The sequence below is a fragment of the Zestomonas carbonaria genome, assembly GCF_904061905.1.
Lineage (GTDB): Bacteria > Pseudomonadota > Gammaproteobacteria > Pseudomonadales > Pseudomonadaceae > Aquipseudomonas > Aquipseudomonas carbonaria.
On the sequence record NZ_CAJFCI010000043.1, the window covers coordinates 1 to 56,377 of the forward strand.

General features: G+C 66.2%; 48 protein-coding genes and 3 tRNA genes (1 of these 51 cut by a window edge). 25 read left to right on the forward strand and 26 right to left on the reverse strand.

Annotated features, from left to right (window positions below; all coding sequences use genetic code 11):
• The 5 genes from PSEWESI4_RS25155 to PSEWESI4_RS10915 all read left to right on the forward strand — a co-directional run.
• The coding region (locus PSEWESI4_RS25155; RefSeq protein ID WP_235978915.1) for a hypothetical protein at positions 1–105 on the forward strand (105 nt) is incomplete at its 5' end.
• A gap of 155 nt (positions 106–260) precedes the next feature.
• A complete protein-coding gene (locus tag PSEWESI4_RS10900) occupies positions 261–1,532 on the forward strand; it encodes an OprD family porin (protein WP_187671230.1) in 1,272 nt (423 codons plus the stop codon).
• A 70-nt stretch (positions 1,533–1,602) separates the two neighbouring features.
• Positions 1,603–2,319, forward strand: coding sequence for a histidine utilization repressor (gene hutC, locus PSEWESI4_RS10905; RefSeq protein ID WP_187671231.1), 717 nt, complete (start codon positions 1,603–1,605; stop codon positions 2,317–2,319).
• A 97-nt stretch (positions 2,320–2,416) separates the two neighbouring features.
• Positions 2,417–4,048, forward strand: a complete 1,632-nt coding sequence (locus PSEWESI4_RS10910; protein WP_187671232.1) for an NAD+ synthase — start codon at positions 2,417–2,419, stop codon at positions 4,046–4,048.
• Between the two features lie 213 nt (positions 4,049–4,261).
• Positions 4,262–5,674, forward strand: coding sequence for a hypothetical protein (locus PSEWESI4_RS10915; protein ID WP_187671233.1), 1,413 nt, complete (start codon positions 4,262–4,264; stop codon positions 5,672–5,674).
• 78 nt (positions 5,675–5,752) lie between these two features.
• Here PSEWESI4_RS10915 and PSEWESI4_RS10920 read toward each other — a convergent pair whose 3' ends face one another.
• From PSEWESI4_RS10920 to dksA, 17 genes are all read right to left on the reverse strand, one after another.
• Positions 5,753–7,201 (reverse strand): rhomboid family intramembrane serine protease, encoded by a 1,449-nt coding sequence (locus tag PSEWESI4_RS10920; protein ID WP_187671234.1) that lies wholly within the window; start codon positions 7,199–7,201, stop codon positions 5,753–5,755.
• A gap of 27 nt (positions 7,202–7,228) precedes the next feature.
• Positions 7,229–7,513, reverse strand: coding sequence for a DUF2845 domain-containing protein (locus PSEWESI4_RS10925; RefSeq protein WP_187671235.1), 285 nt, complete (start codon positions 7,511–7,513; stop codon positions 7,229–7,231).
• A gap of 196 nt (positions 7,514–7,709) precedes the next feature.
• Complete coding sequence (locus PSEWESI4_RS10930; RefSeq protein WP_187671236.1) at positions 7,710–10,679, reverse strand: DUF748 domain-containing protein; 2,970 nt, start codon at positions 10,677–10,679, stop codon at positions 7,710–7,712.
• A gap of 89 nt (positions 10,680–10,768) precedes the next feature.
• On the reverse strand, positions 10,769–11,785 hold the full coding sequence (locus tag PSEWESI4_RS10935; RefSeq protein ID WP_187671237.1) for a class I SAM-dependent rRNA methyltransferase: 1,017 nt from the start codon (positions 11,783–11,785) through the stop codon (positions 10,769–10,771).
• A 60-nt stretch (positions 11,786–11,845) separates the two neighbouring features.
• Positions 11,846–12,724 carry an oxygenase MpaB family protein gene (locus PSEWESI4_RS10940; protein WP_187671238.1) on the reverse strand — a complete coding sequence of 293 codons (879 nt, stop codon included), beginning with the start codon at positions 12,722–12,724 and terminating at the stop codon, positions 11,846–11,848.
• Between the two features lie 160 nt (positions 12,725–12,884).
• Positions 12,885–14,822 (reverse strand): acetate--CoA ligase, encoded by a 1,938-nt coding sequence (acs, locus tag PSEWESI4_RS10945; protein ID WP_187671239.1) that lies wholly within the window; start codon positions 14,820–14,822, stop codon positions 12,885–12,887.
• 237 nt (positions 14,823–15,059) lie between these two features.
• Positions 15,060–16,724 (reverse strand): glucose-6-phosphate isomerase, encoded by a 1,665-nt coding sequence (gene pgi / locus PSEWESI4_RS10950; protein ID WP_187671240.1) that lies wholly within the window; start codon positions 16,722–16,724, stop codon positions 15,060–15,062.
• A gap of 80 nt (positions 16,725–16,804) precedes the next feature.
• The gene (panD, locus tag PSEWESI4_RS10955) at positions 16,805–17,185 is read right to left on the reverse strand and encodes an aspartate 1-decarboxylase (protein WP_187671241.1); all 381 of its coding nucleotides are present in this window, start codon (positions 17,183–17,185) and stop codon (positions 16,805–16,807) included.
• A gap of 85 nt (positions 17,186–17,270) precedes the next feature.
• Positions 17,271–18,131: a pantoate--beta-alanine ligase gene (panC, locus tag PSEWESI4_RS10960; protein WP_187671242.1), complete on the reverse strand. Its 861-nt coding sequence runs from the start codon at positions 18,129–18,131 to the stop codon at positions 17,271–17,273.
• The gene (gene panB, locus PSEWESI4_RS10965) at positions 18,128–18,928 is read right to left on the reverse strand and encodes a 3-methyl-2-oxobutanoate hydroxymethyltransferase (RefSeq protein WP_187671243.1); all 801 of its coding nucleotides are present in this window, start codon (positions 18,926–18,928) and stop codon (positions 18,128–18,130) included. The genes panC and panB overlap by 4 nt, the downstream gene beginning before the upstream one ends.
• Before the next feature lie 225 nt (positions 18,929–19,153).
• Positions 19,154–19,672 carry a 2-amino-4-hydroxy-6-hydroxymethyldihydropteridine diphosphokinase gene (gene folK / locus PSEWESI4_RS10970; protein WP_187671335.1) on the reverse strand — a complete coding sequence of 173 codons (519 nt, stop codon included), beginning with the start codon at positions 19,670–19,672 and terminating at the stop codon, positions 19,154–19,156.
• A complete protein-coding gene (locus tag PSEWESI4_RS10975) occupies positions 19,647–21,053 on the reverse strand; it encodes a polynucleotide adenylyltransferase PcnB (RefSeq protein WP_187671244.1) in 1,407 nt (468 codons plus the stop codon). Before PSEWESI4_RS10975 ends, folK begins: the two co-directional genes overlap by 26 nt.
• 683 nt (positions 21,054–21,736) lie before the next feature.
• A complete protein-coding gene (locus PSEWESI4_RS10980) occupies positions 21,737–23,167 on the reverse strand; it encodes a sigma-54-dependent transcriptional regulator (protein WP_187671245.1) in 1,431 nt (476 codons plus the stop codon).
• Between the two features lie 4 nt (positions 23,168–23,171).
• Positions 23,172–26,144: a sensor histidine kinase gene (locus PSEWESI4_RS10985; RefSeq protein ID WP_187671246.1), complete on the reverse strand. Its 2,973-nt coding sequence runs from the start codon at positions 26,142–26,144 to the stop codon at positions 23,172–23,174.
• Positions 26,128–26,304, reverse strand: coding sequence for a hypothetical protein (locus PSEWESI4_RS10990; RefSeq protein WP_187671247.1), 177 nt, complete (start codon positions 26,302–26,304; stop codon positions 26,128–26,130). The genes PSEWESI4_RS10985 and PSEWESI4_RS10990 overlap by 17 nt, the downstream gene beginning before the upstream one ends.
• Positions 26,305–26,417: 113 nt before the next feature.
• On the reverse strand, positions 26,418–27,305 hold the full coding sequence (gene gluQRS / locus PSEWESI4_RS10995; RefSeq protein ID WP_187671248.1) for a tRNA glutamyl-Q(34) synthetase GluQRS: 888 nt from the start codon (positions 27,303–27,305) through the stop codon (positions 26,418–26,420).
• A gap of 49 nt (positions 27,306–27,354) precedes the next feature.
• Positions 27,355–27,798: an RNA polymerase-binding protein DksA gene (dksA, locus tag PSEWESI4_RS11000; protein ID WP_187671249.1), complete on the reverse strand. Its 444-nt coding sequence runs from the start codon at positions 27,796–27,798 to the stop codon at positions 27,355–27,357.
• A gap of 196 nt (positions 27,799–27,994) precedes the next feature.
• Between dksA and PSEWESI4_RS11005 the strand changes: the two genes are divergently transcribed.
• The 5 genes from PSEWESI4_RS11005 to PSEWESI4_RS11025 all read left to right on the forward strand — a co-directional run bounded on the left by PSEWESI4_RS11005 (position 27,995) and on the right by PSEWESI4_RS11025 (position 32,803).
• The gene (locus PSEWESI4_RS11005; protein ID WP_187671250.1) at positions 27,995–29,176 is read left to right on the forward strand and encodes a pyridoxal phosphate-dependent aminotransferase; all 1,182 of its coding nucleotides are present in this window, start codon (positions 27,995–27,997) and stop codon (positions 29,174–29,176) included.
• On the forward strand, positions 29,166–29,873 hold the full coding sequence (sfsA, locus tag PSEWESI4_RS11010; RefSeq protein WP_187671251.1) for a DNA/RNA nuclease SfsA: 708 nt from the start codon (positions 29,166–29,168) through the stop codon (positions 29,871–29,873). Before PSEWESI4_RS11005 ends, sfsA begins: the two co-directional genes overlap by 11 nt.
• A 339-nt stretch (positions 29,874–30,212) precedes the next feature.
• Entirely contained in the window at positions 30,213–31,655 is a 1,443-nt protein-coding gene (locus PSEWESI4_RS11015; protein WP_187671252.1) for a cytochrome ubiquinol oxidase subunit I, read from the forward strand.
• A gap of 3 nt (positions 31,656–31,658) precedes the next feature.
• Positions 31,659–32,666, forward strand: a complete 1,008-nt coding sequence (gene cydB, locus PSEWESI4_RS11020) for a cytochrome d ubiquinol oxidase subunit II (protein WP_187671253.1) — start codon at positions 31,659–31,661, stop codon at positions 32,664–32,666.
• Positions 32,666–32,803, forward strand: a complete 138-nt coding sequence (locus PSEWESI4_RS11025; protein WP_187671254.1) for a DUF2474 domain-containing protein — start codon at positions 32,666–32,668, stop codon at positions 32,801–32,803. Before cydB ends, PSEWESI4_RS11025 begins: the two co-directional genes overlap by 1 nt.
• A 166-nt stretch (positions 32,804–32,969) precedes the next feature.
• Here the strand turns inward: PSEWESI4_RS11025 and PSEWESI4_RS11030 are convergent, their stop codons facing one another.
• Positions 32,970–34,094 carry a methyltransferase gene (locus PSEWESI4_RS11030; protein ID WP_187671255.1) on the reverse strand — a complete coding sequence of 375 codons (1,125 nt, stop codon included), beginning with the start codon at positions 34,092–34,094 and terminating at the stop codon, positions 32,970–32,972.
• A 65-nt stretch (positions 34,095–34,159) separates the two neighbouring features.
• On the opposite strand from PSEWESI4_RS11030, the gene PSEWESI4_RS11035 reads away from it, so the two are divergent.
• Entirely contained in the window at positions 34,160–34,936 is a 777-nt protein-coding gene (locus PSEWESI4_RS11035) for a ferredoxin--NADP reductase (protein ID WP_187671256.1), read from the forward strand.
• Between the two features lie 251 nt (positions 34,937–35,187).
• Positions 35,188–36,741 (forward strand): TerC family protein, encoded by a 1,554-nt coding sequence (locus tag PSEWESI4_RS11040; RefSeq protein ID WP_187671257.1) that lies wholly within the window; start codon positions 35,188–35,190, stop codon positions 36,739–36,741.
• Positions 36,742–36,906: 165 nt separating this feature from the next.
• On the opposite strand, the gene mscL is transcribed toward PSEWESI4_RS11040, so the two are convergent.
• The gene (gene mscL / locus PSEWESI4_RS11045; protein ID WP_187671258.1) at positions 36,907–37,317 is read right to left on the reverse strand and encodes a large-conductance mechanosensitive channel protein MscL; all 411 of its coding nucleotides are present in this window, start codon (positions 37,315–37,317) and stop codon (positions 36,907–36,909) included.
• 173 nt (positions 37,318–37,490) lie between these two features.
• Between mscL and PSEWESI4_RS11050 the strand changes: the two genes are divergently transcribed.
• From PSEWESI4_RS11050 to radA, 3 genes are all read left to right on the forward strand, one after another.
• Positions 37,491–37,736, forward strand: a complete 246-nt coding sequence (locus PSEWESI4_RS11050) for a YdcH family protein (RefSeq protein WP_187671259.1) — start codon at positions 37,491–37,493, stop codon at positions 37,734–37,736.
• Positions 37,737–37,822: 86 nt separating this feature from the next.
• Positions 37,823–38,098 carry a DUF465 domain-containing protein gene (locus PSEWESI4_RS11055; protein WP_187671260.1) on the forward strand — a complete coding sequence of 92 codons (276 nt, stop codon included), beginning with the start codon at positions 37,823–37,825 and terminating at the stop codon, positions 38,096–38,098.
• Positions 38,099–38,110: 12 nt separating this feature from the next.
• Complete coding sequence (radA, locus tag PSEWESI4_RS11060) at positions 38,111–39,472, forward strand: DNA repair protein RadA (protein ID WP_187671261.1); 1,362 nt, start codon at positions 38,111–38,113, stop codon at positions 39,470–39,472.
• Between the two features lie 106 nt (positions 39,473–39,578).
• On the opposite strand, the gene PSEWESI4_RS11065 is transcribed toward radA, so the two are convergent.
• Together PSEWESI4_RS11065 and PSEWESI4_RS11070 are read right to left on the reverse strand one after the other, a co-directional pair.
• Positions 39,579–39,944, reverse strand: coding sequence for a PilZ domain-containing protein (locus tag PSEWESI4_RS11065; RefSeq protein WP_187671262.1), 366 nt, complete (start codon positions 39,942–39,944; stop codon positions 39,579–39,581).
• A 26-nt stretch (positions 39,945–39,970) separates the two neighbouring features.
• Complete coding sequence (locus PSEWESI4_RS11070; RefSeq protein ID WP_187671263.1) at positions 39,971–40,432, reverse strand: methyltransferase family protein; 462 nt, start codon at positions 40,430–40,432, stop codon at positions 39,971–39,973.
• Between the two features lie 124 nt (positions 40,433–40,556).
• Between PSEWESI4_RS11070 and PSEWESI4_RS11075 the strand changes: the two genes are divergently transcribed.
• The 3 genes from PSEWESI4_RS11075 to PSEWESI4_RS11085 all read left to right on the forward strand — a co-directional run bounded on the left by PSEWESI4_RS11075 (position 40,557) and on the right by PSEWESI4_RS11085 (position 43,578).
• Positions 40,557–41,063: a DUF3015 domain-containing protein gene (locus PSEWESI4_RS11075; RefSeq protein ID WP_187671264.1), complete on the forward strand. Its 507-nt coding sequence runs from the start codon at positions 40,557–40,559 to the stop codon at positions 41,061–41,063.
• A 200-nt stretch (positions 41,064–41,263) separates the two neighbouring features.
• A complete protein-coding gene (locus tag PSEWESI4_RS11080; RefSeq protein WP_187671265.1) occupies positions 41,264–43,330 on the forward strand; it encodes a carbon starvation CstA family protein in 2,067 nt (688 codons plus the stop codon).
• 44 nt (positions 43,331–43,374) lie between these two features.
• Entirely contained in the window at positions 43,375–43,578 is a 204-nt protein-coding gene (locus PSEWESI4_RS11085; RefSeq protein WP_187671266.1) for a YbdD/YjiX family protein, read from the forward strand.
• A gap of 61 nt (positions 43,579–43,639) precedes the next feature.
• Here the strand turns inward: PSEWESI4_RS11085 and PSEWESI4_RS11090 are convergent, their stop codons facing one another.
• On the reverse strand, positions 43,640–44,659 hold the full coding sequence (locus PSEWESI4_RS11090) for an outer membrane protein assembly factor BamD (RefSeq protein ID WP_187671267.1): 1,020 nt from the start codon (positions 44,657–44,659) through the stop codon (positions 43,640–43,642).
• Positions 44,660–44,855: 196 nt separating this feature from the next.
• Here PSEWESI4_RS11090 and rluD point away from each other — a divergent pair, with 196 nt between their 5' ends.
• From rluD to clpB, 3 genes are all read left to right on the forward strand, one after another.
• Entirely contained in the window at positions 44,856–45,830 is a 975-nt protein-coding gene (gene rluD / locus PSEWESI4_RS11095) for a 23S rRNA pseudouridine(1911/1915/1917) synthase RluD (RefSeq protein ID WP_187671268.1), read from the forward strand.
• The gene (pgeF, locus tag PSEWESI4_RS11100) at positions 45,814–46,554 is read left to right on the forward strand and encodes a peptidoglycan editing factor PgeF (RefSeq protein ID WP_187671269.1); all 741 of its coding nucleotides are present in this window, start codon (positions 45,814–45,816) and stop codon (positions 46,552–46,554) included. Before rluD ends, pgeF begins: the two co-directional genes overlap by 17 nt.
• Positions 46,555–46,769: 215 nt before the next feature.
• Positions 46,770–49,334, forward strand: a complete 2,565-nt coding sequence (gene clpB / locus PSEWESI4_RS11105; protein ID WP_187671270.1) for an ATP-dependent chaperone ClpB — start codon at positions 46,770–46,772, stop codon at positions 49,332–49,334.
• A 54-nt stretch (positions 49,335–49,388) separates the two neighbouring features.
• Here clpB and PSEWESI4_RS11110 read toward each other — a convergent pair whose 3' ends face one another.
• Both PSEWESI4_RS11110 and PSEWESI4_RS11115 read right to left on the reverse strand, forming a co-directional pair.
• A complete protein-coding gene (locus PSEWESI4_RS11110) occupies positions 49,389–49,721 on the reverse strand; it encodes a PilZ domain-containing protein (RefSeq protein WP_187671271.1) in 333 nt (110 codons plus the stop codon).
• Between the two features lie 9 nt (positions 49,722–49,730).
• Entirely contained in the window at positions 49,731–52,109 is a 2,379-nt protein-coding gene (locus PSEWESI4_RS11115; RefSeq protein ID WP_187671272.1) for a DUF1631 domain-containing protein, read from the reverse strand.
• A 204-nt stretch (positions 52,110–52,313) separates the two neighbouring features.
• On the opposite strand from PSEWESI4_RS11115, the gene PSEWESI4_RS11120 reads away from it, so the two are divergent.
• From PSEWESI4_RS11120 to PSEWESI4_RS11130, 3 genes are all read left to right on the forward strand, one after another.
• Positions 52,314–52,389: transfer RNA gene (locus tag PSEWESI4_RS11120), tRNA-Asn, on the forward strand.
• A gap of 9 nt (positions 52,390–52,398) precedes the next feature.
• Positions 52,399–52,475, forward strand: a tRNA-Pro gene (locus PSEWESI4_RS11125).
• A gap of 11 nt (positions 52,476–52,486) precedes the next feature.
• Positions 52,487–52,562: transfer RNA gene (locus PSEWESI4_RS11130), tRNA-Lys, on the forward strand.
• A 138-nt stretch (positions 52,563–52,700) separates the two neighbouring features.
• Here the strand turns inward: PSEWESI4_RS11130 and PSEWESI4_RS11135 are convergent.
• On the reverse strand, positions 52,701–53,999 hold the full coding sequence (locus PSEWESI4_RS11135) for an NAD(P)/FAD-dependent oxidoreductase (protein WP_187671273.1): 1,299 nt from the start codon (positions 53,997–53,999) through the stop codon (positions 52,701–52,703).
• Between the two features lie 63 nt (positions 54,000–54,062).
• Complete coding sequence (locus PSEWESI4_RS11140; protein WP_187671274.1) at positions 54,063–54,236, reverse strand: DUF3094 family protein; 174 nt, start codon at positions 54,234–54,236, stop codon at positions 54,063–54,065.
• Positions 54,237–54,407: 171 nt separating this feature from the next.
• Here PSEWESI4_RS11140 and PSEWESI4_RS11145 point away from each other — a divergent pair, with 171 nt between their 5' ends.
• On the forward strand, positions 54,408–56,377 hold the 5' portion of the coding sequence (locus tag PSEWESI4_RS11145; protein WP_408004299.1) for an ATP-binding protein. It continues 895 nt past the right edge of the window; only the first 1,970 of its 2,865 coding nucleotides appear in the window; it begins with the start codon at positions 54,408–54,410; the stop codon falls past the right edge of the window.

A 56,377-nucleotide genomic window follows, 5' to 3' on the forward strand; every position in this document is an offset into this window, starting at 1 on the left:
ACCAACGACCCGGGTACTGGTGTCATGCGCCACGCCGACGCCGGCTACCAGATCGCCATCGACTGCGCGAAAGAGCAGGGCCTGAACCTGCCGATGATCGACTGAGGCGCCCGCCCCAGGGCTGAGCGGGGCCGCCGCCGGCGGCATTCCGCTCCAGCCGTCCTCCACCTGTCCGTTCGGTCTCCATGGCCGGTCGCGTCGTCCGTCTAGCCGGGCGACGGCCGGTCTTTGTCCGCCACCCGGCGAGGATCAACCCAGTCATGAACAAGACCTATAAAGCACTTTCCCTGCCTCTTGTCTGCGCCGCCATGGGGCAACCTGCCCTGGCCGCCGGCTTTCTCGAAGACTCCAAGGCCAGCCTGCAACTGCGCAACTACCATATCGACCGCGACTACAAGGACGATGGCGCGCGTTCCGCCGTGAGCGAGTGGGCACAGGGCTTCATCTTCAAGTACAGCTCCGGCTACACCCCGGGCACCCTGGGCGTCGGGCTGGACGCCCAGGCCTTCCTCGGCCTGAAGCTGGACTCCGGGGCAGGGCAGAGCGGCACCGGATTGCTGCCGGTGCATGACGATGGCGATGCGGCGGACGAGTATTCGGAACTGGGGCTGACCGCGAAGTTCAGGCTGTCCCGGACCGAACTGTTGCTGGGCACCCAGTACCCGATGTTCCCCATCGCCCTGACGCCCTACACCCGGCTGTTCCCGCAGACCTACCACGGTGGCTCCATCCGCTCGACCGAAATCGACGGCCTGACCCTGCATGCCGGCAAGTTCGACCGGACCAACCTGCGCGATTCCACCGACTACGAAACCATGGGCGTGGCCAGCCCCAACGGCCGCTTCGACCGTACGGCCCGCTCCAACGACTTCCGCTACCTGGGTGGCTTCTACCAGTGGTCGCCGGCGCTGACCCTCAAGTACTTCCATGCCGAGCTGGAGGACCTGTACAAGCAGGACTACCTCGGTTTCATCCACGAGTTGCCGCTGGGCCCCGGCAAGCTGAAGAGCGACCTGCGCTACTTCGATTCCCGCGAGGACGGCGCGGCGCAGGCCGGCGAGGTGGACAGCCGCAGCCTGCACCTGATCCTCGGCTACAGCCTGGGCGCCCATCGCTTCGGCGCCGGCATCACCCACATGAGCGGCGACACCGCCATGCCCTACCTGGCCGGTAGCGATGCGGACGTGATGAGCGAGGGCCTGTTCGGTTCCGACTATCTAAACCCCAACGAGAAAGCCTGGCAGGTCCGCTACGGCTATGACTTCTCCGCCGTGGGGCTGCCCGGCCTGACCGGCAGCCTGAGCTACACCAGGGGCACGGACATCGACTTGCCGGAGCACCTGGGCGGCAGGGACCGCGAGGAGTCGGAGAAACAGGTGGAGCTGGCCTACGTGGTGCAGAGCGGCAGCTTCCAGGGGCTGGGCCTGCGCCTGCGTCATTCCTGGTACCGCAACGACTTCGCCTCCACCGCCAGCTTCCGCGACGAGAACCACCTGAGGATCAACGTCGACTACCGGTTCGATCTGCTCTGAGTCCGCTCCAGGGGCCAATCGTCGGGCGGCGCGCTATTATCCTGCCGTCCGATCCCCCCTAGGAGCTTCTGTGAGCAGCACGACGACCCCCCGTTATCGGGCGATCGAGGAGTTTCTCCTCGAAAGCATCCGTGACGGCGTCTATCCGGCCAACCACCAGATCCCGCCGGAAGAGCAACTGGCCCGCGACTTCGGCGTCAGCCGCATGACCGCCAACAAGGCCATCCTCGAACTGGTGCGCAAGGGCTACCTGATCCGCCAGGCCGGCCTCGGTACCTTCGTCACCGACCGCAAGGCCGAGTCGCCGCTGCACGAGGTGCTGAACATCGCCAGCGAAGTGCGTGGGCGAGGCCACAGCTACAGCAACGACGTGATCCGTTGCGAGGCGGTGGAGGCCGACGACGAGGTGGCCCTGCGCCTGGGCCTGCGCCTGGGCGCCCGGGTGTTCCACAGCATCCTGGTGCACCGCGAGGACGGCGTGCCGATCCAGTTGGAGGACCGCTTCGTCAATCCGCGCTGGGTGCCGCACTACCTGGAAACCGACTTTTCCCTCCACACCCCCAACGAGGTGCTGGTGGCCAGTTGTCCGATCTCCGATGTGGAGCACGTGGTGGAGGCGATGATGGTGGACGCGCAGACCGCCGCCCTGTTGCAGATCGATGGCGAACGCATGCCCTGCCTCAGCGTGATCCGCCGCACCTGGTCGGACGATCACCTGGTCAGCTACGCCCGGCTGATCCACCCGGGGGACCGCTACAAGCTGCGCGCGCTGCACAAGCTGCGCTGAGGGTGGCCGTGCGTTGTTTCCGCCGTAGGCTATGCGGGACAATGACGGCCAGTGTCGTCCGGCCATGGGGCGGGCGCAATCTTGGATGGAGGCGGCGATGAGCCAAACCCTGCGGGTCGTGATGGCCCAGTTGAACCTGCGAGTCGGCGACGTGCACGGCAATGTCGAGCGCATCATCGAGGCAGCCGGCAGCGCCCGCGACGAGCGGCAGGCCGATGTCATCGTATTCCCCGAGCTGGCGCTGTGCGGCTATCCGCCCGAGGACCTGCTGCTGCGTTCGAGCATGCAGCGGCGCATCGAGCAGGGCCTGCAGCGTCTGCAGGACGAAGTGCGCGGCATCTACCTGATGGTCGGCTACCCCTGGCTGGAAGGCGAGGTGCGCTACAACGCCTGTGCGGTGATTGCCGACGGCGAGGTGCTGGCCACCTACTACAAGCAGAAACTGCCCAATTACCGGGTGTTCGACGAGAAGCGCTATTTCGAGCCGGGCGACCAGGCCTGCGTGCTGGACATCAAGGGCGTGCCGGTGGCGCTGACCATCTGCGAGGACATCTGGTTCCCCGAGCCGATGCAGCAGGCCAGGGCGGCCGGCGCGCGGCTGATGCTCAGCCTCAACGCCTCGCCCTTCCACCTCGACAAGCAGCGCGAGCGCGAGGAAGTGCTCGCCGAGCGCAGCCGCGAAGGCGGTATGCCGATCGTCTACGTCAACCAGGTGGGCGGCCAGGATGAACTGGTATTCGACGGCGGCAGTTGCGTGGTCGGCGTCGACGGCCTGATCACCCAGCGCGCGCCGGCGTTCGCCGAAGGACTCTATCCGGTCGACCTGCAATGCGGCGACGAGTCGGTGACTCCGCGCCCGGCCAACTGCGCACCGTTGCCGGAGCTGGAAGCCAGCGTCTACCAGGCCCTGGTGGTCGGCGTGCGCGACTATGTGCAGAAGAACGGCTTCAAGGGCGTGGTGCTCGGCCTGTCCGGCGGCATCGACTCGGCGCTGACCCTGGCGGTGGCGGTGGACGCGCTCGGCGCCGACCGGGTCGAGGCGGTGATGATGCCGTACCGCTACACCGCGCAGATCAGCCTGGAGGACGCCGAGGCCGAGGCCAATGCCCTGGGCGTCACCTACCGGGTGCTGCCCATCGCGCCGATGGTCGAGGCCTTCATGGGTACCCTGGCGCCGGTGTTCGAAGGGCTGGCCCGCGACACCACCGAGGAGAACCTGCAGGCACGCTGCCGTGGCACCCTGCTGATGGCGATCTCCAACAAGAAGGGCTACCTGGTGCTGACCACCGGCAACAAGAGCGAGATGGCGGTCGGCTACGCGACGCTCTACGGCGACATGGCCGGCGGCTTCGACGTGCTCAAGGACGTGCCCAAGACCCTGGTGTTCCGCCTCTGCGAATACCGCAACGAACTGGGCGCGGTGATTCCCCAGCGGGTCATCGACCGGCCGCCGTCGGCCGAGCTGGCGCCGGACCAGAAGGACGAGGACTCGCTGCCGCCGTACCCGGTGCTCGACGAGATCCTCAAGCTGTACATCGAGTACGACCTGTCGGCCAACGCGATCATCGCCGAGGGGTTCGACGAGGACACCGTGCGCCGCGTACTGCGCCTGGTCGACCTCAACGAATACAAGCGCCGCCAGGCCGCGGTGGGCGTGCGGGTGACCCAGCGCGGCTTCGGCCGCGACCGGCGCTACCCGATCACCTCGGGGTGGCGGATCGGCGATTGAGAGGTAGGGGTGCCGCGCGCACCGTTTGGTGGTCCGTAGGATGGGGTGTTCAGGCGGGGGAGTACGACTGATCGTCCGCCCCTCACCCCGGCCCTCTCCCGGAGGGAGAGGGGGCTATGGGGCTGGGGTTCGGCGGTGTATTTGATCGCCACTCCGCGTGAGTCCCCTCTCCCTTTGGGAGAGGGGCGGTATCGATGACAAGGACCTGGCGACATGGAAAAAACGCTCTGCCACTACCATCCCGCACAGCCGGCCACCTGGCGTTGCGCGCCCTGCCAGCGCCACTTCGGTGACTGCTGCGTGCCGCTCAATGCCGATGCCCAGGACGACTATCCGCGCTGCGCGCTGTGCAACGGCCAACTGGAGTTCTTGGGCGCGGCCAACACCGCGCAACCGTTCTGGGAGCGCATTCCGAAGTTCTTCGCCTATGCCCTGCAGCCCGGCCCCCTGGCGGTCAGTGCGATGCTGGCGCTGGCCAGCCTGTTCATGCCGCCTTCCGTGCTGCTCTGGTTCGTGTTGTTCAGCGTGGCGACCAAGTATTTCTATAGCGTCATCGAGGCTTGCAGCCAGGCGGTGACGGAAGCGCCTAGCCTGGTCAGTGCCTTCAGCGGCGACGGTTTCTCGCTGTTCTTCAAGCAACTGGTGGTGTTCGTCCTGGCTTTCGTCGCGCTGTGGCTGGCCGCCGACTTCGACAGCGAGGCGCTGTACTGGGCGGTGACCCTCGGCCTGCTGCTGGTGCTGCCGGCGAGCATCATCCGCCTGGCCCTGGACAAGACCCTGGGCGCGGCGCTGAGCCCCGATGAGATCGGCCAAGTGATCAAGGCCATGGGCTGGCGTTACCTGGTCCTCTGCGCCTTCCTGTTCATCCTCTGGCAGTCGCCGGGCTGGGTCACCTACATGCTCGCCAGCGGCCTGCCCAAGGTGGTGCTGATGCCGGTGGCGGCCTTCCTGTTCGGTTATTTCTCCGTGGTCATGTGCGCCATGATGGGCTATGCGGTGTTCCAGTATCAGGGCGCCCTTGGCTATGTGGTGGACGATGAGGAAGGCCGTGCAGCCTTTCCCGAAGCCGAGTACCTGCGCCGTCGTGCCCTGGCCGAGGCGGAGATACGCGTGAAGGAGGGGCAGGGCTGCCAGGCCCTGGAAACCCTGAAGACGGCGCTGACGCGCACTCCCGAGGACATCAGGCTGAACGAGCGCTTCCACCAGTTGCTGTTCGGCCTCAACGAGCGCCAGCGCTGCCTGCATCACCTGCACCATTACCTGCCGCTGGCGGCGCGCAGCGACCCGGCGCTGGCCGCCACCGCGCTGCTCAATGCCCGGCAGTTGCAGGCGGATTTCCTGCCCGACGACGCGCTGGTCTGCGAGCGCGTCGCCGCCGCGCTGCTCGACCGCCACAAGACCCGCGAGGCGCTGAGCCTGCTGCGCAACCTGCACCAGCGTTTCCCCGGTTACCCGCACATCCCCCGCGCCTACCTGCTGGCGGCGCGTGGCTTCGCCGAGAACCTCGGCCAGATCGAGCCGGCGCGCCAGTTGCTGGCCTTTATCCGCGCGCGTTATCCACAGTCGCCGCTGATCGACGAGGTCGCGACCATGGAAGCGACGCTGGAACGGCTGGCCAGGGTGTAGCCATAGCGCTCCGCTTCAGCCCACCAAATAAGCGACGTAGATGTCATGGTGGGCTGAAGCCCACCCGACGCCAATGCTTTACGAGTTACCCAGGTGCTGGCGGAAGAGCGCCAGGTGCTCGGTCTGCTGGCTGGCGGGGTAGACCCGGTTCAGGAAACGGTTCAGCTCGGTGACCGCTGCCAGGTCGCCGCGGCCGAGTTGCTTGGCCAGTTGCAGGGTCAGCGCCGGGAATTCCTCGGGGTGCTTGTCCAGGCGGCTGAGCCGGCGCCAGGCGTGCAGGGCGGGTTGGGCCTGGCCGGCGCGCAACAGGCCACGCAGCAGGCGGCCCTGCACGGCGGGGTGCTGGAGCAGCGGCTGCTGGGCGCTGTCCTCCGCCACGCGCCGCAGCAGGGCCAGGCTGGCCAGGGATGGCGGCAGGGCGAATATCTGTTTGAGCACGGCGCTGAGCAGGGCCTTGTCCTGGCGGCTGCTGGCCAGCGGATAGAGGCGTTCCAGCAACTCGACCCGTCCCGGATGGCGCTGCAACAGGTCCAGGCCACGCGGGGCCGCCTGGTCCAGGGCGAAGCGGCCGATCATCTGGTCCAGCGCCTGCACCTCGCGCTTGAAGGGCGCGTCCGGGTCTTCCTTGTGCAGGTAGCTTTCGTCCACCCGCAGCCGGCCGATGCGGCGCGGTAGCCAGACGGCCAGGAAGCCGAAGCCCATGCCGCCGAGGTGGGCGTAGTAGTTGACGTGGTCGTCGGCCAGCAGCAGGCCGTACAGCTCCTTGCCCATCCACACCGGCAGGATCCACAGCGCCGGCGCGCGGAAGTAGCCGAACAGCGGCCCCAGCCAGTAGAAGAAGTTGATCCGGCGCAGGCCGTAGACGCCGAGGTACATGCCCATCAGCCCGGAGATCGCCCCCGAGGCGCCGACCCCGGTGATCCACACCGGGTCGAGCGCCCACCAGAGCAGGTGCGAGGCCACGCCGCTGAGCAGGTAGAGGCCGAGGTACAGCCAGCGGCCCAGGGCGATCTCCAGGGCGAAGCCGAACAGGAAGAGGAACAGCATGTTGCCGGCCAGGTGGCCGAAGTCGCCATGCAGGAACATCGCGCCGAACAGCCCTTGCACGCTGAACTGCGCCGGGATGAAGCCGAAGCGGTACAGGCTGATCCGGTCGCGCGCCTCCTCGGCGCGTTGCCGGGCCTGCTGCCAGCCCGGATCGGCCTGGTAGGCCGGGTCGTGGTGGATGCGTTGCTCGAACTGCAGGTCGCTCAGGACCAGTGCCGCCAGTTGCTGGCGCGGCAGCGTGGCGAGCGCGCGCTGCTCGGGGGCGTCCAGTTCCCGGCGGGCGCTGAAGGCCTCCAGGAACAGCGCCCGCTCGCGATTGAGCAGGCCGCCATCGAGGTAGAGCTTGACCGCTTGTTCCTGGCGCTCGCGGTCGCCGCCCTGGTAGCCGAAGTAGATCAGCACGTTGAGCAGGATCAGCAGCAGGGTGATGACCGGCGGTTTCTTCCAGTCCAGCGGGTGTTCGGCGGGGAGGATCAGCATCGCGGCCTTCCTTGGCGTGGGCTGGGATCAGTTGCCGCGCTTGCTGTCGATGTTCTTCAGGCGCCCGCCCTCGAAGCGCAGGAAGTAGATCATGCCGCCGCTGCGAGGGCCGTAGACCCACTCCTCGACTGGCAGGTCGCCACCGCTGGCGTAGCCGACGAAGCTGCGGTCGTTCGGCTTCCCGCACTTGGCGATGACCTCCGAGGTGCGGTCGCCTTCGCTGATGATTCCCTTCTCGCAGCGCAGCGTCGAAGCGCTGGCGTCGCCAAGGGTCAGCAGCAGTGGCAGGGCGAGCAGGGGAAGTGTCTTCATGGTTGGGCATCCTGTCCTGGGGCGTGATTCGGCAAGCCTACCAGTTCCCGGGTTTGCACTCGATATCGGCCATCACATCGCTGCGGCACGGGGTAGGGTGCGCCGAGCGCACCGATGAGGAGGCGACTCCGGTGCTCCGGTGGAGCACCGAGCCTTCCCTCGATGAACGGTGCGCGCGGCGCACCCTGCAAGAGCTCTATTCGCTGTCCAGGTGCAGCGGGGTGGCGACCTTGCCGTCGGCTTCGGCCTGGCCGATGCTGACGTCGAGCAGGTAGATGCGTTCGTCCGGCAGGCCGCCCTTGTCGACCAGGTAGTCCTTGATCGAGGCCGCGCGAGCCTGGGCCAACTGGCGCAGGAGCAGTTGGCTCTCGCCCCAGGATTGCAGGACCGCCTCGCGCATCTTGGCCGTGCGCTCGTCGCGGGACAGTTCCTGCCACTCGGCGGGGGGCTGCTGCTTCAGGCGGGTGCGGTAGATGCCCTCCAGCAGCGGGCCCTGTTCGCTTTCCGGCACTTCCAGTTGCGAGGCCTCGGCTGGCACCGTGTCGCCACGGCGCTGGAGGATCTTGTAGTAGGTGGTCTGGTATTCGCGTTGCAGGCGCTGTTCGGCGAGCAGGGCGCCGTCGCTGCTCTGTGCGCTCAGACCTTCCACTTCCAGGCGCAGCAGCGGGCGTTCCTTGAGCGCCGCCGCCAGGGTGTCGAGCCTGCCCTGGGCCTCGCTGTCCAGGGTCTTGTCGCCGGGGGCGAAGGGCACGTTGCTGAGGTCGACGTCGCTGCCGCCCGTGACCAGGCCGCCGATGAACTTGAAGGGGGCCTGCGCCGCGCGCAGCACCAGGTTGCGCAGGGTCTGCCAGACGATCGGCATGACGCTGAACTGCGGATCGTCGAGGTTGCCGGCCACCGGCAGTTCGATCTGGATCTTGCCGTCGGCATCCTTGAGCAGGGCCACCGCCAGTTTTACCGGCAGGTCCACGGCGTTGGGGCTGTCGACCTTCTCGCCCAGTTGCAACTGCTCGACCACCACCTTGTTCTCGGCCTTCAGTTGCTTCTTCTCGATCTGGTAGTGCAGGTCGAGGCTGACCCGGCCCCGGCGGATGCGGTAGCCGGCGAACTTGCCGGAGTAGGGGGTGAGGGTGGTCAGCTCGACGTTCTTGAAGCTGGTGGTCAGGTCCAGGCTGTCCAGCGGGTCGAAGGGGTTGACGCTGCCGAGGATGCTCACCGGCGCATAGCGGTCCACCCGGCCGCGGATTTCCACCTTGGCCGGCTTTGGATTGCGGTTGTCCAGGGTGCCGATGCGGCCGTTGAGCTGTTCGATGGCGGTGGCGAAGTTCGGGCGCAGGCTGAAGTCGGCGAAGTTGGCCGAGCCGTCGTCGATGCTGATCTCGCCAATGCGGATGCCCAGCGGCTTGCCGGCCGGCTTGGCTTCGGCCTGGCCCTGGGCTTCCGGCTGCGGGATCAGCAGTTCGTTGACGTTGGTGGTCTGGTTCTCGTTGATGACTACCCGCGCGTAGGGTTGCGCCAGGCTGACCCTGGCGATTTCCAGGTGCTCTTCGTGCTGGTAGTCCAGGCCGTCCAGGGTCAGCTTCTGCCATTTGACGAAGTCGCGCTCGCGCAGCGTGTCGAGGGTGTGCAACTGGTCCACCTCGGCGCGGCCGCGCACGCTGAAGGCCAGTGGCTCGGTGCTCTTCAGGTCGACGTCGAGGTTGCTGCCGAGCAGGCCGCTGCGCAGTTCCAGACGGATGAACGGGCTGATGTAGGACTGGGCCACGCGCAGGTCGATGTTGCTGCTGGCGACCTTCAGCCGGGCGCCGACCGGCTCCAGGTTGACTTCGCCCTCGGCGCTCAGCTTGCCCTGCTTGCCCAGCCCGGTGTCGAGCTTGAGGGTGAAGGGCGAGCGGTTGAGGCTGTCGAAGTTACGCAGGTCGAGGTTCAGCGGACCGACCTCCAGCGCCAGCGGTTCGGCCGGCTGGCGGTCGGCGAGGTGGATGCGGTAGCCGCGCAACTGGGTATCGACCAGCAGCACCTGCCAGGGCTTGGCGTCTTCCGCCGGTTTTTTCGGGGCAGGGGCCGGCTTGTCGGTCGCGGCCGGTGTCTTCGCCGTTTCAGCGGCGGGCGTTTCGGCTGGCTTGGCCTTCGGGGCGGGGGCCGGCGATTGCGGGGGCTGGTGCGAGGCGAACAGTTTCTGCCAGTCGAGCTGGCCATCCTTCTCGCGGGCCGCCCAGGTTTCCAGGTTCTGGCTGCGGATCTTGCCGACCACCACCTGCTGCTTGGCCAGGTCGAATCTGGTTTCGCTGACTTCCAGGCGCTCCAGGTTGGCCAGCGGCCGTCCGTCCGGCGTCTTGATGGCGAAGGGCGCGACGGTGACCGCGACATTGTCGAGCAGCAGCTCGGTGCCCTTGGCGAGGTTCAAGCGGTAGTCGGTCGCCAGGCTCACCTTGCCCTTCTCCAGTGCCAGCGGCACGGCGTCGCGCACGTAGGGCCAGAACGCCCGCATGTCGCCGTCGGTGAGTTTGAGATGGCCGCTGGAGGTGATCGGCGTCAGGCTGACCTGGCCCGTCCAGTCGATCTGCCCGCCATAGGGGCCCTTGGCCACCAGGCTCATGTCGGACTGGTCTTCCGGCAGGGTGCTGAGGTTCTTCAGTTCGAGGTTGAGCGAGTCGTAGAGGAATTCCACCGGTTCGCTCGGGCGCAGGTCCTGGAAGTGCAGGCCGCCTTCGATCAGGGCGATGTGGTCGATGCGCAGCGGGAAGGGGTCGCCCGGAGGTTCGTCGGCGGGCTTCGGTTCGCTGGGCGGCAGCTCGAACAACTGGGTCAGGTTGAGCGTGCCGTCCTTGGCGAACAGCACCTCGGTGTGCGATTTCTCCAGTTCGACCGCCGCCAGGTGCAGCGCGCCGGTCCACAGGCTGTCCGCCTGCAGGTTGGCGTACAGGCGCTCGAAGCCGGCCTGCGGCTTCTCGCCTTCGCCGATGCGCAGGCCCCAGAGGGTCAGTTCGAGGCTGAACGGATTGAGTTCGAGACGCTCCAGGCTGGCCGGCACCTTGGCGTACTTGGCCAGTTGCTGGTTGATCACGTGCAGGGCGATCCCCGGCAGGATCAGGAAGCCCAGCAGGCTGTAGAGTCCCAGTGCGATCAGCAGCGCGCCGGCGGCGCGTTTCAATCCTTTGTACATGGCTCGGCGTCATCTTCCTGGCTGAGAAATGCCTAGGAGTATGGCATGGCGATTCGGAGTGGGGGGCCGGCAGTCTGCCGGCATGCCGGTCAGAACTGCAGGATCAGGGTCTTCAGCGGCGGTTGGCCATCCCGCGAAGGGAAGTCCGCCGCGGGCTCCAGAGCCTGGCAATCGCGCGCCGGACGCCCCAGTTTCTCGGCGCAGCGCAGTACCTGGGCGCGCCAATCGGCCATCGCCACCTTCGCCAGGTTGTTGCAGCAGACCAGCGTGCCATCCTCCGCCGTGGCGAGGATCGCCGGCTTGAGCAGGCTCTGGTAGTCGCGCAGCAGGTCGACGGTGCCGAAGGCGCTTTTCGCCCAGGCCGGCGGGTCGAGGAACACCAGGTCGAAGCGATGCGGCTCGAGACGCGGATAGTGCGGCAGCTTCTGCCCGCGTCGCGCGCTCACCGGCAGTCCGGCCAACTGGCGGATGGCCGGGAAGTAGTCGGACTGCACGAACCGCATGGCCGGCAATCGAGGGTTGAGCGCGGCGTTCTCGCGACCGACCGCCAGGTTGCCTTCGGCGAAGTCCAGGTTGACCACTTCGCTCGCGCCGCCGGCCGCCGCGCAGAGGCCGACGCCGCAGGTGTAGGCGAACAGGTTGAGCACCGAGCGGCCGGCGCTGTGCGCCTTGATCCAGCCGCGTGCGTTGCGCAGGTCGAGGAACAGTAGCGGGTCCTGGCCTGGGTGGCGGCCGCGCACCCGGTACTTGAGCCCCCATTCGTGGCCGACCAGGTCTTCCAGCGCGGCGGCTTCGGGCTGGTACACCGGGTCGCTGCGGTCAATACGCGAGTTGCCCCGCGAGCGATCGTTGTAGACCGGCAGCAGGTCGAGACCGAGCGTTTCGCCGACGATGGCGTGCAGTGACAGGAGGTCATCGCGCTCCAGCGGCTGGTGGAAACTCTGCACCAGCAGTTGCGGGCCGTAGCGGTCGACGGTCAGCCCCGGCGCGCCTTCCTGGCTGCCGTGGAACAGGCGGTAGCAGTCGGTGCCCTGCTCGTGCAGTTCGGCGAGCAGCGGGCGACGGGCGTCGAGGGCGGCGCGCAGCGCCTGGTCGAGGGAGGACATGCGCGGCGTCTCGGTAGGAGGGGCGCGCAGTTTAGCAGGAACCCCCTGGAGCCTCGCGACTCAATGCAGCGGCGGCAGCCCCATGCGCCGGCGTGCGCGGTGCAGCGAGCCGTTGCGCACCGCCCAGCGCAACAGCGGCACGCTGCCGTGCACGCCGCCACGGATCAGTCGTCGCTGCAGCGGCGGCTGGTGGAGGTCGAGCATGCCGGCCGCCCAGTCCGGCAGCAGGTCGATGCCGGCGCGCAGCATCAGGGCGGCGTAGGGGCGGGCGAAGGCGCTGGGCGAGGGCGCATCGAGCAGTACGCGGACCACTTCGCGGGTGCGCTCGTCGCAGACCAGTTGCGGCCGCATGGCTTGCAGGTAGTCCGCCACTTCCTGGCGCGAGCGCGGCACATCGCGGGCGCCCAGGCGCTCGGCGACCAGGGCGATCTCGTCGTAGTAGCGGTCCTGTTCGTGGCCCGGGAAGTCGGGGTTGCGGTAGCGCAGGTAGGACTTGAGGAAGCTGCTGACCTCGGCCACGTGCACCCAAGTCAGCAGCCCGGGATCGCTGGCGGCGTAGGGCTGTCCGTCCGGCAGGCTGCCGGTCACGCTCTCGTGGATGCGCCGTACGCGCTCGATGAGCCTTTCCGCATCGGCGCGCGAGCCGTAGGTGGTGCCGGAGATGAACTGGCCGGTGCGGCGCAGGCGGCCGAGCATGTCGGCGCGGAAGTTGGAGTGGTCCCACACCCCGGCCAGCGCCAGGGGATGGAGCATTTGCAGGAGCAGTGCGCCGATGCCGCCGATCAGCATGCTGCTGAAGTCGCCGTGCACTTTCCAGCAGGTCGAGTCCGGGCCGAACAGCCCGGGGTCGCCGGGCGGCGCTTCGAAGTCGATACCACCCAGGGCCAGGCCGGTGAGACTGAGAACCTGGGCTTCGATGTGTTGGCGAAGGGTTTCCATGGGGGATAGCTTCCAGGCTTGAGCAGAGCGCTGCAAGAGCTGGGGGCTTTTGTAGGGTGCGCTGTGCGCACCGACGGGATGGTGCAGGGCCTTTGGCGGTGCGCACGGCGCACCCTGCGGGGGCGTGGTTCCCGCGCGGAGCGTGGGAACCACCGGTCCATCAGGTGTTGAGGCGTTTTTCGATCAGTCCCTCGACCACGCTCGGGTCGGCCAGGGTCGAGGTGTCGCCCAGGGTGTCCAGCTCGTTGCAGGCGATCTTGCGCAGGATGCGCCGCATGATCTTGCCCGAGCGGGTCTTCGGCAGCGCCGGTGCCCACTGGATCAGTTCAGGCTTGGCGAAACTGCCGATCTCCTGGGTGACCATGGCCAGCAGCTCCTGCTTCAGCGCTTCGTCCGGCTCGATGCCTTTCATCGGCGTGACGAAGGCGTAGATGCCCTGGCCCTTCAGGTCGTGCGGATAGCCGACCACCGCCGCCTCGGCCACCGCGTCGTGGAGGACCAGCGCGCTTTCCACTTCGGCGGTGCCGATGCGGTGGCCGGAGACGTTGATCACGTCGTCGACCCGGCCGGTGATCCAGTAGTAGCCGTCCTCGTCGCGGCGTGCGCCGTCGCCGGTGAAGTAGTAGCCGGGGTAGGCGGTGAAGTAGGTGTCGATCATCCGCTGGTGGTCGCCGAACACGGTGCGGATCTGGCTCGGCCAACTGGCCTTGATGGCCAGCACGCCGCTGCCGGGGCCGTCGATCTCCTTGCCCTGTTCGTCGAGCAGCGCCGGCTGCACGCCGAAGAACGGCCGGGTCGCCGAGCCGGGCTTGAGGGCCGTGGCGCCGGGTAGCGGGGCGATCATGATGGCGCCGGTCTCGGTCTGCCACCAGGTGTCGACGATCGGGCAGCGCATCTCGCCGACCACGTGGTAGTACCACTCCCAGGCCTCCGGGTTGATCGGCTCGCCGACCGTGCCGAGCAGGCGCAGGCTGGCGCGCGAGGTCTTCTTCACCGGCTCCTCGCCTTCGCGCATCAGCGCGCGCAGGGCGGTCGGCGCGGTGTAGAAGATGTTCACCTGGTGCTTGTCGACCACCTGCCAGAAGCGCGAGGCGTCCGGGTAGTTGGGCACGCCTTCGAAGATCAGGCTGGTGGCGCCGTTGGCCAGCGGGCCGTAGACGATGTAGCTGTGCCCGGTGACCCAGCCGACATCGGCGGTGCACCAGAAGATGTCGCCGTCGTGGTAGTCGAATACGTACTTGTGGGTCATCGCCACTTGCAGCAGGTAGCCGCCGGTGGTGTGCAGCACGCCCTTGGGTTTGCCGGTGCTGCCCGAGGTGTAGAGGATGAACAGCGGGTCTTCGGCGTCCATCGGCTCCGGCGGGCAGTCGTTGTCTGCCGTGCTCAACGCCTCGTGGTACCAGAGGTCGCGGCCTTCCACCCAGGCGATCTTGCCCTGGGTGCGCTCGACCACCACCACGGTGGAGACGTTCGGGCAGCTCTGCAGCGCCTTGTCGACGTTGGCCTTGAGCGGGATGTACTTGCCGCCGCGCACGCCCTCGTCGGCGGTGATCACGGTGCGGCAGTCGGAGTCGAGGATGCGGTCGCGCAGCGAATCCGGCGAGAAGCCGCCGAACACCACCGAGTGCACCGCGCCGATCCGCGCGCAGGCGAGCATGGCGTAGGCGGCTTCCGGCACCATCGGCATGTAGATGCACACCCGGTCGCCCTTGCTCACGCCGCGCTGCTTGAGCACGTTGGCCAGGCGGCAGACGTGGGAGTACAGCTTGTTGTAGGTGATGTGCGCCGACTCGCTGGGGTTGTCGCCTTCCCAGATGAAGGCGACCTGCTCGCCGCGCCGCGCCAGGTGGCGGTCGATGCAGTTGTAGGCGACGTTCAACTGGCCGCCCCGGAACCAGCTCACCTGGCCTTTGCGCAGGTCCTCGTGACGTACGCTGTGCCAGGGTTTGAACCAGTCCAGGAAGGTATTCGCCTGTTCCGCCCAGAAGGTTTCGGGCTGCTCGACGGACTGCCGGTACAGGCGCTGGTAGTCCTCGTCTTTCAGGTAGGCGCGCTGGCGCACGGCTTCGGGAACCGGATGGGTGGTGATCTCGAACATGGCTTGGGCCTTCTTGTTTTGTTGTCGTTCGCAGTGGGGCTAGGTTGGCCGATGCGGATGCCGGGTTCAACCCCAAGGCAAGCCACCCAACTTTAGACCATCCTGGAAAGCGCGAACCCGGCACTTGGCCGGGTTCACATGAGGGCACGTAGATGCGAGCTCGCTCTTGACGGTGTTCGTTGGGTCCCCGCGAACGCGGGGACCCAGAAAACAACGTGGGCACCCGGACAACAAACATCAACCGCGATGACGGCCCCGGAAGAAGTCGATCAGGCCCTGGGTCGAGGCATCTTCCGCAGCCTGCTCCTCATGGCCGGAGAGGCGCTGGTAGACGCCCTTGCCCAGTTCCTTGCCGAGCTCCACGCCCCACTGGTCGAAGGCGTTGATGCCCCAGATCACGCTCTGCACGAACACCTTGTGCTCGTACATGGCGACCAGCGCGCCGAGCCGGCGTGGGCTGACGCGCTCGAGCACCAGGGTGTTGCTCGGCCGGTTGCCGGGGATCACCTTGTGTGGCGCCAGGCGCTGCACCTCGTCTTCCGGCAGGCTCTTGGCGCGCAGCTCCGCCTCGGCTTCCGCGCGGCTCTTGCCGAGCATCAGCGCCTGGCTCTGCGACAGGCAGTTGGCGTACAGCCAGTGGTGGTGGTCGGCCACCGGGTTGTAGCTGACCACCGGGACGATGAAGTCCGCCGGGATCAACTGGGTGCCCTGGTGCAGCAACTGGTGGTAGGCGTGCTGGCCGTTGCAGCCGACGCCGCCCCAGATCACCGGCCCGGTGGCGCAACCCACCGGGGTGCCATCCTGGCGCACGCTCTTGCCGTTGGATTCCATGTCCAGTTGCTGCAGGTGCTGGGTGATGTTCCGCAGATAGTGGTCGTAGGGCAGGATCGCGTGGCTCTGCGCGTTCCAGAAGTTGCTGTACCAGACACCGAGCAGGGCCAGCAGGACCGGCATGTTGCGTTCGAAGGGCGCGGTCAGGAAGTGCTGGTCCATGCTGTAGGCGCCGGACAGCAGCTCCTTGAAGTTGGACATGCCGATGGCCAGGGCGATCGGCAGGCCGATGGCCGACCACAGCGAGTAGCGGCCGCCGACCCAGTCCCACATCGGGAAGATGTTTTCCTCGTGGATGCCGAACGCCACCGCCGCTTCCTTGTTGCTGGAAACGGCGATGAAGTGCTTGTGCAGCTCGGCTTCCGAGCCGCCCTGGGCCAGGTACCAGCTACGCGCGGCCTGGGCGTTCTTCAGGGTTTCCAGGGTGCCGAAGGATTTCGACGAGACGATGAACAGGGTGGTTTCCGCGCGCAGCCTGGCGGACAGCTCGTGGAATTCGCTGCCATCGATATTGGCCAGGTAGTGGCAGCGCACGCCGCGCTGGGCGAACGGCAGCAGCGCCTCGGAAACCAGTTGCGGGCCGAGGAAGGAACCGCCGATGCCGATGTTCACCACGTCGGTGATCGGCTTCTCGCTGTAGCCGCGCCACAGGCCGTCGTGGATGCGGCCGACCAGCTCGGTCATCTGGCCGAGCACCTGGTGGACCTCCGGCATCACGTCCACGCCGTTGACGACCAGGCGGTCGGCCACCGGGCGGCGCAGGGCGGTGTGCAGCGCCGGGCGGCCTTCCGAGGCGTTGACCGGCTCGCCCTTGAACAGGGCTTCGATCGCCGCCTGCAAGTCGGCCTCGCGGGCCAGGCGTACCAGCAGCTCGCGGGTTTCGTGGTTGATCAGGTTCTTCGAATAGTCGAGGAACAGCCCGCAACCGCTCAGCGAGAAATCCTTGAAGCGTCCGGCATCGCCCGCGAAGGCCTCGCGCATGCTGAAGCCCTGCATCGCCCGGCGATGCTCGACCAGGGATTGCCAGGCGGGCAGTCGGGTTGCGTCGAGTGGTTGTTGGTAATGCGGCATGACCGATTCCTTCGGCTGAAACAAGCTTCGAATAGCAAAAAGCCCGGAACGTTCCGGGCTTGGCGTTTAGCGGATGAGGCTCAGGCCACTTGGACCGGGATGGCGTTGCTGGTGTGGCTCAGTTCGTTGCCCGGTGCCATGTACAGCACGCGTGGCTTGAAGTTGGCCAGCTCGGCCTCGCTGTAATGAGCATAGGCGCAGATGATCAGTCGGTCGCCGACCTTGGCCTTGTGCGCGGCGGCGCCGTTCACGGAGATGATCTTCGAACCTTCCTCGCCACGGATCGCGTAGGTGGTGAAGCGCTCGCCGTTGTCGACGTTGTAGATCTGGATCTGCTCGTACTCGCGGATGCCGGAGAGGTCCAGCCATTCACCATCGATGGCGCAGGAGCCTTCGTAATCCAGCACCGCGTGGGTGACTTCGGCGCGGTGCAGCTTGGCCTTGAGCATGATGGCGTGCATGGCGTTTTCCTCTTCTGGGGGCCACAAACGGCGGCTGAGTGTGCCCGAACCCCGGGGAGTCGATCAAGGTTCGGGTGGTCCGGGATCACGGGGTGTCGGCGAGATCCAGTTCGAGATTGTCGATAAGCCGGGTGTTGCCCAGGAAGGCGGCGGCGGCAATCACCAGGTGACGGTCGTCGACGTGCGCCGGGCGCAGGCTTTCGGCGTGGCAGATCTCCAGGTAGTCGGGGCGGAACCCGGCCGTTACCAGTTGCTCCTTGGCCTCTGCGATCAGCCTGGGGTAGTCGCGGCCACCCTCGCGGATCTCGCCACCCAATTGTTGCAGGGTGCGGTACAGGGCGGGAGCGGCGACGCGCTGCTCGGCGCTCAGGTAGCCATTGCGCGAGGACAGCGCCAGGCCGTCCTCGGCCCGCACGGTGGGCATGCCGAGGACCTGGACCGGCATGTTCAGGTCGCGCACCAGGGTGCGGATCACCGCCAGTTGCTGGAAGTCCTTCTGGCCGAAGATCGCCAGGTCCGGCTGGACCATCTGGAACAGCTTGGTGACCACCGTGGCGACGCCGTCGAAATGGCCCGGCCGGCTGGCGCCGCACAGGCCCTCGGAAACACCGCTGACGTGCACCAGGGTCTGGCCCTGCATGCCGTGGGGGTACATTTCCTCCACGGTGGGCGCGAACAACAGGTCGCAGCCGGCCTCGATCAGCTTCTCCTGATCGGCGGCCAGGGTGCGCGGGTAGCTGGCGAGGTCTTCGCTGGGGCCGAACTGCAACGGGTTGACGAAGATGCTGGCGACCACGAAGCCGGTGCGCTGGGCGGCCTGTTCGACCAGGGCGATGTGCCCGGCGTGCAGGTTGCCCATGGTCGGCACCAGGCCGATGTCCTTGCCCTCGGCGCGCGCCTGGGCGACCGCGGCGCGTAGCTCGCGGACGGTGGTAACGGTGTTCATGCGGAGAATCCGTGCTCGGCGGCGGGGAACGAACCGTCCTTGACGGCTTTGACATAGGCTTCGAAGGCGCCCTGGACGGAGCCCTGGCCCTCCATGAAGTTCTTCACGAACTTCGGCACCCGGCCGGTCAGCGACAGGCCGAGCATGTCGTGCACCACCAGCACCTGGCCGTCGGTGGCGGCGCCGGCACCGATGCCGATCACCGGGATCTTCACCGCCTGGGAGATTTCCGCGGCCAGTTCGCTGGGCACGCATTCGAGCAGCAGCATGGCCGCGCCGGCCTGCTCCAGGGCGATGGCGTCGGCGCGCAACTGGCGGGCCTGGGCGTCGCCGCGACCCTGCACCTTGTAGCCGCCGAACAGGTTGACGGCCTGTGGGGTGAGGCCGAGGTGGGCGCAGACCGGCACGCCGATCTGCGCCAGGCGGGCGATCGGCTCGGCGAGCCAGGCGCCGCCCTCGAGCTTGACCATGTGTGCGCCGGCCTTCATCACCGCAACCGCGTCGGCGTGCAACTGCTGCGCCGATGCGCCGGATTCGAAAGGCAGGTCGGTGACGAGCAGAGCGCCCTGGTTGCCGCGTTTCACGCAGGCGGTGTGGTAGGCCATCTCCTGGACGGTCACCGGCAGGGTGCTGTCGTTGCCCTGGACGACCATGCCGAGGGAATCGCCCACCAGCAGCACCTCGACCCCGGCCTGGCAGGCGGCACGGGCGAAAGTGGCGTCATAGGCGGTGAGCATGGTGATCTTGTCACCTTTCTGCTTCATCTCCTGTAGGGTGGTCACGGTAACGTCAGGCATGAAAATGTTCCTCGATCGGGCCCTTGCGCACCCGGTTGGGGCGGCGGGACGCCTATAGTCCAGATGGGGGGGCGTGAAGTCAATCGCGGGTGTTACCGACCTGTTACCGGCGTTACGGTCAGTTTTGGATGGCTTTTGACCAGTCGCTGGTTGGCCGGGAGGACGTAGGGTGGGCTTCAGCCCACCAGATCGCACGTAGCCGAGTGTGGTGGGCTGAAGCCCACCCTACGGGGTGGCGGGGAGGCGCTCGATGCCTTCGAATGGGCAATCCGCCAGCAAGGCGACGAGCGGTCGGCCGTCGGGCAGGGTCAGGTCCTCGGCGATCTCCGACAGCGGGTAGAGGACGAACGGTCGGGCGTGCATGTGGTAGTGCGGCACGGTCAGGCGCGGCTCGTCGATCGCCCTGTCGCCGAACAGCAGGATATCCAGGTCGAGGGTGCGTGGCCCCCAGCGCTCGGCCTTGCGCTGGCGCCCCTGGTCGAGTTCGATGCGTTGCAGGGCGTCGAGCAGTTCCAGGGGGGCGAGGGTGGTATCCAGCGCCGCGACCGCGTTGACGTAGCGCGGCTGGTCCGGCGGACCCAGCGGGTCGCTGGCGTACAGGGAGGACACCCGGGCCAACTGCGAATGGGGCAGCGCGGCGATCGCCGCGATCGCCGCGCGCAATTGCTCGGCCGGTTCGGCGAGGTTGCTGCCGAGGCCGATATAAACCCGCTCCACCTCACTCTCCCGCTGGCTGGGCGCCATCGCCGCCGCCACGCCGGCGTCGACCGCCACGGCGGCGCTTGCGCGGGGCGCCCGGGGTGTCGCCGCTGTCCTTGGTGGACAGGTCGCGGATCATCTGCCGGCGCGCGCTGTCGCTGACTTCCTGGTAGTCGGTCCACCAGTCGCCGAGGCCGCCGGTGTCGTCGCCGGCGCTCTCCCGCAGCAGCAGGAAGTCGTAGCCGGCGCGGAAGCGCGGGCTTTCCAGCAGCAGGTCGGCGCGCTTGCCGCTACGCCGTGGCAGTCTCTCCTGCATGTCCCAGATCTCGCGGATCGGGATGGTGAAGCGCTTGGGCACGGCGATGCGCTGGCACTGCTCGCTGATCAGCTCGTGGGCGGCTTCCTGCATGGCCGGGATCGGCGGCATGCCGCGCTCCTGCAGGCGCGCGACCCGTGCCGGCAGCGCCGGCCAGAGCAGGGCGGCGAACAGGAAGGCCGGGGTCACCGGCTTGCCCAGCCGGATGCGCTCGTCGGTGTTGACCAGGGCCTGGCGGATCAGCCGGTGGGTGTAGTCGGGGTTCTGTTTCAGCGCGGCCGCACTGGCCGGGAACAGCGGTGCGAACAGTTCGTACTGGCGCAGCAGTTCGTAGGTGCGCTCGGCGTAGCCGGAGAGGAACAGCTTGAGCACTTCGTCGAACAGCCGTGCCGAGGGAATCTCGCGCAGCATCGGCGCCAGGCGGGCGATGGGGGCGGCGGAGTGTTTCTCTATCTCGAAGTCCAGCTTGGCGGCGAAGCGCACCGCGCGCAGCATGCGCACCGGGTCTTCCAGGTAGCGCTGCTCGGGATCTCCGATCAGGCGGATCAGGCGGTTGCGGATGTCGTGGACGCCGCGCGCATAGTCGAGGATGCGCTCGGCCGTGACGTCGAAGTACAGCGCATTGATGGTGAAGTCGCGGCGCTGGGCGTCGTCTTCCAGGCTGCCGTAGACGTTGTCGCGGAGGATCCGGCCGCTCTCGTTGCGTGCCGCCAGCGAGCTGTTTTCCTCTTCCTCGCCTTGCGGGTGATTGGCGCGGAAGGTGGCGACCTCGATGATCTCGCGGCCGAAGTGCACGTGCACCAGCTTGAAGCGGCGGCCGATCACCCGCGCGTTGCGGAATTCGGCACGCACCTGCTCGGGGGTGGCGCTGGTCGCGACGTCGAAGTCCTTGGGCTCGAGGTCGAGCAACAGGTCGCGGACGCAGCCGCCGACCAGGTAGGCCTGGTAGCCGGCCTGTTGCAGGCGCTCGACGACGCTGACGGCGTGGCGACTGATCTTCTGGCCGCGGCGCAGCGGGTGCTGGCGACTGGTCAGCACTTCGGGCGTGGTTCGCGTGTGCTTGGCGCGGCGCAGGGGAGAGCGGAGAGACTGGAACAGCTTCTTCAGCATGGGAGGTTCTGTGTGACGGGCTGAGAATGATCGGCCAGAACGGAAAATGACCGCAGAATTGGCGCGGATTCTAGCATCGTGTCGGGGGAAGGTGTGCGAGGAGGGAGGTAGAAGCTACTGGGGGAGCTTGCGCTCCCCCCCAAATTGGTTCGTGCTTTGTTTTTATTGTTGTATTCGGGCTTGTTGTTTTTGTTTGTCGACCCGTTCCCTCGGCCCAGTGGCTTTGGGAAAAGACTCCCAATCTCGGGAGTCAGTAGCAAACGGATTGCTTTGGAAGCCGATACAGCCGTTCTATCAAGGATCTCAACCAGTGCGGGCGCTGCTTTGTAGAGCAGTTTTGTTGTTCTCTGCCTGGCTGTGGGGCGAACCCCAACGGCTAGTCCTCTCCAAAAGAATCAGTTAGCTGCGTCCCCTGCGTTGTTGTTTTTGTTGTGCCGGAGTCGGTACGTCTTGTTCTTATTGTGTAGGGCATTGCTTGTTATTGTTGTTGTGCCAGAGATAAAGCAGGTGTCGTGCCAGTTTTTTAAAATCCTTTAAAATCAATGGCTTGGTATTTTGGCCCGGGGCGGTGGGTAGAAAAAAGGCCGGGTTTCGTTACCCGATAACCCGACCTTTGTTACGGAATATGAGCAGCGGTAACAGAGCGGGAACCAAATCGCCCGGGTTCTGTCACTGCCGTCGACTCAGTTGTCGACGGCGTTACCGGTCTTGCGGCGCGGGATGCCCAGGCGCTGGCGGCGTTCCCACAGGCACTTGCGGCTGATGCCCAGCTTGCGGGCCAGCTCGGTCTCGGTCATGTGGTCCTGGTGTTCGAGGACGAAGTGCTGGAAGTAGTCTTCCAGGGACAGGTCTTCGGTCGGCTCGTGGGCGTTGCTGCTGGAATGTGCGCTGCTACCGCCGGGGAGGTCGTCGTCCTCCAGGTCGTCCAGCTCGATGTCGATGCCCAGCAGGTCGGCGGAGATTTCCGAGCCCTCGCAGAGGATCACCGCGCGCTCGATGGCGTTCTCCAGTTCGCGGACGTTACCCGGCCAGCCGTAATGGCGGATGGCCTGCTCGGCGTCGTGGCCGAAGCGCAGGTCGCTGCGGCCCATCTGCGCGGCCTGGCGGGTGAGGAACAGCCGGGCGATCTCGATCACGTCGCCGCCGCGCTCGCGCAGCGGCGGCAGCTTCAGGCTGATGACGTTGAGGCGGTAGAACAGGTCTTCGCGGAACTGGCCGATCTTGGCCAGGCTCTTCAGGTCGCGGTGGGTGGCGGCGATCAGGCGCACGTCGACCTTCTGCGACTGCACCGAGCCGACCCGGCGGATCTCGCCTTCCTGCAGCACGCGCAGCAGGCGCGCCTGGGCTTCCAGCGGCAGTTCGCCGATCTCGTCGAGGAACAGGGTGCCGCCGTCGGCGGCTTCCACCAGGCCGGCGCGACCGGCGCTGGCCCCGGTGAAGGCGCCCTTTTCATGGCCGAACAGTTCGGATTCGATCAGGGTTTCCGGGATCGCCGCGCAGTTCACCGAGATCAGCGGCGCCTTGGCGCGTCGCGACAGGTTGTGCAGGGCGCGGGCGACCAGTTCCTTGCCGGTGCCGGATTCGCCCTGGACCAGCACGGTGGAGTCGGTCGGCGCGACCTTGCGGATCTTGCCGTACAGCTCCTGCATGGCGGCGCACGAGCCGATGATGCCGATCTCGCCCTGGCCGGCATCCGCCGTGCGGCCGTTGCCGCGAGTGGCCGCGGGGGCGGCACGTTCGGTGGCCGGCGCGTTCAGGCTTTCCTGGCGTTCGCGAAGGATGCGCGCGACGGCCTGGAGCATTTCATCGTGGTCGAAGGGTTTGGCGATGTAGTCGACCGCGCCCATCTTCATGGAGTCGACCGCCGAGCGCAGGCTGGCGTAGCTGGTCATGATCAGCACCGGAGTGCCCTGGGCGAGCTTGATCAGCTCGGTGCCGGGGGCTCCGGGCAGGCGCAGGTCGCTGACGATCAGGTCGAAGCCGGGAATGCTGAAGCGCTCCTGGGCCTCCTGAACCGAACCGGCTTCGCTGACCTCGTACTGGTTGCGTTCCAGCAGGCGGCGAAGGGCGGAGCGGATGATGGTTTCGTCTTCGACGATGAGGATATGTGGCATGAATTCAGCTCTCTCGACGATCTCTGGTCACTGCGGACGTCGTGTCGACATGGCGCGGCAGAGTCACCCGGATACGGGTGCCGCGCTGGTGCTCGGAATCGGCCGGGCTGTCGATGGTGATCTGCCCATAATGCTCTTCCACGATCGAATAGACCAGTGCGAGCCCCAGCCCGGTCCCCTTGCCTGGGTCCTTGGTGGTGAAAAACGGTTCGAACAGGCGGTCCACGATCGCCTTCGGAATGCCGCTGCCCTCGTCTTCGACGATGAGGTCGACGGTCTGTTCGGAGGCCTCGCTCCTGACCCTGATGGTGCCGCCGGGCGGCGAGGCGTCGCGAGCGTTCGAGAGCAGGTTGATGAGCACCTGGGCGAGTCGTTGCGGGTCGCCTTCGACCCAGTGGTCGGGGTCGCACAGGTTGAGGAACTGCACTTCGACGCTTTGCCGGTTGAGTGATAGCAGGGCGATGGCTTCGCGGGCGACTTCCGCCAGGCAGACCGGATATTCGGCCTGCTGGCGGCCACCGGCATGGGCGAAGCTCATCAGCGACTGGACGATGCGCGACACGCGCTTGGTCTGCTCGATGATCTGCGCGCTGATCTCACTGATCTCGCCATCGTCCTCGCGCTCCTCGCGCAGGTTCTGCGCCAGGCAGGCGATCCCGGTGATCGGGTTGCCGATCTCGTGGGCGACGCCGGCGGCCAGGCGGCCGATGCTGGCCAGGCGTTCGGAGTGGACCAGCTTGTCTTCCAGCATCTGCGTTTCGGTCAGGTCCTCGACCAGCAGCACCAGGCCGGTGTTGCCCGGCGCCAGCGGCTCGTCGATGGCGGCCTTGTGCAGGTTGAGCCAGCGGGTCTGGCCGTCGAGGGCCAGGCTCTGCTTGTGCAGGTGCTCGTCGGGCAGGTTGATGAAGCCTTCCAGCAGGCCCTTCCACGGCTCGGCGATGGTCGCCAGCCGCGAGCCGACCAGGCGCTGGGCGGGGATGCCGGTGAGCTCCTCCATGGCGCGGTTCCACATGAGGATTTCCTGGTCCTTGGCCAGCGAGCAGACGCCCATCGGCAGTTCCTGCAAGGTCTGCCGGTGATAGCGGCGCAGCGCGTCCAGCTCGGCGGCCAGGCCGGTGAGGCGCGAGTGGTAGTCCTCCAGCCGGCTCTCGATGAAGTGGATGTCCTCGGTGACGTAGCCTTCGCTGCCGCTCTTGTAGGGCAGGAAGGTCTCGACGATGTCCTGCGCCACGTTGGGGCCCATCAACCCGGAAAGGTTGGCTTCGAGGCGGTCGCGCAGGCGGCGCAGGGCGTAGGGGCGGTTCTCGTCGAACGGCAGGTGCAGGTCGCGCAGCGCCTGTTCCACCTCGCGCTGGGCGATCTTGGCGCCGAGCGGCTTGGCCAGTTGCGTGGCGAACTCCTGCGGCGAGGTGGCCTGCAACTCGCGGCGCTGCGGGCGGCGCACGTTGTCCACGGCGCAGGCTTCGGCGGCGCTCTGTTCCTCCGGGCTGGTCTCGCTGAACAGCGATACCAGGGTGAACACCAGCACGTTGGCGGCCAGCGAGGCGATCGCCGCCAGGTGCCAACTGGTGTCGTCGAGCACGTAGATGATGTCGAACAGCGGCAGGTAGATGCCCTGGATGTTGCCCAGCAGCGGCAGCAGCATGCTGACCAGCCACATGCCGATGCCGGTCAGCAGGCCGGCGATGAAGCCGCGCCGGTTGGCGGTCGGCCAGTACAGCACGGAGAGCACGCCGGGGAGGAACTGCAAGGTGGCGACGAAGGCGACGATGCCCAGGTTGGCGAGGTCCTGTTCGGCGCCGAGCAGCAGGTAGAAGCCGTAGCCGGCGGCGATGATGGCGATGATCAGGGCCCGGCGGGTCCATTTCAGCCAGCGATAGATGTTGCCTTCCGCCGGCGGCTGGTAGAGCGGCAGCACCAGGTGGTTGAGGGCCATGCCGGACAGCGCAAGGGTGGTGACGATGATCAGCCCGCTGGACGCCGACAGCCCGCCGACGTAGGCCAGCAGGGTCAGCGGCTGGTTGTTCACGGCGATGCCGACGCCGAGGGTGAAGTACTCGGGGTTGGTGGTGGCGCCGAGTTTCAGGCCGGCCCAGAGGATCAGCGGCACCGCCAGGCTGATCAGCAGCAGGTACAGCGGCAGCCCCCAACTGGCGCTGACCAGCGCGCGCGGGTTGAGGTTCTCGGTGAAGGCCATGTGGTACATGTGCGGCATGACGATGGCCGAGGCGAAGAACACCAGCAGCAGGGTGCGCCAGGGGCCCTCCTGCAGCGGCGTGTGCAGCGCGGCGAGGGCGCTCTGGTTGCTGAGCAGCCAGAGTTCCAGGCCCTGGGCGCCGCCGAACACTTCATAGAAGGCGTACAGGCCGATACCGCCGAGGGCCAGCAGCTTGACCACCGATTCGAAGGCGATGGCGAACACCAGCCCTTCGTGCTTCTCGCGGGTGGCGATGTGCCGGGCGCCGAACAGGATGGTGAAGAGGATGATCAACCCGCAGTAGCTCAGTGCCACCCGCTCGTGCACCGTCTCGCGGGTGAGGATGCTGATCGAGTCGGCGATCGCTTGCATCTGCAGGGCCAGCAGCGGCAGCACGCCGAGCAGCATGAAGATGGTGGTCAGCGCGCCGGCCCAGGTGCTGCGGAAGCGGAAGGCGAACAGGTCGGCCAGCGACGACAACTGGTAGGTGCGGGTGATGCGCAGGATCGGATAGAGCAGCACCGGCGCCAGCAGGAAGGCGCCGGACACGCCCAGGTAGCTGGCGAGGAAGCCGAAGCCGTACTGGTAGGCCATGCCGACCGTGCCGTAGAACGCCCAGGCGCTGGCGTAGACGCCGAGCGACAGGGTGTAGGTCAGCGGGTGGTAGATGATCCGGCGCGGCACCACGCCACGCTCGCTGAGCCAGGCGACACCGAACAGGGCGAACAGGTAGAGGGCGCTGATCAGGATCAGCTGCGTCAGGTTAAAGCTCGTCAGCATCGCGTTGGCTCTGCAGGATGAGGGTCACCACGATGAGAATCAGCCAGAGCAGGTAGGGCCGGTACCAGGCACCGCTCGGGTCGACCCACCAGTCCATGATGGCGGGGGAGAACAGGTAGATCCCCACCACCAGGAGCAGGACCAATCGATAGATGTACATGGCTGGCTACAAGCCTCAAGTGACAAGCCGCAAGTTATAAGCGTTGCCGTGGAGCTTGGCGAGTTTATGCTTCTAGCTTGCAGCTTGCAGCTTGCAGCTTGCAGCTTGCAGCTTCAGCGCAACTGCTCTTCGAGCAGCGTCCGGCTACGCGGGAGACGCATGGCATCCCAGTTGGCGATTCCCCACTCCAGCACCTGGCGTGGCGGCAGGTTTTCCAGGTCGCTGGGCGGCTCCTGGCCGAGCGTGCGCAGGGCGCGGGCCAGCAGCGGGCCGGCCTGGTCGGCGGGGAGCGGCGGCGAGCGATAGGATTTGCCGAGCTTGTGGCCGTCCGGCTGGATGATCAGCGGCACGTGCAGGTAGCGCGGCTGCGGCAGGCCGAGCAGTTCCTGCAGGTAGAGCTGGCGCGGGGTGGAGTCGAGCAGGTCGGCGCCGCGCACGATGTCGGTCACGCCCTGCCAGGCGTCGTCGAGCACCACGGCCAGTTGGTAGGCGTAGAGACCATCGCGGCGGCGGATCACGAAGTCGCCGACCTCACGGCCGAGGTGCTGGCGGAATTCGCCCTGCACGCGGTCGACGAAGCGGTACTCCAGCTCCGGCACGCGCAAACGGATCGCCGCGCCCTGTGGATCGTGCCGGGCGTCGCGGCAGGTGCCGGGGTAGATGCCGCCGTGGCTTTCGAGCTGCTTGCGCGAGCAGGTGCAGGCATAGGCCAGGCCCTGGCGCAGCAACTGGTCGATCACCTGCTGGTAGGCCCCGTGGCGGTCGCTCTGGCGGACCAGTTCGCCGTCCCATTCGAAGCCGTACTCCTCCAGGGTACGCAGGATGGCGTCCTGGGCTCCGGCGACCTCGCGCGGCGGATCGAGGTCTTCCATGCGCAGCAGCCAGCGGCCGCCGCAGGCGCGGGCGTCCAGGTAGGAGGCGAGGGCGGCGACCAGTGAGCCGAAGTGCAGGTAGCCGCTCGGCGTGGGGGCGAAGCGGCCGATGTAGGCGGGGGCGGTCATCGGCGGGAGGCTACAAATGAAGCGGGGCGCCTAGGCGCCCCGTGGTCGGTCAGGAACCGATCTGCTTTTCCTTGATTTCCGCCAGGGTCTTGCAGTCGATGCACAGGGTGGCGGTTGGGCGGGCTTCCAGGCGGCGGATACCGATTTCCACACCGCAGGATTCGCACCAGCCGTAATCGTTGTCTTCGATCAGTTGCAGGGTCTCGTCGATCTTCTTGATCAGCTTGCGCTCGCGGTCGCGGGCACGCAGCTCCAGGCTGAATTCCTCTTCCTGGCTGGCGCGATCGGCTGGATCGGGGAAGTTGGCCGCTTCGTCCTGCATGTGATGCACGGTCCGGTCGACCTCCTGCATCAGCTCCATCTTCCACTTGTTGAGGATGGCGGTGAAATGAGCACGCATCGCGTCGCTCATGTATTCCTCGCCTTTGGTTTCCTGATAAGGCTCGAAACCGCGGGTCAGTTGGCTGCTCTTTTCTTTTGCTTTGGTAGGCATGGATGACCGCCTCTTAATCTCTCTGATCCATTGCGCAGGATGATATCCATTGCCGTCATTGGTGCCGGCCCTGCGGCTGCAAGCGGGCGAACTTACCAGATCGATTCCGCCTGCGCTACTCCCGGTTGTCGAGCCTGCTACGGTTTGCCCGGTCGGTCGGATAGAATCCGCTGTTCTTTCATATAAAGGAAGGCCCATGGCCCATCCCTACAGTGCGCGCAGCCGCGCCATCGAACCTTTCCATGTCATGGCCCTGCTGGCGCGTGCCAACCAGTTGCAGGCCGAAGGTCACGATGTCATCCACCTGGAAATCGGCGAGCCGGATTTCACCACCGCCGAGCCCATCATCGCCGCCGGGCAGGCCGCGCTGGCCGCCGGGCATACCCGCTACACCGCCGCGCGCGGAGTACCGGCGCTGCGTGAGGCGATCGCCAGTTTCTACGCCGAACGTTACCGGTTAAGGATAGACCCCGAACGCATTCTGATTACCCCCGGCGGATCGGGGGCGTTGCTGCTGGCCTCCAGCCTGCTGGTCGACCCCGGCAAGCACTGGCTGCTGGCCGACCCGGGCTACCCGTGCAACCGCCATTTCCTGCGCCTGGTCGAGGGTGGCGCGCAACTGGTGCCGGTGGGTCCGGAGGAGCGTTACCAACTGACGCCGCAACTGGTCGAGCGGCACTGGGACGGCGACAGCGTCGGCGCGCTGGTGGCTTCGCCGGCCAATCCGACCGGCACCCTGCTGCACCGTGACGAGCTGGCTGCCCTGTCGGCGACGGTGAAAGGGCGCGGTGGCCATCTGGTGGTCGACGAGATCTACCATGGCCTGACCTACGGCGTGGACGCCAGCAGCGTGCTGGAGGTGGATGACGAAGCCTTCGTGCTGAACAGTTTTTCCAAGTATTTCGGCATGACCGGCTGGCGTCTCGGCTGGCTGGTGGCGCCGCCGCAGGCCGTCCCGGAACTGGAGAAGCTGGCGCAGAACCTCTACATCAGCGCGCCGAGCATGGCCCAGTACGCTGCGCTGGCCTGCTTCGAGCCGGCCACCCTGGCGATCCTCGAGGAGCGCCGCGCCGAGTTCGCCCGCCGCCGCGACTACCTGCTGCCGGCCCTGCGCGAGCTGGGCTTCGGCATCGCCGTGGAGCCGGAAGGTGCCTTCTACCTGTATGCGGACATCTCGGCCTTCGGCGGCGATGCCTTCGCCTTCTGCCGGCACTTCATCGAGACCGAGCATGTCGCCTTCACCCCCGGGGTGGATTTCGGGCGGCACCTGGCCAGCCGGCACGTGCGCTTCGCCTACACGCAGAGCCTGCCGCGCCTGGAGGAGGCGGTCGAACGCATCGCCCGTGGCCTGAAAAGCTGGAGGCCGGATGCGCTTTGAGCCGCCTCTGGAGGAAGGGCGCCTGCTGCAGCGCTACAAGCGTTTCCTCGCCGATATCGAGACGCCGGCCGGCGAGCGCCTGACCATCCACTGCCCGAACACCGGCTCGATGCTCAATTGCATGAGCCCGGGCGGGCGAGTCTGGTTCAGCCGCAGCAACGACCCGAAGCGCAAGCTACCCGGCACCTGGGAGTTGAGCGAGACGCCACAGGGCCGGTTGGCCTGCGTGAACACCGCGCGGGCCAATGCGCTGGTCGAGGAGGCCCTGCGCGCAGGAATGATCGGCGAACTGGCCGGCTTCACGGCGCTCAAGCGCGAAGTGGCCTATGGCGAGGAGCGCAGCCGCGCCGACTTCCGCCTGGACTACCCCGAAGGTCCGGCCTTCGTCGAAGTGAAGAGCGTCACCCTCGGCTTCGACGCCTCGCCGGTGGCGGCCTTTCCCGATGCGGTGACCGCTCGCGGCAGCAAGCACCTGCGCGAACTGGCTACGCTGGCCCGCCAGGGCGTGCGTGCCGTGCAACTGTACTGCGTGAACCTGAGCGGCATCACGGCGGTACGGCCGGCGGCGGAGATCGATCCGGCCTATGCCGCGGCCCTGCGCGAAGCCGTGGCGGCCGGCGTGGAAGTGCTGGCCTACGGCGCTGAGGTCAGCCCCCAGGAAATCCGCCTGACCCGGCGGCTGGAAGTGCACCTGTAGGAGCGAGCTCTGCTCGCGAATATCGGCCCCTCGAAAGCTTCGCGAGCAGTCTCCCTTCGCCTCTCCACAGCCCATTACCGAGCAGAGCCCGGGAGCGCTCCGTGTCCGTGACAATCGGTCACAGCGGCAATCGACCACAGCGGAAATGCCGCAATCCGGCGCTAGGATTCACCCATTGCTTGATCTGGATCAAAAAACCGTCTTGGTTTTTGCATCAAGCGCCTGGCCGCCGTGCCAGCTCCCATCGAAAAGAACAATTCCCCCTACTGCCATACTCCAACTAACCGTGGAGCCGCGGGCCACCGTCGAGCCCGCCTGCAACCTGAGCGAGGAACACCCATGTTCGGTTTGGAAGCCCTGGACCTGGCCCGAATACAGTTCGCTTTCACCATTTCCTTCCATATCGTCTTCCCGGCCATCACCATCGGGCTGGCCAGCTACCTGGCGGTGCTCGAAGGGCTGTGGCTGAAGACCGGCGAGGGGGTCTACCGCGATCTCTACCACTTCTGGTCGAAGATATTCGCCGTCAACTTCGGCATGGGCGTGGTCTCCGGGCTGGTCATGGCCTACCAGTTCGGCACCAACTGGAGCGCCTTCTCCGACTTCGCCGGCGCGGTCACCGGGCCGCTGCTGACCTACGAGGTGCTCACCGCGTTCTTCCTCGAGGCCGGCTTCCTCGGCGTCATGCTGTTTGGCTGGAACCGCGTCGGGCCGGGGCTGCACTTCTTTTCCACGGTGATGGTGGCGATCGGCACGCTGATCTCGACCTTCTGGATCCTTGCCTCCAATAGCTGGATGCAGACCCCGCAGGGCTTCGAGATCGTCGACGGCCGGGTGATCCCGGTGGACTGGCTGGCGGTGATCTTCAACCCGTCGTTCCCCTACCGCCTGGCGCACATGGCCACCGCCGCCTTCCTCGCCACCGCCTTCTTCGTCGGCGCCTCGGCGGCCTGGCACCTGCTGCGCGGCCGCGACAACCCGGCTCTGCGCAAGATGCTCTCGATGGCCATGTGGATGGCCCTGCTGGTGGCGCCGGTACAGGCCTTCATCGGCGACCTGCACGGGCTCAATACCCTGAAGCACCAGCCGGCGAAGATCGCCGCGATGGAGGGGCACTGGGACAACAGCAGCGGCGAGCCGACCCCGCTGATCCTGTTCGGCTGGCCGGACATGGAGCGCGAGGAGACCCGCTTCAAGCTGGAGATTCCCTACCTCGGCAGCCTGATCCTCACCCACAGCCTGGACGAGCAGGTGCCGGCGCTGAAGGAGTTCGCTCCCGAAGACCGGCCCAATTCGCTCATCGTGTTCTGGTCGTTCCGCATCATGGTGGCGCTCGGCCTGCTGATGATCCTCACCGGTGTCTGGAGCCTGTGGCTGCGCTGGCGCGACCGGCTGTTCAGCAGCCGGCCGTTCCTTCACCTGGTGTTGTGGATGGGGCCGTCGGGGCTGATCGCCATCCTCGCCGGCTGGTTCACCACCGAGGTCGGCCGCCAGCCCTGGGTGGTCTACGGCCTGATGCGCACCGCCGACGCGGTGTCCAACCACGGCGTGACGCAGATGAGCGTGACCCTGGCGTTGTTCGTGGTGGTGTACTTCGTGCTGTTCGGCATCGGTATCAGCTACATGCTGCGCCTGGTGCGCAAGGGCCCGGTCACCGACGAAGGCCAGCGGGCCGGCTCCGGCGGCCCCGGCCAGCGGCGCACGCCGGCGCGGCCGCTGTCGGCCTCGGAGGAGGGTATGGACGATGACGACGCCAGCAATGGCCTGGATGCGAGGAGCTGAGCCATGGGTATCGATCTTTCCCTGATCTGGGCGGTGATCATCATCTTCGGGGTGATGATGTACGTGGTGATGGACGGCTTCGACCTGGGCATCGGCATCCTCTTCCCGTTCGTCAAGGACAAGTCCGAGCGCGACGTGATGATGAACACCGTGGCGCCGGTCTGGGACGGCAACGAGACCTGGCTGGTGCTTGGCGGCGCTGGCCTGTTCGCGGCTTTCCCGATGGCCTACGCGGTGGTGCTGTCGGCGCTCTACCTGCCGATCATCCTGATGCTCATCGGCTTGATCTTCCGGGGCGTGGCCTTCGAGTTCCGCTTCAAGGCCAAGCCCAGCAAGCGTCACTGGTGGGACAAGGCGTTCATCGGCGGCTCGCTGGCGGCGACCTTCTTCCAGGGCGTGACCCTGGGCGCCTTCATCAACGGCATCCCGGTGGAGAACCGCGTCTATGTCGGCGGCGCGCTGGACTGGCTGACGCCTTTCTCGGTGTTCTGCGGCCTGGCGCTGATCGCCGCCTACGCGCTGCTCGGCTGCACCTGGCTGATCATGAAGACCGAAGGCCGTCTGCAACAGCAGATGCACGATCTCGGCACGCCGCTGGTCTGGGTGGTGCTGCTGGTCACCGGCATCGTCAGCATCTGGACGCCGCTGGCCCACGAGGAGATCGCCCGGCGCTGGTTCAGCCTGCCCAACCTGTTCTGGTTCCTGCCGGTGCCGCTGCTGGTGCTGCTGTGCACCTACGCGTTGCTGCGGGCGATCCAGCGCAATGCCCACTACGCACCGTTCGTGCTCACCCTGGTGCTGATCTTCCTCGGCTACAGCGGCCTGGGGATCAGCCTGTGGCCGAACATCATCCCGCCTTCCGTGAGCATCTGGGCCGCCGCCGCCCCGCCGCAGAGCCAGGGCTTCACGCTGGTCGGCGCGCTGTTCATCATTCCGTTCATCCTCATGTACACCGCCTGGAGCTACTACGTGTTCCGCGGCAAGGTGACGCCGGACCAGGGGTACCACTGATGGACGTACAGGAACGCAAACCGTTGTGGCAGCGCCTGGCCTGGCTGCTGGCGATCTGGACCGCCAGCGTGCTGGTGCTTGGCGGGGTGGCCTGGTTGTTGAGGCAGGTGATGAATGCGGCGGGGCTGTCCACGTAGCCCGGATTCAATCCGGGGAGACGGCCGCAAGACCCTCTCCCCCGGCCCCCTCTCCCGTAAACGGGAGAGGGGTGACTCGCGCCTGGAACTCCGTGCATTCCGGCAAGTACCTGGTTTCAGACTAACTTCGGACAGCCCCCTCTCCCATTCATGGGAGAGGGGAAAGCTACTTCCGCGCCCTGAGCACCACGAACTTGGGATTCGCCGCCACCTGCTCGACGCCCCGGAACAGCCGCTTGAGCTTGGCGTGGTAGCCGAGGTGGCGGTTGCCGACTATCCACAACTCGCCACCGGTGACCAGCGCCGCGCGGGCCTGCTGGAACATGCGCCAGGCGAGGAAGTCGCCGACCACCTGCTGCTGGTGGAACGGCGGGTTGCACAGCACCACGTCGAGCGAATCCACCGGCTGCCCGGCCAGGCCGTCGGCGGCGTGGATATCCACAGGCCGTTCGCCGAGCGCCGCCCGCCAGTTCTCCGCAGCCGACTGCACGGCCATGTAGGATTCGTCCACCAGGGTCAGCCGCGCCTCGGGATTGGTCAGCGCGCAGGCGATGCCGAGCACGCCGTTGCCGCAGCCGAGGTCCGCCACCCGTGCATTGCCCAGGTGGGTCGGCAGGTGCGGCAGGAAGGCGCGGGTGCCGATGTCCAGCCCTTCGCGGCAGAACACGTTGGCGTGGTTGACCAGCTCCAGCGCCGGTCGATCCAGCCGGTAGCGGGTGGGGTAGGGCGACACCGGCGTTGGCCTGTCCTCGGGCGTGGCGAACAGCAGGCGCGCCTTCTTCACCGCCAGCGAGGCCTGTACCGGGCCGACGTACTTTTCCAGCAGGTCGCCGGCGGCGCGTGGCAGGTGCTTGACCATCGACCCGGCGATCACCCGCGCGCCGGGTGCCAGATGGCCGTGCAGGCGGATCAGTTGTTCCTCCAGCAGCGCCAGGGTCTTCGGCACGCGGATCAGCACCACCTCGAACGGCCCCTCGGGCGTGGCGCTGGCCGGCACGAACCCCACGCCGTCGGTGGACAGGCCATTGCGCGCCAGGTTCTTTTGCAGCGCGATGAAGCCCAGGTGGGAGTCGCCGCTGCTGGTCACTCGCGCATGAGAGGCCAGTGCGCAGGCCAGGGCGCCGAAGCCGTCGTTGAGCACCAGTACCTGTGCATCGCGCTCCAGGCCCTGCTCGTGCAGATGGGCGAGCAGGTACTCGTCGGCGGCGTCGAAGGCCTGCAGCGGGTCGTCGCGCTGCTCGGGTTGGCGGAGCAGATCGAGGCTGGCAAAAGGCGTAACGAATATAGGCATAAGAACTGACGGTGTTTCCCGGCGCGTATTTGCGCGAGACTGGAGCGGCAAAGAGGAGCGCAAGTATGACCGCCAGCGAAGAGAAGTTCACCCGTCAGACCGTCTACGATATCCGCACGCTGACCCCCAGCCTGTTCACCTTCCGCGCCAGCCGCGACGCCGGTTTCCGCTTCCGCGCCGGGCAGTTTGCCCGCCTGGGTGTGCGCAAACCGAGCGGTTGCGTGGTCTGGCGTGCCTATTCGATGGTGTCTTCGCCCTACGACGAATTCCTCGAGTTCTTCTCCATCGTGGTGCCCGGCGGCGAGTTCACCAGCGAGCTTTCCCGCCTGCGCGAAGGCGACACCCTGCTGGTGGACAAGCAGGCCTTCGGCTTCCTGACCCTCGACCGTTTCCCCGACGGCCGCGACCTCTGGCTGCTCGGCACCGGTACCGGGCTGGCGCCCTTCCTGTCGATCCTCCAGGATTTCGAGGCCTGGGAGCGCTTCGAGCGCATCGTGCTGGTCTACAGCGTGCGCGAGGCGCGCGAGCTGGCCTACCAGGAGCTGATCGCCGGGCTGAAGGAGCGCGACTACCTGGCCGAATACGCCCACAAGCTGCAATACATCCCGGTGGTGACCCGCGAGGCGTATCCCGGCGCGCTGAACCAGCGCATCACCACGCTGATCGAGAACGGCGAGCTGGAACGCGCCGCCGGTCTGGAGCTGGATCCGGCCCATTCGCGGATCATGCTGTGCGGCAACCCGCAGATGATCGAGGACACCCGCGCGGTGCTGAAAACGCGCGGCATGAGCCTGGCGCTGACCCGCAAGCCGGGGCAGATCGCGGTGGAAAACTACTGGTAGGACATGATTGGAAAAGATTGCCGGCTTAATCCGGCCGGCGATCTGTCCTAGGATGGCCGTCCCTTTGTCATTAGCAAGACCTTGATGGACAGCGACAGTAGCAAGCCACCCCCGGTGGCCCCCACATCGACCGGCGCCCATGCGCGCCATCTCCCGCAAGTTCCCTTCCTCCGCATGCAGACCCGCCTGTGCCGCCCTTCGGGCGTTCGCGCAGCGTCGTCCCGTGCCCGTCTATTGCCTGAGAGGGCCTGATGTTTTTCGAATGGATGGCCGACCCGACGGCCTGGCTGGGTCTGCTGACCCTGATCGTCCTGGAATTGGTGCTGGGTATCGACAACCTGGTGTTCATCGCCATTCTCGCCGACAAGCTGCCGCCCCATCAGCGCGACCGCGCCCGGCAGATCGGCCTGGGCCTGGCGCTGCTGATGCGCCTGGGCCTGCTGGCCAGCATTTCCTGGCTGGTGACCCTCACCGAGCCGCTGTTCGAGCTGTTCGGCAAGAGCTTCTCGGGCCGCGACCTGATCATGCTGTTCGGTGGCCTGTTCCTGCTGTTCAAGGCCACCATGGAACTGCATGAGCGCCTGGAGGGCCGCGTCCATCGCCAGGGCGGTTCGCGTACCTACGCGCTGTTCTGGCCGGTGGTCGCGCAGATCGTGGTGCTCGACGCGGTGTTCTCCCTCGACGCGGTGATCACCGCCGTGGGCATGGTCGAGCACCTGGAAGTGATGATGATCGCGGTGGTCATCTCCATCGGCCTGATGATCGTCGCCAGCAAGCCGCTGACCGCCTTCGTCAACGCCCATCCCACGGTGATCATGCTGTGCCTGGGCTTCCTGATGATGATCGGTTTCAGCCTGACCGCCGAGGGCCTGGGCTTCCACATCCCGAAAGGCTACCTGTACGCGGCGATCGGCTTCTCCATCCTCATCGAGCTGGCCAACCAACTGGTGCGCTGGAAGCGCCAGCGCCAGTTGCAGAACGGCCGTGGCCTGCGCGAGCGCACCGCCCATGCGGTGATGCGCCTGCTCGGCGGCAAGGTGGAGGCCGACGAAGTGGGTGACGAGATTGCCGACATGCTCGGCGACGGCGGCGAGGCGGCGCTGTTCGACCGTCGCGAGCGGGTGATGATCAGCGGCGTGCTGAACCTCGCCGAACAGTCGATCCGCACCGTGATGACCAATCGCATGGAGGTCGACCACATCGACCTGGACGCCGACCCGGAGCAGGTCCAGCGCGCGCTGCTGGAGTCGCCGTACTCGCGCCTGCTGGTGATCCGCGCCGGCCAGGAGGACGAGCCGCTGGGCTACATCCACAAGAAGGAACTGCTCAAGGCCGTGCTGGAGGGTGGCCGGCCGGACATCGAGAGCCTGCTGCGCACGCCGCCGAACCTGCCGGACAGCAGCTCGGTGCTGGGCGCCCTGGAGCAGATGCGCCAGGCGTCCACCCATGTGGCTTTCGTGGTCAACGAATTCGGTGGCTTCGAGGGCCTGCTGACCCTGACCGACATCCTCGAGGCGATTGCCGGCGAACTGCCGGACGCCAGCGAAGTGGACGGCCCGGACATCGTCGCGGTGGATGATGGCTACCAGGTCAGCGGCGCGGTCAACCTGGCGGTGCTGCGCGAGCGCATCGGCTTTCGGGCGCAACCCACCGAGGACTACCAGACGCTTGCCGGCCTGGCCATGAGCCTGCTGGACCGCCTGCCGCTGATCGGCGATCACATCGACTACGCCGGCTGGCGGCTGAGCGTCACCGAGGTCAAGGATCGCCGGGTGGTGAGGTTGTTGCTCAGGCCGGCTGAGTGAGTGGGAGGCGCGCGAAGGGATTCTTGCAACCCACGGCCTGCCCGGCGCCTCGCGGACAGAACCCTCTGCCTCCGGGAGAGGGGGCAGGTCGGGGCTGCTGGCCGGACCGCCGCGCGAGCATGCCGCGTGGCTGCTGACAGACCGGCATCAGCGCCCCGTCCGAAATCACCTACCCTGCTGCGCCTTGAGCAGGTCGCGGATCTCGCCCAGCAGTTCCTGGTCCTTGGTCGGCGCCGGCGGCTCTTCCGGAGCGGCGGCTTCTTCGCGCTTGAGCTTGTTCAGTGCCTTGATGCCGATGAAGATGGCGAAGGCGACGATGGTGAAGTCGATCACCGTCTGGATGAACTTGCCGTAGCTCAGCACCACCGCCGGTATGTCGCCTTCGGCCGCCTTGAGGGTGATGGCCAGGTCGGAGAAGTCCACGCCGCCGATCAGGATGCCCAGCGGCGGCATGATCACGTCGCCGACGAAGGACGAGACGATCTTGCCGAACGCCGCGCCGATGATGATCCCCACCGCCATATCGACGACATTGCCCTTGACCGCGAAGGCCTTGAACTCGCTGAGCAGACTCATGGTTTGACTCCCTGTGTTTTGAGTTAGGTGAACGCAGTGTAATCCAGTCATGGAGCACTTGCGGAGCGGTGTGGCCCGTGCTTGAGGGGGTAGTGTGGATTTCGTCGGTCCGCCCGTCCCTTGGCCCGAGGCTGGTCTAGCCTGTAAGGACTATCGTTCAGGAGGATCGACCAATGCCGCTCGAACACCATCCGTTGCACCGTGAATTCCCTCAATATCAAAGCCAACTGCGCTCCTTGTTGCAGAACGATGCGCACTTTTCCCGTCTGGCCGAGGAATACCAGGCCGTGGACCAGCAGGTCTACGACGCCGAGGACGGCCGCCAACCGCTCGACGACCTGGCGCTGCAGGGGCTGAAACTGCAGCGCGTAGCCCTCAAGGACCAGATCGCTCGACTCTTGCAGCAGGCGGGGGGATAGCCCCGCTCTTGACCAGGGTCAAGCGAGGGAGCGGCATATGGGTCTAGGCTGACCAGCATTCGAAACCTCCAGTTGGAGCCTCTTCCATGGCCTATAACCTCCGCTCCCTCGGCAGCCCCGATCGGTCCATCAGCCGGCAACATGAGCGCCTGGCGCGCCTGCAACAGCAGTACGAGTCGGTCGACAAGCGTATCTTTCGTGTCGAGAACGGCATCGAGCCCCTGGAAAATCTCAGCCTGACAGCCCTCAAGATGCACCGTAGCGGCCTGCGCGAGGACATCCTGCGCCTGCGCGACCGCCTGCAAGGCATGCGTCCGGCCGTCAACCCTGCCAGCACTGGTATGATGCGCGCTTTCCCCTGATGGAGAGCTTGCATGGCCAAGGCCAAGCGCATCTATGGCTGCACGGAGTGCGGCGCGACCTTTCCCAAGTGGGCCGGACAATGCGCTGATTGCGGGGCCTGGAACACCCTGGTGGAGACCGTCGACCCCGGTACCGGCGCGAGCGACACGCGCGGCGGCTGGGTTGGCCAGCAGGCGCAGATCAAGACCCTGGCGGAAGTCAGCGTCGAGGAAATGCCGCGTTTCTCCACCGCGTCCGCGGAACTCGACCGAGTGCTCGGCGGCGGCCTGGTGGACGGCTCCGTGGTGCTGATCGGTGGCGATCCGGGCATCGGCAAGTCGACCATCCTGCTGCAGACCCTGTGCAACATCGCCCAGCGCTTCCCGGCGCTCTACGTCACCGGCGAGGAGTCCCAGCAGCAGGTGGCCATGCGTGCCCGCCGCCTGGGCCTGCCGGAGGACAAGCTGAAGGTGATGACCGAGACCTGCATCGAGGCCATCATCGCCACCGCTCGCCGCGAACAGCCCAAGGTCATGGTCATCGACTCGATCCAGACCATCTTCACCGAACAGTTGCAGTCCGCGCCCGGCGGCGTCGCCCAGGTGCGCGAGAGCGCGGCGTTGCTGGTGCGTCATGCCAAGCAGAGCGGCACGGCGATCTTCCTGGTCGGCCACGTCACCAAGGAAGGCGCGCTGGCCGGACCTCGCGTGCTCGAGCACATGGTCGACACCGTGCTGTATTTCGAGGGCGAATCCGACGGCCGCCTGCGCCTGCTGCGGGCGGTGAAGAACCGCTTCGGGGCGATCAACGAGCTGGGCGTGTTCGGCATGACCGATCGCGGCCTCAAGGAAGTCTCCAACCCGTCGGCGATCTTCCTCACCCGCGCCCAGGCGGAAGTGCCCGGCAGCGTGGTGATGGCCACCTGGGAGGGCACGCGGCCGATGCTGGTGGAAGTGCAGGCGCTGGTGGACACCAGCCACCTGGCCAACCCGCGCCGCGTCACCCTGGGCCTCGACCAGAACCGCCTGGCCATGCTGCTCGCCGTGCTGCACCGCCATGGCGGCATTCCCACCCATGACCAGGACGTGTTCCTCAACGTGGTCGGCGGCGTCAAGGTGCTGGAGACCGCCTCGGACCTGGCGTTGATGGCGGCGGTGATGTCCAGCCTGCGCAACCGTCCGTTGCCCCACGACCTGCTGGTGTTCGGCGAGGTCGGCCTGTCCGGCGAAGTCCGCCCGGTGCCGAGCGGCCAGGAGCGCCTCAAGGAAGCAGCCAAGCACGGCTTCAAACGCGCCATCGTACCCAAGGGCAACGCCCCGAAGGAGGCCCCGGCCGGGTTGCAGGTGGTCGCGGTGACGCGCCTGGAGCAGGCGCTGGATGCGTTGTTCGAATAGCGGGGAGGTGCTGAAGGCCGGACCGCTTTGGGTAGGAGCGAACTCCGCTCGCGATCCTCGGCACCGCAAACGCTTCGCGAGCAGAGCTCGCTCCTACAGCAGACGGCTATTGCCCCAGCGCAGTCAGGTCGCGCTCCAGCAGTTCCTCGTCGCCGAGGTTGAGCTCCACCAGGCGGCGCAGGTGGCTGATCGAGTCGAGGTCGATGTGCCGGCATTCGAAGCCCAGCAGGTCGTCCTGGCTGCGGGTCAGCACGGCCTCCATGGTCACCTCGATATCCTCGGACAGGCGAATGCTTGCCATGAAGGGCCGTCCGGCATCGCCGTCCCAGCCCTGCGGGCGCTCCACCAGCAATCCCTTGAGCGACAGGTCGTGCAGGACCACCGGCCAGCGCCGGCTATCCTGGCTGATCTCGGTGCTGGCGTCGAACGCCACGCGGTGGAAGCGCCGCCGCTCGTGTTGGGGATCGCTCATCTAAGTGCTCCTCGCTGTTTCATCCACTATAGCCAGCGCCGCACGCGAGCACGGTAGCGTCGGTAGCTGTCGCCGAACTGGCGCTCCAGCACGACTTCCTCGGGAACGATCACGCCGAGGGTCATGGTCAGGATCAGCAGCGGCAGGAGTATCCACGGCCACCAACTGTGTATCAGCAGGGCGATGCCGCCGTAGATCAGGTTGAAACCCAGGTAGATCGGATTGCGCGAGTAGCGGAACGGGCCGCTCTCCAGCAGGTGCCTGGGCTTCTTGTAGGGGTTGATGGTGGTCTTGTGCTGGGCCATCGCCAGGGCCGACCAGGCGGACAGCAGGATGCCCGCGTCGATCAGTCCCCAGCCGAGGTAGATGGTCCAGTTGTTCTCGGGGAGTGGCAGCGGCAGCAGATAGGTGAGCCCCCAGGCGACACCGATGAAGATCAGGTAGATCAGCGGGGGAGCGAGGATGATACGGCCGTTGCGGGTGGACATGATGCCTCCTGGCGGAAACTCGGACTTCAGTGTAGCGACATTGTCGCCGGTGGTTTGACAGCTTCGGAAGTGTCGCCAAAGCTCCTAGAGCAGTTTTACCGACAATACCCTCTGGAGCGGACATATGGATAAGCGACTGCTGAGCAAAGGTTTGATCATCGGGATGCTGGGGGCAATGAGCCTGGGGGCGCAAGCCGACCAGGCCGGCGGCAATGGTTGCGGCTGGGGCAACATGCTGTTCGAAGGCCAGCGCGGCCTGTTCCCCCACTTGCTCGCCACCACTACCAACGGCACTTCGGGTAACGCCACCTTCGGCCTGACATCGGGCACCAATGGCTGCGACTCCAGCGCCCGGCTCGGCTACGGCGGCCGTTCCTGGCTGGCCATGAACGGCATGCTCGATTCCATCGCCGAAGACATGGCCCAGGGCCATGGCGAAGCGCTGGATGCCTACGCCACGCTGCTTGGTGTGGAGAAGGCCGACCGCGAGCGTTTCGCCAAGGTCACCCACGAACACTTCAACACCATCTTCAGCAGTCCCGATGTAACCAGCGAGCAAGTGCTGACCGCCACCCTTGAAGTCATGAGCCGGGACGCGCAACTGGCGCGCTATGCCAAGCAGCCCGCCTGATCGGTTCGCTGCCGTGACGTTGAGCCGGGCCATGCCCGGCTTTTGTTTGCGTGTGGGGCCGGTCGATGGGCTCTCTACGGCTCCATGCCGCCTCTGCGCCGGGACGTTTCGGAAAGGTTCCAGGCGCCTGTCCGATGGTCAATTCCGCTGGGCGAGCTAATCTTGAGCGGCAGTTGGTCCGTAAATTTCTGGAGTGACCCATGAACAACAACAGTAGCGTCCTGCGGCATATTCCCTGGGTGGTGCTGGCGGTTGTGGGCGCGCTTGCGTTGGGAGTCGTGGCCCTGCGCCGTGGCGAGGCGATCAACGCGCTATGGATAGTGGTCGCCGCGGTGGCCATCTATCTGGTCGCCTACCGTTACTACGCGCTGTTCATCGCCACCAAGGTGATGCAACTCGACGCCAGCCGCGCCACCCCGGCGTTGCTGCACAATGACGGCCTGGACTACGTGCCGACCAACAAGCACGTGCTGTTCGGCCACCACTTCGCCGCGATCGCCGGCGCCGGCCCGCTGGTGGGCCCGGTATTGGCCGCGCAGATGGGCTACCTGCCCGGCACCCTGTGGCTGATCTCCGGCGTGGTCCTGGCCGGTGCGGTGCAGGACTTCATGGTGCTGTTCATGTCCACCCGCCGCAACGGCCGTTCGCTGGGCGAGATGGTCCGCGAGGAGATGGGGCAGATTCCCGGCACCATCGCGTTGTTCGGCTGCTTCCTGATCATGATCATCATCCTCGCGGTGCTCTCGCTGATCGTGGTCAAGGCCTTGGCCGAGAGCCCGTGGGGCATGTTCACGGTGATGGCGACCATCCCCATCGCGGTGTTCATGGGTGTGTACATGCGCTTCATCCGCCCCGGGAAGATCGGCGAAATCTCGGTGATCGGCGTTGCGCTGCTGCTCGGTTCGATATGGCTGGGCGGGGTGATCGGCCACGATCCGGACTGGGCGCCGCGGTTCACCTTCACCGGCGTGCAGATTACCTGGATGCTGGTGGGCTATGGCTTCGTTGCCGCCGTGCTGCCGGTCTGGCTGATCCTGGCGCCGCGCGACTACCTGTCGACCTTCCTGAAGATCGGCACCATCGTCGCCCTGGCGATCGGCATCCTGATCGTCATGCCCGACCTGAAGATGCCGGCGCTGACCCAGTTCGTCGACGGCACCGGCCCGGTGTGGAAGGGCTCCCTGTTCCCGTTCCTGTTCATCACCATCGCCTGTGGCGCGGTGTCCGGCTTCCATGCGCTGATCTCTTCCGGCACCACGCCGAAGCTGCTGGCCAGCGAATCCCATGCCCGCTACATCGGTTACGGCGGCATGCTGATGGAATCCTTCGTGGCCATCATGGCGATGGTCGCCGCCTCGGTGATCGAGCCGGGCATCTACTTCGCGATGAACAGCCCGGCGGCGATCGTCGGCTCGGACACCGTCAGCGTCGCCGCGGCGGTCAGTAGCTGGGGCTTCACGATCACCCCCGAGCAACTGGAAGCCACTGCGCGGGACATCGGCGAGAACACCATCCTCGCCCGTGCCGGCGGCGCGCCGACCCTGGCGGTGGGCATCGCCTACATCCTCCACCAGGTACTGCCGGGCGAGAACACCATGGCGTTCTGGTACCACTTCGCGATCCTCTTCGAGGCGCTGTTCATCCTCACCGCGGTGGACGCCGGTACCCGTGCCGGACGCTTCATGCTGCAGGACCTGCTCGGCGAGTTCGTGCCCGCCCTGAGCAACACCGAGTCCTGGACCGCCAACATGCTGGCCACCGCCGGCTGCGTGGCGCTATGGGGCTGGCTGCTGTACCAGGGCGTGATCGACCCGTTGGGCGGCATCAACACGCTGTGGCCGCTGTTCGGCATCTCCAACCAGATGCTGGCCGGCATCGCGCTGATGCTCGGCACCGTGGTGTTGATCAAGATGAAGCGCCAGCGCTACGCCTGGGTCACCCTGGTGCCGGCGCTGTGGCTGCTGATCTGCACCACCACGGCGAGCCTGATCAAGCTGTTCGACCCGAACCCGGCGGTCGGCTTCATCGCCCTCGCCAACAAGTACAGCGATGCCCTGGCCGCCGGCCAGGTGCTCGCTCCAGCCAAGGACGTCGAGCAGATGCAGCACGTGATCTTCAACGCTTACACCAACACCGCGCTGACCGTGCTGTTCCTGGTTGTGGTGCTGAGCATCCTGTTCTATTCCATCCGGGTCAGCGTCAAGGCCCTGGGCAAGGGCGAGCGCACCGACCAGGAAACGCCGTTCCAGCCGATTCCAGAGGCGTAACCCGAGCCCGGCCCCTGTGCCGGGCCTCTACCAGGTAACCGCAGATGTTCAACGATCTGAGCCGCATGGGTAAGTATCTGGGCCAGGCCGCCCGGATGCTGGTAGGCATGCCTGACTACGACACCTACGTCGAGCACATGCGCAGCAAGCACCCGGACAAACCGGTGATGAGCTATGAGGAGTTCTTCCGCGAACGCCAGGAGGCCCGCTACGGTGGTGGCAAGGGCAGGCCGTTCCGTTGTTGCTGATCAGGCGCCCGCAACGAAAAAGGGAGGCCGAAGCCTCCCTTTTTTCTGTCGCCGCGATCGATCAGTCGAACAGGCCGAAGGTCATGTAGCTCCACCAGGAGCGACCCTTGCCTTTGGCCTCGGCTTCACGGTCATCTTCTTCGATGGCTTCCTGGTTTTCCGGCAGCAGTTCTGACGGAATGGCGTCCTGAGCATCCTGGTACTGCTTGAGCACGTCCTGGCTGGCGCGGGTTTGGCCCGGGGGCAGCGGGGTGTCGTTCTCGATCAGGCCAAGGGTGGCCTTGCTCAGCCAGGAGCGGTTGTCGGCCTCGTCTTCCCGCGGCGCGAACTCGCCATTGTCCAGGCTCGGGTGGTCCGGGTAGTTCAGCTTGAGGGTTTCCAGGCTGGACGCGGCCAGGTCGTCGAGGTGCAGGCGCTGGTAGGCCTCGGTCATGATCGCAAGGCCATCGCCGACAGCCGGGGTTTCCTGGAAGTTCTCCACCACGTAGCGGCCGCGGTTGGCGGCGGCGACATAGGCCTGGCGCTTCAGGTAGTAGTTGCCGACGTGCACCTCGTAGGCGGCCAGCAGGTTGCGCAGGTAGATCATGCGCTGCTTGGCGTCCGGCGCGTAGCGGCTGTTCGGATAGCGGCTGGTGAGCTGGGCGAACTCGTTGAACGAGTCACGCGCCGCGCCCGGGTCGCGCTTGGTCATGTCCAGCGGCAGGAAGCGGGCGAGCAGGCCGCGATCCTGGTCGAACGAGGCCAGGCCCTTGAGGTAGTAGGCGTAGTCGACGTCGGGATGCTGCGGATGCAGGCGGATGAAGCGCTCGGCGGCGGCCCTGGCGGCTTCCGGCTCGACGTTCTTGTAGTAGGCGTAGATCAGTTCGAGCTGTGCCTGCTCGGCATAGCGTCCGAACGGGTAGCGGGACTCCAGCGCCTTCAGCTTGTTCACCGCACTGGTGTAGCTCTTGTTGTCCAGGTCGGCCTGGGCCTGCCGGTACAGCTCGGCCTCGCTGAGGTTCTCGTCGACCTGCTCCTTGGTGGAGGAACAGGCGGCGGTGAAGGCGAGGATGGCGATCAGCAGCAGGTGTTTCACTTGCATGGCGGCTTGCGTCCCTGTGACGGCTGGCTGTCTTGGCCAGGGCCGTCCTGTTATGATGAGGCCCCGGTGACGCCGGGACAAAAAGACGCCGTATTTAACCACAAGCGCGTAGCCGAAACCAAAGGCCCGCCCCCGCCGTTGCATAGGGTCTGCTGACGTTTCGTCACGGCTCGTGCCGAAACGCCAACAGACCCTTATGTCCCCCATCGAAAAACAGCTCATCCAGCTAAGTGCCGAGGTTCCGTCCGAATTGGGCGGGCAGCGCCTCGACCAGGTCGCCGCGCAGGTGTTCCCCGATTATTCCCGCTCCCGCCTGTCCTCCTGGATCAAGGATGGCCGGTTGACGGTCGATGGCGCCGTGCTGCGCCCGCGCGACATCGTCCACGGCGGCAGCCGGCTCAGCCTGGAGGCCGAACAGGAAGCCCAGGGCGAGTGGCTGGCCCAGGACATCGAGCTGAACATCGTCTACGAGGACGAGCACATCCTGGTGCTCGACAAGCCCGCCGGGCTGGTGGTCCACCCGGCCGCCGGCCACCAGGACGGCACCCTGCTCAATGCCTTGCTGCACCACGTGCCGGAGTTGGTCAACGTGCCGCGCGCCGGCATCGTCCATCGCCTGGACAAGGACACCACCGGCCTGATGGTGGTGGCCAAGACCCTCATCGCGCAGACCCGCCTGGTCGAACAGTTGCAGGCGCGCAGTGTCAGCCGCATCTACGAGGCCATCGTCATCGGCGTGATCACCGCTGGCGGCACCATCGACGCGCCGATCGGCCGGCATGGCACGCAGCGGCAGAAGATGGCCGTGACCGAGGGCGGCAAGCCGGCGGTCAGCCACTACCGGGTGCTCGAGCGTTTCCGCTCGCATACCCACACCCGCGTCAAGCTGGAGACCGGGCGTACCCACCAGATCCGTGTGCACATGGCCCACGTCGGCTATCCGCTGGTGGGCGACCCGGTGTATGCGGGGCGCTTCCGCATTCCGCCGGCGGCCAGCCAGACCCTGGTGCAGGAGCTCAAGAGCTTTCCGAGGCAGGCCCTGCACGCACGCTTCCTCGAGCTCGACCACCCGGCGACCGGCCAGCGCATGAAATGGGAATCGCCGCTGCCCGACGATTTCGTCTGGCTGCTCACCCTGCTGCGCCAGGATCGCGATGCCTTCGTCGGCTGATGGCTGGATCGTCCCGGACTGGCCGGCGCCGGCGCGGGTCCGTGCCTGCGTCACCACGCGGGCCGGTGGCGTCAGTGAGGAACCCTTTGCCAGTTGCAACCTTGGCGACCATGTCGGCGACGACCCGGCCGCGGTCGCCGAGAACCGCCGGCGCCTGACGGCCGCGCTGGGCTGCCGGCCGGCCTGGTTGCGCCAGGTGCATGGCGTGCGGGTGGTCCAGGCTGACCCGACCCGTGTCGAGGAGGCCGACGGTTGCTGGACCGGGGCGCCCGGCATCGCGTGTACGGCTATGACCGCGGATTGCCTGCCGGCACTGTTCTGCGACCGTGCCGGCAGCCGCGTTGCCGCCGCCCATGCCGGCTGGAGAGGTCTGGCCGGTGGCGTGCTGGAGGCCACCCTGGATGCCTTGGCGCTGCCGCCGGACGAACTGCTGGTATGGCTCGGTCCGGCCATCGGCCCGCAGGCGTTCGAGGTCGGCACCGAGGTGCGCGAAGCCTTCGTCGCGCAGCACGTCGAAGCGGCGAACGCCTTCGTTGCGAGCGTCAATCCCGGCAAGTTCATGGCCGATATCTACCAGTTGGCGCGTATTCGCCTCGCCGCCCGTGGCGTTACCGCCGTATATGGTGGCGGTTTCTGTACCGTCAGCGATCCACGCTTCTATTCCTATCGGCGTGCTGCGCGCACCGGCCGCTTCGCCAGCCTGATCTGGTTGCAGGAGCCCTGACCGCCAAGCGGGACTCGAAGCCTGGGTTGATTGGCTGAAACGGAACGCCGCCCGACCCACCCCGCGGTCCATGTCCAAGCGTCGTACCTGACCCATGTCAAACCCGCGACGCTTGAATCGCGGAAAACTGTCCTCATCTAGTCTTCAACTCTGCGGATCTTTCGTTGTTGGGCGTCCATCTGCCCGGTCCGCACTCCAGAAGGAAGGACATATCCATGCGAATAGACCGTTTGACCAGCAAGTTGCAATTGGCGCTTTCCGACGCCCAATCCATCGCCGTGGGCCTCGATCACCCGGCCATCGAGCCGCTGCACCTGATGCAGGCCCTGCTCGAACAGCAGGGGGGCTCGATCAAGCCGCTGCTGATGCAGGTGGGCTTCGACATTTCCGCCCTGCGCCAGGCGCTGAACAAAGAGCTCGACCAACTGCCCAAGCTGCAGAATCCTACCGGCGACATGAACCTGTCGCAGGACCTCGCGCGCCTGCTCAACCAGGCCGACCGCCTGGCCCAGCAGAAGGGCGACCAGTTCATCTCCAGCGAACTGGTGCTGCTCGCCGCGATGGACGAAAACACCCGCCTCGGCAAACTGCTGCTTGCCCAGGGCGTGTCGAAGAAGGCCCTGGAGAACGCCATCGCCAACCTGCGCGGCGGCGAGGCGGTGAAGGACCCGAATGCCGAGGAGTCGCGCCAGGCCCTGGACAAGTACACGGTCGACATGACCAAGCGCGCCGAGGAGGGCAAGCTCGACCCGGTGATCGGCCGCGACGACGAAATCCGCCGCACCATCCAGGTCCTGCAACGGCGCACCAAGAACAACCCGGTGCTGATCGGCGAGCCCGGTGTCGGCAAGACCGCCATCGTCGAGGGCCTGGCCCAGCGCATCGTCAACGGCGAAGTGCCCGACGGCCTCAAGGACAAGCGCCTGCTGGCCCTGGACATGGGCGCGCTGATCGCCGGTGCCAAGTTCCGCGGCGAGTTCGAGGAGCGCCTGAAGGCGGTGCTCAACGAGCTGTCCAAGCAGGAAGGGCGGATCATCCTGTTCATCGACGAGTTGCACACCATGGTCGGCGCCGGCAAGGCCGAGGGCGCCATGGACGCCGGCAACATGCTCAAGCCGGCCCTGGCCCGCGGCGAACTGCACTGCGTCGGCGCCACCACCCTGGACGAGTACCGCCAGTACATCGAGAAGGATGCGGCCCTGGAGCGGCGCTTCCAGAAAGTGCTGGTGGACGAGCCCAGCGAGGAAGACACCATCGCCATCCTGCGTGGCTTGAAAGAGCGCTACGAGGTGCACCACGGGGTGAGCATCACCGACGGCGCGATCATCGCCGCCGCCAAGCTCAGCCATCGCTACATCACCGACCGCCAGTTGCCGGACAAGGCCATCGACCTGGTCGACGAGGCCGCCAGCCGCATCCGCATGGAGATCGACTCCAAGCCGGAAGCGCTGGACCGTCTCGACCGCCGCCTGATCCAGTTGAAGATCGAGCGTGAGGCGCTGAAGAAGGAAGATGACGAGGCCACCAAGAAGCGCCTCGCCAAGCTGGAGGAAGACATCGGCAAGCTGGAGAGGGAGTACGCCGACCTCGAGGAGATCTGGAAATCCGAGAAGGCCGAAGTGCAGGGCTCGGCGCAGATCCAGCAGAAGATCGAGCAGGCCAAGGCCGACCTCGAGGCCGCGCGGCGCAAGTCCGACCTGCAACGCATGGCCGAGCTGCAGTACGGGGTGATCCCCGATCTGGAGCGCAGCCTGCAGATGGTCGACCAGCATGGCAAGCCGGAAAACCAGTTGCTGCGCAGCAAGGTCACCGAGGAGGAGATCGCCGAGGTGGTCTCCAAGTGGACCGGCATCCCGGTCGCCAAGATGCTCGAAGGCGAGCGCGAGAAGCTGCTGAAGATGGAGGACCTGCTGCACCAACGGGTGATCGGCCAGAACGAGGCTGTGGTCGCGGTGGCCAACGCTGTGCGCCGCTCGCGCGCCGGGCTCGCCGACCCGAACCGGCCCAGCGGCTCGTTCCTGTTCCTCGGCCCCACCGGCGTCGGCAAGACCGAGCTGTGCAAGGCGCTGGCCGAGTTCCTCTTCGATACCGAGGAGGCGCTGGTGCGCATCGACATGTCCGAGTTCATGGAGAAGCATTCCGTGGCTCGCCTGATCGGCGCACCGCCCGGCTACGTCGGCTATGAAGAGGGTGGCTACCTGACCGAGGCGGTGCGCCGCAAACCCTATTCGGTGGTGCTGATGGACGAGGTCGAGAAGGCCCATCCGGACGTGTTCAACATCCTCCTGCAGGTGCTGGAGGACGGCCGCCTGACCGACAGCCACGGCCGTACCGTGGACTTCCGCAACACCGTGGTGGTGATGACCTCCAACCTCGGTTCGGCGCAGATCCAGGAATTGGTTGGCGACCGCGAAGCGCAACGTGCGGCGGTGATGGATGCGGTGAGCAGCCACTTCCGGCCGGAGTTCGTTAACCGCATCGACGAAGTGGTGGTGTTCGAACCGCTGGGCAAGGAGCAGATCGCCGGCATCTCCGAGATCCAGCTCGGTCGCCTGCGCAAGCGCCTGGCCGAGCGCGAGCTGAGCCTGAAGCTGTCCCAGGAGGCCCTGGACAAGCTGATCGCCGTCGGCTACGACCCGGTCTACGGTGCGCGGCCGCTGAAGCGGGCGATCCAGCGCTGGATCGAGAACCCGCTGGCGCAGCAGATCCTTGCCGGCCAGTTCGTGCCGGGCGCCAGCATCACGGCCAAGGTGGAGGGCGACGAGATCGTCTTCGCCTGAGTGCAGCGCGCAACAGAAAGCCCCGCCTTGGCGGGGCTTTTTGCTGGGCGCGTTTCACAGCCGCTTGAGCAGGGCCTTCAGGGCTTCGGCATGTTCTTCGGCGAGGTCGATGATGTGGAAGCCGGCCCAGTGGTGCAGGTTGTCGGCCGCTGGCCGGGTCCACAGGCAGTCGGCGCCCAGTATCACTTCGCGAATGCCGTCGATCGGCGCCGCCGGGGTCAGGCAGCACTCGATGACGCTGTCGACCTGCGGGGGCGTTTCGCTGAACAGCATGAAGCCGTCGGTGGACAGGTCCACTACACGACCAAGGCGCTGGGTGGTATTGAGGTCGAAGACTTCCAGTTGTAGTTCGGTGGTGCGGCGGCTGTGCTGGCGGCGATCTTCCATTGCAGCTCCTTAGCCCGAGATGGAGCGGCCGGTGAACCGCTGCAGGACGCGGTAGATGGCGGTGAGTGCGCGGTCCATCAAAGGGGCATTGCGCTCGGGCGGAACCACCCTCGCCAGCCCTTGCTCCATTTCGCTGGCCAGCAGGGTTAGGGGCTTGATCGCCACCCGCTGTCCGCTGTGATCGACGAACATGTAGTTGTGGGTGGTCGGGCTGAACCACGATAGCTTGAGCTGGCGGACCTGCTCGCCCGAGGTGAACTCGAACCAGGTGCCGAACTCGATGTGCGCCAGCTCCTTGGCCAGCAGTTGCGCGCGGGTCGACATCCCGCTGGTCGGCATGCTCCTGAGCAACTGGGCGTCTTCGCCAAGCATCGCGCCCAACGGGCTTTCCGGCATCCGGGCCTCGAGCCTGGCGGCGACGTCCGGCTGCTTGGCCTGGACGGCGTGCTGGCAGGCGACCAGATCCTGCAGCAGGCGGCGGATGCCATCTTCCCGGTAGCCACCAAGCAGCTCCAGGCCGTTGCGCAGGTTCTCCAGCAGCTCGACCCGTAGCTGTTGCAGGCGTTCGTTGTCCTGTTCGTCCAGCGGGGTGCCGCTCCAGGCCAGTTGCTCGGCCGATTCGCTGGCTCGTTGCCACTCCGCGCTGTGCTGGCCATGGCGCAACTGGATGAACACCAGCACGTCTGTCCAGGTGAGCTCCAGGAAGTTGCGGATGATGGCCGGCACCTCGCGACCTTGCAGCGCCTGGGAGATCGTGTCCATGGCCCGCTGTCGGGCCTCGAGCAGCTTGTCGCGGCCCTTGGCCGCTTCCACGGCGCGCCGCTCGCGCAGCTCGACCTTTTGCCGCAGGGTGGCGACGAAGTCGTTGAACTCTTCGAGCAGGTTATCGAACAGGGACAGGTCGCCGACGTAGTCCTGGATTACGCGTTCGACTACCCAGTGCATTTTCGCCAGCAGGCTGTGGGTTTCGCCTTCGCTGCCGTACAGCACGCCAGCCTGCGCCATGGCGTTGAGCAGGCGGCGCGCCGGATGGTGGTGCTGAGTGAACAGTGCCTTGTCCTGCAGGGCTACCTTCAGCAGTGGTGTGTGCAGGTGGGAGAGGGCTGTCTTGCAGATGTCCGGCAGGTTCTCGTCATCGAGGATGAAGTCGAACAGCATGCCCACCAGGTCGATGACGTCGGCTTCCTGCTCGGACAGCTTCTGCTGCCCGGGCAAACTGCTGTGGGTTTCCAGTTGCTCTTGCAGGCTGGCCTTGAGCTCTTCCACCGGCTGCGGATGTTGCAGGCGTTGCGACAGGTCCTGGGCCGACTTTTCCTGTAGGCGGTTGAGGGCTTCCAGCAGGTCCTTGGCGCTGTAGGTGCGCGTCGCGCCGCGCGGGGCGAAGCTGGCGATGCTGCGCGTGGCGCCGAGCATGGCGCTGTCGCCCTCGCGCTGGCGGTATTCGCTGAGCAGGGCGGCCAGTCCGCTGAACAGCGCCCCGGGATCGCTGGGCGGCGGCTCGCTGAGGTCGGAAGGCGCCGGCGTGTCGCCGGGCGCGGGGGCACTGCCTTGGGCTGGTGCTGCGGAGGCTGGTGCCGGTGCCGTGGAGGGTGTTCCAGCCGGCACTGCCGCCTGCGGAGGAACGGGGGCGGGCGCGGCCTCGGTCGGCGCCTCGGGCTGTTTGGGGCTTTCTGGTCGGCGCTGCACGCTGTACTTGAGGTGGGGCAGCACGTCGGCATCGATCAGGCGCTTGTTCATCGCCTCATACAGGCTGTCGAGGCTCTGCATCACATGGCGGTCGAACAGCATGTAGAGGATGGTCTTGATGCGCAGCGGGAACGGGCAGGGCGCCAGCGCATCGCGGAATGCCTGGGCGATCGCCTGCGGGCCGAACGGGTTGCTGTCCTCGCCGAGCTTCTGGCCGTTGTTGAGGACCGCCAGGCGCTGCTCGAGGGCGAACAGTTGCTGGGCGCAACGAGCCTTGACCCGGCTGACCATATTGGTCACCTGGAGGGTTTCCTCGTAGTCCTCGTTCTGGATCAGGGTCAGTTCGTCGACGTCTACCTCGGCCGACTCTTCCCGTTCCTTGAGCTTGCCTTCGAGGAAGTTGTTGAAGTTCTGTGCGATCTGCTGGTGGTAGCTGCGCTCGATGCGGGGGCGCTGGCGGCGGATTTCCCGCATGTTGTCGAAGAACAGCGTCTGTACCTGATTGTTCTCGGCTTTCTCCGCACATTCGAACAGCGCGTCGTCGACTTGCCCGAATACGCCTGTGAGGTGCTCCGCCAGGCGGTTCATCGCCAGCTTCCGGCAGTTCTGCGCCAACTCACCGAAGCGGGGTTGAATGCCCCTGCTGGCCAAGGTCGCCGCAGATTTGGCCTTTTGGGGCGGGTTGTCCTGACTATTATTCATGGACGTTCCTAAGCGACAGCCGGGAAGGCCAGCACATCCGTTGTGAACAGAATAGGTCAAACATATAGCAGCGCATCGCACCGCTGCAAATCGTTGTCTTAAAAGCGCTTTGAAGGCTTGACAGGCTCATCGCGAAACGTAAAATGGCGCGCCTCTGAAGCGCGAATCCAATTGGAAGCGCGGCAGAGTCGGGAATACCGTAGTTCCGCGATAGCTCAGTCGGTAGAGCAAATGACTGTTAATCATTGGGTCCCTGGTTCGAGTCCAGGTCGCGGAGCCAAATTCCAGACGGGGTATAGCGCAGTCCGGTAGCGCGCCTGCTTTGGGAGCAGGATGTCGGGAGTTCGAATCTCTCTACCCCGACCACCCTAATTCCTGGGTCGTTAGCTCAGTTGGTAGAGCAGTTGGCTTTTAACCAATTGGTCGTAGGTTCGAATCCTACACGACCCACCATATATGAATCCCCTCGTGACCCGCGTCACGAGGGGATTTTTCTTTGCGCCGGAATAATGGAGCGTTCGCTCCTGCCGGGACATTGGCCGGCCCGCTGGAAGCGGGCCGGCCTTCACGCAGGTGCGCCCTTGAGCGCGATCAGTGCAGCTTCAGGCGCGGCTCGGTGCTGCGCCCGATACGGTCGCTGAGCATCAGCAGCAGGGTGCGGAAGGTGCCGTACAGCGCCATCTGGTGCATGCGATACAGCGAGATGTAGAACATCCGTGCCAGCCAGCCCTCGAGCTTGACGCTGCCCATCAGGTTGCCCATGAGATTGCCGACCGCGCTGAAGCGCGATAGCGAGATCAGCGAACCGTAGTCGCGGTACTGATAGTGCGGCAATGGCTGCCCGGCCAGGCGCTGCTTGAAGCTCTTCACCAGCAGGGAGGCCTGCTGGTGGGCGGCCTGGGCGCGTGGCGGCACGTTGCGACCCGTCTCGCCCGGCTGTGGGCAGGCGGCGCAGTCGCCGAAGGCGAAGATATCGTCATCGCGGGTGGTCTGCAGGGTAGGGCGTACCACCAGTTGGTCGATACGGTTGCTTTCCAGTCCGTCCAGTTCGCGAAGGAAGGCCGGGGCGCGGATGCCTGCGGCCCAGACCTTGAGGCTGGCCGGGATGATCCGGCCGTCCTGGGCGCGCAGGTGCTCGGCGGTCACCTCGCTGACCGAGGTATTGGTCAGCACGGTCACGCCGAGCTGTTCCAGGCTGTGATGCACCGGTTGGCTGATGCGTTCCGGCAGGGCGGGCAGCACGCGCGGACCGGCCTCGATGAGCGTGATGCGCATGTTTTCCGGGCGGATGCTGTCCAGGCCGTAGGCGGCCAGTTCGTGGGCGGCGTGGTGCAGCTCGGCGGCCAGTTCGACGCCGGTGGCCCCGGCGCCGACGATGGCCACGCTGATTCGCTCGTCGTCCGCCTCGCCGGCGTGGGCGCGCAGGTAGTGGCTGAGCAACTGGCGGTGGAAGCGCTCGGCCTGGGCGCGGGTGTCGAGGAACAGGCAGTGCTCGGCGGCGCCGGGCGTGCCGAAGTCGTTGGTGGTGCTGCCGACCGCGATGACCAGGCTGTCGTAGGCCACCTCGCGCTCGGGCAGCAGCTCGGCGCCGTTCTCGTCGAGGGTGGCGGCCAGGCGGATGCGCTTGCGGGCGCGGTCCAGTCCGGCCATGCGGCCGAGCTGGAACCCGAAATGGTTCCACTTGGCCTGGGCGACATAGTTGAGCTCGTCTTCCGACGAGTTCAGCGAGCCGGCGGCTACTTCGTGGAGCAGTGGTTTCCAGATATGCGTCAGGTTGGCGTCGACCAGCAGGACGCTGGCCTGGCCGCGCCTGCCCAGGGCTCTACCCAGGCGGGTGGCAAGTTCCAGGCCGCCGGCGCCGCCGCCGACGATCACGATACGATGAGTCATGGGAAGGTCTCGCAAGGCTTTTAGAAATCCGGGAGGGCGCCGAACAGGCGAGCGCAAGGCAGCTCATAGCACTAGACGGCTCAGAAGGCGGCTCAACAGGCCGAGGGCGATGACGGAGACGAGGATGACCGCCAGGAGCATCCAGGGGCGGAACGGCTTGCGCTCGACCCGATGCTGCGGAGCGCTCAGGTACTGGTCGACGCGGGCTTGGTCGTCGGGGCTGAGACGGCTGGTCATGGGAACCTCGCTTGGGATTGCAGGCATTCTAGGGCGCGATGGAAATGCCCGTCCAATCTTGTGTACAAACTGTCGTCTCATTAAGGGCGACAGTGGCGGCCGATCCTTCCGTTCATAAGATTAAGAAAAATCCTCATGGATTTTAGATTTGTCTGATGGAGGCAGGCGATCATGCCCGTCAGTCTGACGGGCATGAGACTGAAACGGTTCCTGCAGCCCCTCGATTCACCATTTTCCACGCCCAAGGCTGCGCGCAAGTTGCTGCGGCTACTGGCATGGACCCTGATGGTATTCCTGCTCTGCGCGCTGAGCCTGTTTCTCAATGCCACCCTCAACAACGAGATATCCCAGCTTCGTCGGCACATGAACGGTGCGATGTACGAGGCGCAGTTGTACCTCTATCAACGCGAGTCGCTGCTGGAGAACCTCAATCGAGGGGTGATGTACGGTGCCCGGGTGCCGTCCAAGTCGCTGCGGCATCTGTATGAACCGCTTCCCAGTCATGCTTACGTCAGTGTTCCGTTGGGCGATCCGGGCAGGCACTGGAGCCTGTTCCTGTCCGGGCGCGACCTGCAGGAGCTGGCGGACAAACAATTGGGCCTGCTGTACGTCGAGCCGGGTGCGACGGCTGTGACACGTCTGGATGGCGGGTTGTCGTTCGACCCCCTGGTGCCGGAGACGGTTCTCGAAGCGCTGCGGCAACCCGGTACGGAGGATGAAGAGCAGGCAGTACGCTGGCTGGCCGATCCTGCGGACGGACATCTGCGGCTGTACCTGTTCGCGCGGGTTTCCGATCACCAGGATGCCGGCTGGCTGGGGCTGGAGCTGCGCGGCACCGACCTGATGGCCTCCTTCAACGTGCCGGAAGCCGGTAGCTACCTGCTGCTCGACCAGCAGCACCGGGCGATCCTCGGCAGCGCCCCGGTCCCGGCCATGGGCGAGCATTTCCGCCAAATCTGGACGCAGGACAGTTTCGCTCTCAGTGGCGGGGACCCGCTGCACCTCCACCTGGCCCTGCTCAAGCACCTCGGCAGCTCGAACTGGAGCCTGATCTACTATGTCAGCCTGTTCGATCTGTTGGTGCCCCTGTGGCCGCAGTTGGGGCTTTCCCTGCTGCTCTGCCTGATCGCGGCAGTCACGCTGTGGGGAGTGTCCCGGCGCATTGACCGAAGACTGATCGATCCGGCGCAGCAGCGCCTGGAGGCGCTGGTGGAAAGCGAGAGATTTTCTCGCACGGTGATCCAGACCGCGCCGGTCGCCCTCTGCGTGTTACGCCGCCGCGATGCCGAGGCGGTGCTGAAGAATCATCTGGCGCAGTGCTGGCTGGAGGAGAGGGAAGTGCCTCGGCGATGGGCGCACGCATTGGTCGAAAAGGCCTTCGCCAATGAGCAGGCCGGTAACTCGGAGGAAATCGAGACGGCGGACGGTCGGCATCTCTATCTGAGCTATGCGCCAACCCGCTACCAGGGCGAGGATGTCCTGCTCTGCGCCTTCAGCGACATCAGCGAGTGCAAGCAGACCGAGGCCGCGCTGGCCGAGGCGAAGCGCATGGCGGATGCCGCGAACGAAGCCAAGACGTTGTTCCTGGCAACCATGAGTCATGAGATCCGCACGCCCCTCTACGGTGTGCTTGGCACTCTCGAGCTGCTTGAGCGCACTTCGCTGGATACCCAGCAGGCTGGCTATCTGCAGGCTATCCAGCGTTCCTCGTCTGCACTCCTGCAACTGATCAGCGACGTGCTCGATGTATCGAAGATAGAGGCCGGCCAGTTGGGCCTGGACATGGTCGAGTTCTCGCCGTTGGAGCTGCTCCAGGATGTGCTGCAGTCCTATGCGGCGGCGGCACGCGGCAAGGGTTTGCAGATCTATGCCTGCTGCGATCCGCAGTTGCCGCTCGTCCTGCTGGGCGATGCCATGCGTATCCGGCAGATCCTCTACAACCTGCTGAGCAATGCGGTCAAGTTCACCGATAGCGGTCGCATAGTGGTGCGTGTGCGGGTCGTCGGGCGCGATGGTGAACGAGTCACCCTGGACTGGCAGGTCGCCGACACCGGCATCGGTATTTCCATCGAAGAGCAACGTCATCTGTTCGATCCGTTCTACCAGGTCGGCGGTCATCCCCTCTCGACGGATGGCACCGG

Coding starts and splice junctions, on each gene's coding strand:
- PSEWESI4_RS10900 (WP_187671230.1), top strand. CDS start 261: ATGAACAAGACCTATAAAGCACTTTCCCTGCCTCTTGTCTGCGCCGCC.
- PSEWESI4_RS10910 (WP_187671232.1), top strand. CDS start 2,417: ATGAGCCAAACCCTGCGGGTCGTGATGGCCCAGTTGAACCTGCGAGTC.
- PSEWESI4_RS10915 (WP_187671233.1), top strand. CDS start 4,262: ATGGAAAAAACGCTCTGCCACTACCATCCCGCACAGCCGGCCACCTGG.
- PSEWESI4_RS10920 (WP_187671234.1), bottom strand. CDS start 7,201: ATGCTGATCCTCCCCGCCGAACACCCGCTGGACTGGAAGAAACCGCCG.
- PSEWESI4_RS10925 (WP_187671235.1), bottom strand. CDS start 7,513: ATGAAGACACTTCCCCTGCTCGCCCTGCCACTGCTGCTGACCCTTGGC.
- PSEWESI4_RS10930 (WP_187671236.1), bottom strand. CDS start 10,679: ATGTACAAAGGATTGAAACGCGCCGCCGGCGCGCTGCTGATCGCACTG.
- PSEWESI4_RS10935 (WP_187671237.1), bottom strand. CDS start 11,785: ATGTCCTCCCTCGACCAGGCGCTGCGCGCCGCCCTCGACGCCCGTCGC.
- PSEWESI4_RS10940 (WP_187671238.1), bottom strand. CDS start 12,724: ATGGAAACCCTTCGCCAACACATCGAAGCCCAGGTTCTCAGTCTCACC.
- acs (WP_187671239.1), bottom strand. CDS start 14,822: ATGTTCGAGATCACCACCCATCCGGTTCCCGAAGCCGTGCGCCAGCGC.
- pgi (WP_187671240.1), bottom strand. CDS start 16,724: ATGCCGCATTACCAACAACCACTCGACGCAACCCGACTGCCCGCCTGG.
- panD (WP_187671241.1), bottom strand. CDS start 17,185: ATGCACGCCATCATGCTCAAGGCCAAGCTGCACCGCGCCGAAGTCACC.
- panC (WP_187671242.1), bottom strand. CDS start 18,131: ATGAACACCGTTACCACCGTCCGCGAGCTACGCGCCGCGGTCGCCCAG.
- panB (WP_187671243.1), bottom strand. CDS start 18,928: ATGCCTGACGTTACCGTGACCACCCTACAGGAGATGAAGCAGAAAGGT.
- folK (WP_187671335.1), bottom strand. CDS start 19,672: ATGGCGCCCAGCCAGCGGGAGAGTGAGGTGGAGCGGGTTTATATCGGC.
- PSEWESI4_RS10975 (WP_187671244.1), bottom strand. CDS start 21,053: ATGCTGAAGAAGCTGTTCCAGTCTCTCCGCTCTCCCCTGCGCCGCGCC.
- PSEWESI4_RS10980 (WP_187671245.1), bottom strand. CDS start 23,167: ATGCCACATATCCTCATCGTCGAAGACGAAACCATCATCCGCTCCGCC.
- PSEWESI4_RS10985 (WP_187671246.1), bottom strand. CDS start 26,144: ATGCTGACGAGCTTTAACCTGACGCAGCTGATCCTGATCAGCGCCCTC.
- PSEWESI4_RS10990 (WP_187671247.1), bottom strand. CDS start 26,304: ATGTACATCTATCGATTGGTCCTGCTCCTGGTGGTGGGGATCTACCTG.
- gluQRS (WP_187671248.1), bottom strand. CDS start 27,305: ATGACCGCCCCCGCCTACATCGGCCGCTTCGCCCCCACGCCGAGCGGC.
- dksA (WP_187671249.1), bottom strand. CDS start 27,798: ATGCCTACCAAAGCAAAAGAAAAGAGCAGCCAACTGACCCGCGGTTTC.
- PSEWESI4_RS11005 (WP_187671250.1), top strand. CDS start 27,995: ATGGCCCATCCCTACAGTGCGCGCAGCCGCGCCATCGAACCTTTCCAT.
- sfsA (WP_187671251.1), top strand. CDS start 29,166: ATGCGCTTTGAGCCGCCTCTGGAGGAAGGGCGCCTGCTGCAGCGCTAC.
- PSEWESI4_RS11015 (WP_187671252.1), top strand. CDS start 30,213: ATGTTCGGTTTGGAAGCCCTGGACCTGGCCCGAATACAGTTCGCTTTC.
- cydB (WP_187671253.1), top strand. CDS start 31,659: ATGGGTATCGATCTTTCCCTGATCTGGGCGGTGATCATCATCTTCGGG.
- PSEWESI4_RS11025 (WP_187671254.1), top strand. CDS start 32,666: ATGGACGTACAGGAACGCAAACCGTTGTGGCAGCGCCTGGCCTGGCTG.
- PSEWESI4_RS11030 (WP_187671255.1), bottom strand. CDS start 34,094: ATGCCTATATTCGTTACGCCTTTTGCCAGCCTCGATCTGCTCCGCCAA.
- PSEWESI4_RS11035 (WP_187671256.1), top strand. CDS start 34,160: ATGACCGCCAGCGAAGAGAAGTTCACCCGTCAGACCGTCTACGATATC.
- PSEWESI4_RS11040 (WP_187671257.1), top strand. CDS start 35,188: ATGTTTTTCGAATGGATGGCCGACCCGACGGCCTGGCTGGGTCTGCTG.
- mscL (WP_187671258.1), bottom strand. CDS start 37,317: ATGAGTCTGCTCAGCGAGTTCAAGGCCTTCGCGGTCAAGGGCAATGTC.
- PSEWESI4_RS11050 (WP_187671259.1), top strand. CDS start 37,491: ATGCCGCTCGAACACCATCCGTTGCACCGTGAATTCCCTCAATATCAA.
- PSEWESI4_RS11055 (WP_187671260.1), top strand. CDS start 37,823: ATGGCCTATAACCTCCGCTCCCTCGGCAGCCCCGATCGGTCCATCAGC.
- radA (WP_187671261.1), top strand. CDS start 38,111: ATGGCCAAGGCCAAGCGCATCTATGGCTGCACGGAGTGCGGCGCGACC.
- PSEWESI4_RS11065 (WP_187671262.1), bottom strand. CDS start 39,944: ATGAGCGATCCCCAACACGAGCGGCGGCGCTTCCACCGCGTGGCGTTC.
- PSEWESI4_RS11070 (WP_187671263.1), bottom strand. CDS start 40,432: ATGTCCACCCGCAACGGCCGTATCATCCTCGCTCCCCCGCTGATCTAC.
- PSEWESI4_RS11075 (WP_187671264.1), top strand. CDS start 40,557: ATGGATAAGCGACTGCTGAGCAAAGGTTTGATCATCGGGATGCTGGGG.
- PSEWESI4_RS11080 (WP_187671265.1), top strand. CDS start 41,264: ATGAACAACAACAGTAGCGTCCTGCGGCATATTCCCTGGGTGGTGCTG.
- PSEWESI4_RS11085 (WP_187671266.1), top strand. CDS start 43,375: ATGTTCAACGATCTGAGCCGCATGGGTAAGTATCTGGGCCAGGCCGCC.
- PSEWESI4_RS11090 (WP_187671267.1), bottom strand. CDS start 44,659: ATGCAAGTGAAACACCTGCTGCTGATCGCCATCCTCGCCTTCACCGCC.
- rluD (WP_187671268.1), top strand. CDS start 44,856: ATGTCCCCCATCGAAAAACAGCTCATCCAGCTAAGTGCCGAGGTTCCG.
- pgeF (WP_187671269.1), top strand. CDS start 45,814: ATGCCTTCGTCGGCTGATGGCTGGATCGTCCCGGACTGGCCGGCGCCG.
- clpB (WP_187671270.1), top strand. CDS start 46,770: ATGCGAATAGACCGTTTGACCAGCAAGTTGCAATTGGCGCTTTCCGAC.
- PSEWESI4_RS11110 (WP_187671271.1), bottom strand. CDS start 49,721: ATGGAAGATCGCCGCCAGCACAGCCGCCGCACCACCGAACTACAACTG.
- PSEWESI4_RS11115 (WP_187671272.1), bottom strand. CDS start 52,109: ATGAATAATAGTCAGGACAACCCGCCCCAAAAGGCCAAATCTGCGGCG.
- PSEWESI4_RS11135 (WP_187671273.1), bottom strand. CDS start 53,999: ATGACTCATCGTATCGTGATCGTCGGCGGCGGCGCCGGCGGCCTGGAA.
- PSEWESI4_RS11140 (WP_187671274.1), bottom strand. CDS start 54,236: ATGACCAGCCGTCTCAGCCCCGACGACCAAGCCCGCGTCGACCAGTAC.